Annotated in this window: 45 protein-coding genes (1 of these 45 running past the window's edge); 22 read left to right on the plus strand and 23 right to left on the minus strand. The window is 47.1% G+C overall.

What is annotated here, in order from left to right; all coding sequences use genetic code 11:
- Nucleotides 1-332: 332 nt before the first annotated feature.
- Nucleotides 333-953, minus strand: a complete 621-nt coding sequence (rlmE, locus tag DN062_RS02315) for a 23S rRNA (uridine(2552)-2'-O)-methyltransferase RlmE (protein ID WP_112157195.1) — start codon at nt 951-953, stop codon at nt 333-335.
- Between the two features lie 162 nt (nt 954-1,115).
- Between rlmE and DN062_RS02320 the strand changes: the two genes are divergently transcribed.
- The 3 genes from DN062_RS02320 (at nt 1,116) to DN062_RS02330 (ending at nt 4,058) form a co-directional block, all read left to right on the plus strand.
- Nucleotides 1,116-2,741 (plus strand): NAD(P)/FAD-dependent oxidoreductase, encoded by a 1,626-nt coding sequence (locus DN062_RS02320; RefSeq protein ID WP_112157198.1) that lies wholly within the window; start codon nt 1,116-1,118, stop codon nt 2,739-2,741.
- A complete protein-coding gene (locus tag DN062_RS02325) occupies nt 2,738-3,466 on the plus strand; it encodes a TrmH family RNA methyltransferase (RefSeq protein WP_112157200.1) in 729 nt (242 codons plus the stop codon). The genes DN062_RS02320 and DN062_RS02325 overlap by 4 nt, the downstream gene beginning before the upstream one ends.
- 85 nt (nt 3,467-3,551) lie before the next feature.
- A complete protein-coding gene (locus tag DN062_RS02330) occupies nt 3,552-4,058 on the plus strand; it encodes a metal-dependent hydrolase (RefSeq protein WP_112157201.1) in 507 nt (168 codons plus the stop codon).
- Between the two features lie 54 nt (nt 4,059-4,112).
- Here DN062_RS02330 and DN062_RS02335 read toward each other — a convergent pair whose 3' ends face one another.
- The 6 genes from DN062_RS02335 to hydA all read right to left on the minus strand — a co-directional run bounded on the left by DN062_RS02335 (nt 4,113) and on the right by hydA (nt 10,784).
- Nucleotides 4,113-5,396, minus strand: coding sequence for a ribonuclease J (locus tag DN062_RS02335; RefSeq protein WP_112157203.1), 1,284 nt, complete (start codon nt 5,394-5,396; stop codon nt 4,113-4,115).
- A 193-nt stretch (nt 5,397-5,589) separates the two neighbouring features.
- Nucleotides 5,590-6,594 carry an ABC transporter substrate-binding protein gene (locus tag DN062_RS02340; protein WP_112157205.1) on the minus strand — a complete coding sequence of 335 codons (1,005 nt, stop codon included), beginning with the start codon at nt 6,592-6,594 and terminating at the stop codon, nt 5,590-5,592.
- A gap of 37 nt (nt 6,595-6,631) precedes the next feature.
- Nucleotides 6,632-7,588: an ABC transporter permease gene (locus DN062_RS02345; RefSeq protein ID WP_112157207.1), complete on the minus strand. Its 957-nt coding sequence runs from the start codon at nt 7,586-7,588 to the stop codon at nt 6,632-6,634.
- Nucleotides 7,585-8,472, minus strand: coding sequence for an ABC transporter permease (locus DN062_RS02350; protein ID WP_112157208.1), 888 nt, complete (start codon nt 8,470-8,472; stop codon nt 7,585-7,587). The genes DN062_RS02345 and DN062_RS02350 overlap by 4 nt, the downstream gene beginning before the upstream one ends.
- A 10-nt stretch (nt 8,473-8,482) precedes the next feature.
- On the minus strand, nt 8,483-9,304 hold the full coding sequence (locus tag DN062_RS02355; RefSeq protein ID WP_112157211.1) for an ABC transporter ATP-binding protein: 822 nt from the start codon (nt 9,302-9,304) through the stop codon (nt 8,483-8,485).
- A 40-nt stretch (nt 9,305-9,344) separates the two neighbouring features.
- The gene (gene hydA / locus DN062_RS02360; RefSeq protein WP_112157212.1) at nt 9,345-10,784 is read right to left on the minus strand and encodes a dihydropyrimidinase; all 1,440 of its coding nucleotides are present in this window, start codon (nt 10,782-10,784) and stop codon (nt 9,345-9,347) included.
- A 428-nt stretch (nt 10,785-11,212) separates the two neighbouring features.
- Here hydA and DN062_RS02365 point away from each other — a divergent pair, with 428 nt between their 5' ends.
- Nucleotides 11,213-12,448 (plus strand): Zn-dependent hydrolase, encoded by a 1,236-nt coding sequence (locus DN062_RS02365; RefSeq protein WP_112157214.1) that lies wholly within the window; start codon nt 11,213-11,215, stop codon nt 12,446-12,448.
- Nucleotides 12,449-12,473: 25 nt separating this feature from the next.
- On the opposite strand, the gene DN062_RS02370 is transcribed toward DN062_RS02365, so the two are convergent.
- Nucleotides 12,474-13,136 (minus strand): TetR/AcrR family transcriptional regulator, encoded by a 663-nt coding sequence (locus DN062_RS02370; RefSeq protein WP_112157216.1) that lies wholly within the window; start codon nt 13,134-13,136, stop codon nt 12,474-12,476.
- Nucleotides 13,137-13,438: 302 nt separating this feature from the next.
- On the opposite strand from DN062_RS02370, the gene DN062_RS02375 reads away from it, so the two are divergent.
- Complete coding sequence (locus tag DN062_RS02375) at nt 13,439-14,791, plus strand: NAD(P)-dependent oxidoreductase (protein ID WP_112157218.1); 1,353 nt, start codon at nt 13,439-13,441, stop codon at nt 14,789-14,791.
- Between the two features lie 17 nt (nt 14,792-14,808).
- On the plus strand, nt 14,809-16,086 hold the full coding sequence (gene preA / locus DN062_RS02380) for an NAD-dependent dihydropyrimidine dehydrogenase subunit PreA (RefSeq protein ID WP_112157220.1): 1,278 nt from the start codon (nt 14,809-14,811) through the stop codon (nt 16,084-16,086).
- Nucleotides 16,087-16,209: 123 nt separating this feature from the next.
- Here preA and DN062_RS02385 read toward each other — a convergent pair whose 3' ends face one another.
- Together DN062_RS02385 and DN062_RS02390 are read right to left on the minus strand one after the other, a co-directional pair.
- Nucleotides 16,210-17,064, minus strand: a complete 855-nt coding sequence (locus DN062_RS02385; protein WP_112157223.1) for a PA4780 family RIO1-like protein kinase — start codon at nt 17,062-17,064, stop codon at nt 16,210-16,212.
- A gap of 110 nt (nt 17,065-17,174) precedes the next feature.
- The gene (locus DN062_RS02390) at nt 17,175-18,212 is read right to left on the minus strand and encodes an NADP(H)-dependent aldo-keto reductase (protein ID WP_112157224.1); all 1,038 of its coding nucleotides are present in this window, start codon (nt 18,210-18,212) and stop codon (nt 17,175-17,177) included.
- A 200-nt stretch (nt 18,213-18,412) separates the two neighbouring features.
- On the opposite strand from DN062_RS02390, the gene DN062_RS02395 reads away from it, so the two are divergent.
- A complete protein-coding gene (locus tag DN062_RS02395) occupies nt 18,413-21,814 on the plus strand; it encodes a mechanosensitive ion channel domain-containing protein (RefSeq protein WP_112157226.1) in 3,402 nt (1,133 codons plus the stop codon).
- Nucleotides 21,815-21,883: 69 nt separating this feature from the next.
- On the opposite strand, the gene DN062_RS02400 is transcribed toward DN062_RS02395, so the two are convergent.
- The gene (locus DN062_RS02400; protein WP_112157228.1) at nt 21,884-24,121 is read right to left on the minus strand and encodes an NADP-dependent isocitrate dehydrogenase; all 2,238 of its coding nucleotides are present in this window, start codon (nt 24,119-24,121) and stop codon (nt 21,884-21,886) included.
- A gap of 329 nt (nt 24,122-24,450) precedes the next feature.
- On the opposite strand from DN062_RS02400, the gene DN062_RS02405 reads away from it, so the two are divergent.
- The gene (locus DN062_RS02405; RefSeq protein WP_112157842.1) at nt 24,451-26,118 is read left to right on the plus strand and encodes an HD family phosphohydrolase; all 1,668 of its coding nucleotides are present in this window, start codon (nt 24,451-24,453) and stop codon (nt 26,116-26,118) included.
- Nucleotides 26,115-26,885: a 3',5'-cyclic-nucleotide phosphodiesterase gene (locus DN062_RS02410; protein WP_112157230.1), complete on the plus strand. Its 771-nt coding sequence runs from the start codon at nt 26,115-26,117 to the stop codon at nt 26,883-26,885. Before DN062_RS02405 ends, DN062_RS02410 begins: the two co-directional genes overlap by 4 nt.
- Here DN062_RS02410 and DN062_RS02415 read toward each other — a convergent pair.
- Entirely contained in the window at nt 26,856-28,004 is a 1,149-nt protein-coding gene (locus DN062_RS02415) for a DUF3095 family protein (protein ID WP_112157232.1), read from the minus strand. The two genes, DN062_RS02410 and DN062_RS02415, sit on opposite strands and share 30 nt — an antisense overlap.
- A 267-nt stretch (nt 28,005-28,271) precedes the next feature.
- Here DN062_RS02415 and DN062_RS02420 point away from each other — a divergent pair, with 267 nt between their 5' ends.
- The 3 genes from DN062_RS02420 (at nt 28,272) to DN062_RS02430 (ending at nt 32,123) form a co-directional block, all read left to right on the plus strand.
- Nucleotides 28,272-29,270, plus strand: coding sequence for an iron ABC transporter substrate-binding protein (locus tag DN062_RS02420; RefSeq protein WP_112157234.1), 999 nt, complete (start codon nt 28,272-28,274; stop codon nt 29,268-29,270).
- A gap of 151 nt (nt 29,271-29,421) precedes the next feature.
- Entirely contained in the window at nt 29,422-31,035 is a 1,614-nt protein-coding gene (locus DN062_RS02425; RefSeq protein WP_205126631.1) for an ABC transporter permease, read from the plus strand.
- Nucleotides 31,032-32,123: an ABC transporter ATP-binding protein gene (locus DN062_RS02430; RefSeq protein ID WP_112157236.1), complete on the plus strand. Its 1,092-nt coding sequence runs from the start codon at nt 31,032-31,034 to the stop codon at nt 32,121-32,123. The genes DN062_RS02425 and DN062_RS02430 overlap by 4 nt, the downstream gene beginning before the upstream one ends.
- A 61-nt stretch (nt 32,124-32,184) precedes the next feature.
- Here the strand turns inward: DN062_RS02430 and DN062_RS02435 are convergent, their stop codons facing one another.
- The 3 genes from DN062_RS02435 to pilB are packed head-to-tail and all read right to left on the minus strand — an operon-like array spanning nt 32,185 to nt 36,012.
- On the minus strand, nt 32,185-33,039 hold the full coding sequence (locus DN062_RS02435; protein ID WP_112157238.1) for a prepilin peptidase: 855 nt from the start codon (nt 33,037-33,039) through the stop codon (nt 32,185-32,187).
- A gap of 7 nt (nt 33,040-33,046) precedes the next feature.
- On the minus strand, nt 33,047-34,276 hold the full coding sequence (locus tag DN062_RS02440; protein ID WP_112157240.1) for a type II secretion system F family protein: 1,230 nt from the start codon (nt 34,274-34,276) through the stop codon (nt 33,047-33,049).
- A gap of 17 nt (nt 34,277-34,293) precedes the next feature.
- Nucleotides 34,294-36,012 carry a type IV-A pilus assembly ATPase PilB gene (gene pilB / locus DN062_RS02445; protein ID WP_275668089.1) on the minus strand — a complete coding sequence of 573 codons (1,719 nt, stop codon included), beginning with the start codon at nt 36,010-36,012 and terminating at the stop codon, nt 34,294-34,296.
- Between the two features lie 137 nt (nt 36,013-36,149).
- On the opposite strand from pilB, the gene DN062_RS02450 reads away from it, so the two are divergent.
- Both DN062_RS02450 and DN062_RS02455 read left to right on the plus strand, forming a co-directional pair.
- Nucleotides 36,150-37,742: a sensor histidine kinase gene (locus tag DN062_RS02450; RefSeq protein WP_112157242.1), complete on the plus strand. Its 1,593-nt coding sequence runs from the start codon at nt 36,150-36,152 to the stop codon at nt 37,740-37,742.
- Between the two features lie 2 nt (nt 37,743-37,744).
- Nucleotides 37,745-39,178 (plus strand): sigma-54-dependent transcriptional regulator, encoded by a 1,434-nt coding sequence (locus DN062_RS02455; protein ID WP_112157244.1) that lies wholly within the window; start codon nt 37,745-37,747, stop codon nt 39,176-39,178.
- 16 nt (nt 39,179-39,194) lie between these two features.
- On the opposite strand, the gene ppsR is transcribed toward DN062_RS02455, so the two are convergent.
- On the minus strand, nt 39,195-40,016 hold the full coding sequence (gene ppsR, locus DN062_RS02460; protein ID WP_112157246.1) for a posphoenolpyruvate synthetase regulatory kinase/phosphorylase PpsR: 822 nt from the start codon (nt 40,014-40,016) through the stop codon (nt 39,195-39,197).
- A 256-nt stretch (nt 40,017-40,272) separates the two neighbouring features.
- Between ppsR and ppsA the strand changes: the two genes are divergently transcribed.
- The 3 genes from ppsA (at nt 40,273) to DN062_RS02475 (ending at nt 45,467) form a co-directional block, all read left to right on the plus strand.
- Nucleotides 40,273-42,639, plus strand: a complete 2,367-nt coding sequence (gene ppsA / locus DN062_RS02465) for a phosphoenolpyruvate synthase (RefSeq protein ID WP_112157847.1) — start codon at nt 40,273-40,275, stop codon at nt 42,637-42,639.
- A 190-nt stretch (nt 42,640-42,829) separates the two neighbouring features.
- Nucleotides 42,830-44,155 (plus strand): AmpG family muropeptide MFS transporter, encoded by a 1,326-nt coding sequence (locus tag DN062_RS02470; protein ID WP_420811660.1) that lies wholly within the window; start codon nt 42,830-42,832, stop codon nt 44,153-44,155.
- Nucleotides 44,145-45,467, plus strand: a complete 1,323-nt coding sequence (locus DN062_RS02475) for a flavohemoglobin expression-modulating QEGLA motif protein (protein WP_112157249.1) — start codon at nt 44,145-44,147, stop codon at nt 45,465-45,467. Before DN062_RS02470 ends, DN062_RS02475 begins: the two co-directional genes overlap by 11 nt.
- 48 nt (nt 45,468-45,515) lie before the next feature.
- On the opposite strand, the gene DN062_RS02480 is transcribed toward DN062_RS02475, so the two are convergent.
- The 7 genes from DN062_RS02480 to DN062_RS02510 all read right to left on the minus strand — a co-directional run bounded on the left by DN062_RS02480 (nt 45,516) and on the right by DN062_RS02510 (nt 50,251).
- Nucleotides 45,516-46,208, minus strand: a complete 693-nt coding sequence (locus DN062_RS02480; protein WP_112157251.1) for an SDR family NAD(P)-dependent oxidoreductase — start codon at nt 46,206-46,208, stop codon at nt 45,516-45,518.
- Nucleotides 46,209-46,284: 76 nt separating this feature from the next.
- Nucleotides 46,285-46,689: a type II toxin-antitoxin system VapC family toxin gene (locus DN062_RS02485; protein ID WP_112157850.1), complete on the minus strand. Its 405-nt coding sequence runs from the start codon at nt 46,687-46,689 to the stop codon at nt 46,285-46,287.
- Between the two features lie 10 nt (nt 46,690-46,699).
- On the minus strand, nt 46,700-46,936 hold the full coding sequence (gene vapB, locus DN062_RS02490) for a type II toxin-antitoxin system VapB family antitoxin (protein ID WP_112157253.1): 237 nt from the start codon (nt 46,934-46,936) through the stop codon (nt 46,700-46,702).
- Between the two features lie 99 nt (nt 46,937-47,035).
- Nucleotides 47,036-47,848: an ABC transporter permease gene (locus DN062_RS02495; protein WP_338039952.1), complete on the minus strand. Its 813-nt coding sequence runs from the start codon at nt 47,846-47,848 to the stop codon at nt 47,036-47,038.
- Nucleotides 47,845-48,522, minus strand: a complete 678-nt coding sequence (locus tag DN062_RS02500; protein ID WP_036511623.1) for an ABC transporter permease — start codon at nt 48,520-48,522, stop codon at nt 47,845-47,847. The genes DN062_RS02495 and DN062_RS02500 overlap by 4 nt, the downstream gene beginning before the upstream one ends.
- Before the next feature lie 79 nt (nt 48,523-48,601).
- The gene (locus tag DN062_RS02505) at nt 48,602-49,363 is read right to left on the minus strand and encodes an ABC transporter substrate-binding protein (protein ID WP_112157255.1); all 762 of its coding nucleotides are present in this window, start codon (nt 49,361-49,363) and stop codon (nt 48,602-48,604) included.
- A gap of 84 nt (nt 49,364-49,447) precedes the next feature.
- Entirely contained in the window at nt 49,448-50,251 is an 804-nt protein-coding gene (locus tag DN062_RS02510; protein WP_112157257.1) for an ABC transporter ATP-binding protein, read from the minus strand.
- Nucleotides 50,252-50,507: 256 nt separating this feature from the next.
- On the opposite strand from DN062_RS02510, the gene DN062_RS02515 reads away from it, so the two are divergent.
- From DN062_RS02515 to DN062_RS02535, 5 genes are all read left to right on the plus strand, one after another.
- Complete coding sequence (locus DN062_RS02515) at nt 50,508-51,350, plus strand: CvfB family protein (RefSeq protein WP_112157259.1); 843 nt, start codon at nt 50,508-50,510, stop codon at nt 51,348-51,350.
- A gap of 228 nt (nt 51,351-51,578) precedes the next feature.
- The gene (locus tag DN062_RS02520; protein WP_239995669.1) at nt 51,579-52,814 is read left to right on the plus strand and encodes a capsule biosynthesis protein; all 1,236 of its coding nucleotides are present in this window, start codon (nt 51,579-51,581) and stop codon (nt 52,812-52,814) included.
- Nucleotides 52,814-53,581, plus strand: a complete 768-nt coding sequence (locus DN062_RS02525; protein WP_112157263.1) for an SDR family NAD(P)-dependent oxidoreductase — start codon at nt 52,814-52,816, stop codon at nt 53,579-53,581. Before DN062_RS02520 ends, DN062_RS02525 begins: the two co-directional genes overlap by 1 nt.
- 2 nt (nt 53,582-53,583) lie before the next feature.
- Nucleotides 53,584-55,167: an LTA synthase family protein gene (locus DN062_RS02530; protein WP_112157265.1), complete on the plus strand. Its 1,584-nt coding sequence runs from the start codon at nt 53,584-53,586 to the stop codon at nt 55,165-55,167.
- A 70-nt stretch (nt 55,168-55,237) separates the two neighbouring features.
- On the plus strand, nt 55,238-57,671 hold the beginning of the coding sequence (locus tag DN062_RS02535; RefSeq protein WP_112157266.1) for a type I polyketide synthase. It continues 5,087 nt past the right edge of the window; only the first 2,434 of its 7,521 coding nucleotides appear in the window; the start codon lies at nt 55,238-55,240; its stop codon lies beyond the right edge, outside the window.

Consider the following 57,671-nt stretch of genomic DNA (forward strand, 5'->3'; position numbering starts at 1 on the left):
GTGAAACGCGTCATCGCCGATGGTAGTGTGGGGTTTCCCCATGTGAGAGTAGGTCATCGCCAGGCATTTATTTAGAGAAGCCCCTGATTCCATGAGTCAGGGGCTTTTTGCTTTTATAAAATTTTAAATGAAATTAAAAACGACCCACTGGGTGATTTTAGGAAAAACTCCTATATACATGCCAAGGAGAATCGCTGAAAATAGCCTCAAGACAGAGCGCAAAGGATTGCGACAGCCCACAGGAAATGGGCCTCTGTCTCCTTCAAGGAAGGTGTAAGGCTGCAAGGACGCAGCTGCATGGATGCAAAGACACTCTCTATCAAATGTCTCTACTAAGATTTAAATCCCTTCGCAACAACAAATATCTCACGCGAGCGCGCTCTTGATGCTTCTGGCTTTCGGATGACTACACTTGTAAATGACTGGCGTATATCTTTGATGAATTCTTCATATCCTTCACCTTGAAACACCTTAGCAACAAATGCCCCATTCGTCTTCAACACGCTTCGTGCCATATCTAAGGCCAACTCTACAAGATACATTGACGCAGCTTGGTCAGCGGTTGCAACCCCACTAATGTTGGGTGCCATGTCAGAAATAACGACATCAACGGGCTCTTGACCTATCGCATCCAGTATCTGTTGGAAAACGCTATCCTCAGTAAAATCGCCTTGGATAAACTCGACGTCGGCTAATGAATCCATTAGGAGTATATCCGAGGCAATAACACGTCCTTTCGGTGCAACCAATTTAGATGCAACCTGAGACCACCCACCGGGTGCCGATCCTAAATCAACCACCAGCATTCCAGATTTTATGAGCTTATCCTTATCGTTAATGCCGAGCAATTTATAACTGGCCCGTGAGCGATACCCATCAACTTGTGCTTGCTTAACATAAGGATCATTGACATGCTCCATTAACCAACGACCACTGCTTTTAGAACGCGCCATAACCGAATAAAACCATCAAATTAAAAAACGAATTGTACTCTGTCCACCCATAATGAGCAAAAAGCTAAGGGTCTCACCCATCGCACAGCCTGACTTTAGATAAACGGACAGGTATAATCACGCACCTGTTTTGTTGACATTTTTACTTGCTGGAACCCCTTAATGATTCGTCTTATTGAGCTGTCGTTACCTCTTGATCATACCGATTTGGATTTAAAATCTGCCATTCTACGGCGCTTAAATATTTCTGAAGACAGCCTGGTTTATTACACGATTTTTAAACGCAGCTACGATGCACGAAAAAAGAATACAGAAATTCGCTTTGTTTACATTATCGATCTGATGACGGAAGACGATGAACGCATTTTGCAGGACTTTAAAGATGACGTTCATATTACTCGATCTCCCGATACGCGCTATTACACGGTTGCGAAGGCGCCTGCCAATTTATCGGAGCGCCCTATTGTTGTGGGACTCGGCCCTTGCGGTTTATTTGCAGCCTTATTGTTGGCTCAAATGGGGTTTAAACCAATCGTGCTTGAAAGAGGCCGTGACGTTCGTCAGCGTACACAAGATACCTGGGCTTTATGGCGTAAAGGTGAACTTACTCCCGAATCGAATGTTCAGTTTGGAGAAGGTGGGGCTGGGCTTTTTTCAGATGGAAAATTGTATAGCCAAGTGAAAGATCCAAAATTTTATGGCCGCAAGGTTATGTCTGAGTTTGTGCGAGCAGGGGCGCCAGACAACATACTCTACGTTAATAAACCACACATTGGCACCTTCCGTTTAACGGGTATTGTTGCGAAGATGCGTGAGGAAATCATCGCACTGGGTGGCGAAATTCATTTCGAAGCGAAAGTGGCCGATGTCATGCTGGAAGACAATAGGGTGCAAGGGGTTCAACTTGCCGATGGTACTCAGTATTTCAGTCGTTATGTCGTATTGGCTTTGGGTCATAGCGCGCGTGATACGTTTCGTATGCTTCATGAAAAGCAGGTGTTTATTGAACCCAAACCCTTTGCGATAGGCTTTCGTATCGAGCATCCGCAATCACTGATTGATCAGGCCCGCCTAGGTAAGTATGCCGGGCATCCAGAGCTTGGCGCCGCGGATTATAAGCTTATTCACCACGCCAAAAATGGACGTGCTGTTTATAGTTTTTGCATGTGCCCAGGTGGAACCGTGGTTGCTGCCACATCTGAAGTCGGCCGTGTTGTCACAAATGGTATGAGCCAATACTCTCGTAATGAGCGCAATGCAAACTCAGGGATTGTGGTCAGTATTAGCCCAGAACATGATTTCCCAGGTCACCCATTGGCTGGTATTGAGTTACAAGAGCGTTTGGAATCAATCGCCTACACCTTAGGTGGCAGTGATTACAAAGCGCCTGCGCAATTAGTGGGTGATTTTTTACAAGGGGTTCCGTCAACGGCGCTTGGCACTGTTGAGCCATCCTATAAGCCAGGTGTTCATCTCTGTGACCTTGCTGCCGCTCTACCAGATTACGTAATCGACGCCGTTCGCGAAGCCTTGCCTGCCTTTGGTAAGAAGATTCGTGGCTTTGATCGCCATGATGCCGTGCTAACCGGTATTGAATCACGTACTTCATCTCCGATTCGAATCACACGAGACTCAGGGTCTTTTGAAAGTTTAAATACCCGGGGTTTATATCCAGCGGGAGAGGGTGCAGGCTATGCAGGCGGCATTCTTTCAGCAGGCATTGATGGCATTAAAGTGGCAGAAGCGGTCGCTTTGAAAATGTTACGAGATATGAGTGAATCTGCATGAAGCTTGACGATATCAAAAAACTCCATCAGAAGAAGTATCGTTCTGAATTCGGATATTGCCTTGTAGAAGGCGAGCATTTGATACAAGAGCTACAGGCGGTCTATCAACAGCAGCCAAGTTTATGTTCAACTGAAATTTACGTGACCAGTGCCTATGAAGATTGGGATACGCCCTTTAAAAAGCACCTGATCACTTCAAAGCAGATGTTGGCAATATCCGATACGAAAACGCCACAGGGTATTGTGGCGGTTGTGCCTATTTCAGGAATACAACCTACTGGTTCTAAAACCGATATTGGTATTTATCTGCACGAAGTGCAGGATCCTGGTAACTTAGGCACGATTTTACGAAGTTTAGCTTGGTTTGGCGGATTTCGATGCTTATTGGCTCCAGGTAGCGTTGATCCATTTAACCCAAAAGTAATTCGTTCAAGTATGGGAGCTGTCTTTCATGTGCCGATTGAGCAAGAGGTTTCGATTGCCGAGTTAAGTGAGCGTTATCATACCATTGGTTGTTTAGATTTAAGCGGCAAGGGGTTAGATTCAACGGAGTTTAAGCAATGCGATTGTTACCTGTTTGGTAATGAAGCGCGCGGTATTCCGAATGAATTAATCATGGGTCTAAAAACCAACGTCTTTAGTATTCCTGGTAGCGGTGCGATTGACTCCTTAAATCTCGCCAGTGCTGTCAATATTTGCATTTACGAACGGCAACGTCGTTCGTAGCTTATCTTGTGTCAAGATAGTCGACCGCCCTCCATTTTTTTAGGTTATATATTTAAACCTTCAGCCGTATTAAGGTTTGTTTTTTATGATGGGTTACTCTCACATCGTTGTTGGCGTTACCAGTTGGACAGTGGTTGGGCATCTATTCTCTATCCCCGTTGATCTTCCAACTCTAAGCATGGCGGTTATTGGTAGCTTGCTGCCGGACATTGATCACCCCAAGAGTATGATCAGTCGTCATTTCAGGCCGTTTAAGCTAGTGGGTCGATTGATTCCGCATCGAGGCCCAACGCACTCTTTGCTATTTATGCTGGTATTAACGATTGGGTTAGCAATGGCCTACCAGCGTTATGATCCCTACTATCAGAATTGGTGGTTAGCAATATGGGTGGGCAGCCTTTCACATCTCGTGGCTGATTGGATGACACGAGGCGGAGTCCCACTGTTCTGGCCGAAAAAAACTCGAATCAGTATGCGCTTTGCCTTTTTAACCGGGAGCTGGCAGGAGCGCTTGATCGTTGCTTGCTTGATGGCGGGGCTTTGCTTGTTTTATTTAGACGTGGTTCCACAGCATTTGCTAAACTCTTTTTAGGTACATTTGCGCAAACCATCACCTTGATGTCTTTAGGGTTGGTAACAAACACCCTTAAGAATCAAGCGCAATGCGTCCTGTTGCAACCACTTGCCTACGAATCCCTGGTTGAGGAGCGATTAGGTATAAATCGCCATTTAAGCCAGCCAATTGAATGGGGACACCGTAGCTTTTTGCGAGCTGAGCATGCTTTTGAATGTGCTCAGCTTCACCATGGACGGGGATAGATATTTTGGGTTTTACCCAGGAATAAAGTGCTTTGAGCTCATCCTGACAGGGATGCCCTGATGCATGAATACAGTACTCAGCGCTTTCTGCCTGCAGGGTTTTAATCCCCCTATGTTTAAACTCTTTTACCAAGCGCTCAATTAACAGCTCATTGCCCGGAATAATAATGGAGCTGAAAATCACTGTGTCATCTGGCTCAAGCAATAGATCTGGGTGATGTCCCGATGCAAGACGGCTTAAAATAGCTCTGGGTTCGCCTTGGCTTCCTGTCGCGACGGCTAAGACTTCTTCTTTCGGCAAATAGCCCAAATGGCTTGAGTCGATTAAGATCAAATCCTTTGGCCAGTGCCCTGTGACTTTTGCTGCGCTCACCATATTTTGCAATGAGCGTCCTAACACGGCCATGTAGCGTCCCGTCTGCTGTGCAATCCGTGCTAAGGAAATTAACCGGGCGATATTACTACTGAAGCATCCCACCACCACGCGTCCCTTAGCTTGCTCAATGACCTTTAAAAGGCCATCTGCACACTCTGCTTCGGATGCCGAGTGCCCTTCACGAAGAGCATTGGTTGAATCACACACCATCGCCGTAATATCTTGTTGTCCAAGCTCTTCAAATATTTGAGGTGCGAAGGCTTTACCCGTAACAGGCTGCGCATCAATTTTCCAATCTGCCGTGTGAAAAATACGGCCTGCCTGGGTTTTGATAAGCAAACCGTATGGCTCAGGTATTGAATGCGTAATGGCTTTCCACTCAACAGAAAAAACACCTATTTGTTGAGGGGTCTGAGGATTGACTTCAATAATGGGAACCTTGCCAGCAAGCCCAGTTTCGGCCAGTTTTCGTCGTAAAATCTCAGCCGTAAAACGTGTTGTGTAGACAGGACATTTAAATCGACGCCATAAGAAAGGCAGAGCACCTAGGTGATCCTCATGGGCGTGTGTAATAACGATTCCTGCTAGTCGATTAATTTGCTGAGCGATAAACTGCGGGTCAGCACAAACGCGATCATGCAAGGTTGGGTCTGCCCCAGACAGAGGCGCTTTAAAGGTAAGGCCACAGTCTACCATTAGCCATTGATGATCGTGCCCGAAGAGATTCAGGTTCATACCAATTTCACCTGTACCACCCAGCGGCAGAAACCAAAGATCAGAGGCGTTAGGGACTAAGCTATTAATAAATAATCTCCTTTTATATTTGGGCTATATTCTAAACCTCCATTCGTAATATTTCATCACATGATTTCACTCGTATTGCAAATGCAAAGAGGGAAGAATGCTGCCCTCTTTGCCTCTATAAGGGTTACAGGGCTTTTGCTTTCTCAAACACGACATGAGTGTAAGCACCCGTTGGACGTTCTGTAATGACAGGGGTGGAGTCACTGTCTAACAACACATCAACGGTTCGTTCAAATGCGGCGGGATCAAGATAACCGATGCCCATTTCCTGAGTGCTCAGAAGTTTAGCAACTTCTTGCATCATCCGAACTTGGTGAGCTTCTGTTTGAGCACCTGAATCATCATTATCAAGTACGATCATCGCGGCCGCTTCTGGGTTTTCTTTAGCCCATTCCCAACCCTTGATAGTGGCACTTAAGAAACGCGCCAGTGCATCAACCTTGGCTTCATCCTGAAGGCTGGATTCTAAGACATACAAGCCATCTTCAAGGGTTGCAACACCTTCATCTTCATATGGAAATAAAACCAAATTATCAGGCGTGAGTCCGCCGTCTAAGACTTGGCCGTACTCGTTGTAGGTCATGGTTGAAATACAATCCGCTTGACCATTAAAGAGTGGATCAACGTTAAACCCTTGTCTAAAGACTCGCACACCTTCGGCACTGCCATCGGTTGCATAACCTAGCTTAGACATCCAGCTTAAAAAGGGGTACTCATTGCCAGAGAACCAGACACCCAGTGTTTTACCTTTAAAGTCATCAGGGCTACTGATCTCACTTGATTTAAGGCAGGTGAGCATCATGCCAGAGCGATCAAAAATTTGTCCGATATTGACTAGCGGTAAGCCACGTTCACGTGTTGCCAGCGCAGACGGTAGCCAATCAACGACAACATCAGCGCCACCACCTGCTAAAACCTGTGCAGGTGCAATATCAGGTCCACCTGACTTGATGGTTAAATCAAGGCCCGCATCCTTATAAAAGCCTTGATCCAATGCGGCGTAGTAACCTGCAAATTGTGATTGCGTTACCCACTTTAACTGTAATGTAAGCTTATCATTGGCTTGAACAGTCAAAGCAGACGCCATAAATGCCAGTCCAACAGCGGTACTCATTAGATTTTTTTTCATGCTCTACACCTCTATAGTTTCTTGATTTACTGACAACTTAAGAACGTTTATCTCGAATAGACGGGTGCCAGAAGGTCAACCATCGTTCCAATAACGCCAATGCGCCATAACTTAATGAGCCAGCCAGGGCTGCGACAAAAATAGTGGCCCAGACCATATCCATATTCATGCGGCCCACTTCAGCGGATATTCGAAAGCCCATGCCCACAATGGGTGTGCCAAAAAACTCGGCCACGATGGCACCGATTAGCGCCAGTGTAGAGTTGAGTTTTAATGCGTTAAAAATAAAAGGCATGGCTTGGGGGAGTTGGCTTTTGAAAAAGATTTGGCTTTTTCCGGCGGCATAGGTATGCATAAGGTCTGCATGCAGTGGGTCAACAGACTTGAGCCCCGCTAAGGTGTTAATGAGCATTGGGAAGAAGGTCATGATAACGACGACAGCCGCTTTTGATTGCCAGTCAAAGCCAAACCACATCACCATGATGGGAGCAATACCGATGATTGGAATCGAAGCCATAAAATTACCCAATGGCAAGAGACCCTTTTGCAGGAAGGGACTGCGCACGACCCATTTAGCCGTCATAAACCCTAACCCACAGCCCATCAGATAGCCTGCAATGACCGCTTTCAAATAGGTTTGTTGGAAGTCTGCCCAAAGTGTTGGCAGGTTGTTCAACAAAGTGGTCATAATGCGTGAAGGGGCCGGCATCAGCACTAAGGGAACATTAAAACCACGAACAATGGATTCCCACAGCATCAAGATCATAAAGCCAAACAGTGCTGGCACAAGCAGTTGTGAGAGCTTTGCTCCTGCTGAGCGGGGCGAGGTGATGTTTGCAAGCCGTTGCATTAAGTACACACATGCCATCACAGCTAAGGCCAGAAGTAAAAGCCAGAACGGCTGTTGGTAAAATCCTATAGGGAGTTGAAAGACCAGCATCGTCTGTAGAAGCAAGCACAAAAGTGCGGCAAGGGTGAGTATCCGAGCATTCATTGTACGGCTCCCCGTCTTTTTAAAATCCAGCGTTCAGCGAGGCCAACCATCGTTATTAAAAACCAGCCTAACAGCGCCGACATGATTAATGCCGCCCAAATTTGTATGGTTTGGCCATAGTAGGATCCGCTTAGTAAGCGAGCCCCTAATCCTCCTTGGGCGCCGGTCGGAAGCTCCGCGACTATGGCACCGACCAAGGCTGCTGAAATCGCAATTTTAAGGCTGGCAAATAGATAGGGTTGTGCCGAAAACCAGCGTAACTTCCAAAACATTTGCTGAGAGTTGGCGTTGTAGGTCATCATTAGTTCCATATGCAGTTTGTCAGCAGATCGCAGGCCTTTAACCATCCCGATGGTCACAGGGAAAAAAGATAAATACATTGAAATCATTGCTTTAGGCAGTATTCCCGTAATGTTAATGGAGCCAAGCACTACCACTATGATGGGCGCTATGGCTAGAATGGGCACGGTTTGTGAGGCAATTACCCAAGGCATTAAGCTGGCATTAAGTGTTCGGTTATGCACGATGCCAACAGCAATTAGAATGCCGAGTATCGATCCCATGGCAAACCCGAGAAGGGTGGAGTTCAAGGTAATGATCGTGTGATACAGCAAGGATCGACGTGAAGAGATCGGTTGATTGACAATGCTGTTGTAAAGTTCGACGGCAATTTGGTGTGGGACGGGAAGCGGTGGGCGCGCTATGCCATACGCATTACGAACAATCTCTAGATACGTCCAGGGTTGTTGAGTGCGCTCAAGGGTCATAATCAGTTGCTGACCGTTCATCCACAACGCAGCCAGATACCAGACAATCAATAGCGCCAGTATGACCACGGCTACGGCAAAGCCTGTGTGTTGTGTCAGTGACTTAAATCGCTGCATGAGATCCTCCTCAATCCAGTTGATGGTCTTCAGCAAGCGCCTGACGGATTTCGGCTGCTAGTGCGTGAAAGGCATCTGTATCCCTCAAAGAAAGCGTTTTATGTCTGGGTAGCGGGCTTTCTATGACCTTGACGATGCGACCCGGTCTAGGTGACATAACAACAATATGCGTTGACAGTAAAACGGCTTCAGGAATGGAGTGGGTAACAAATACCAAGGTTTTCCCCGTGGCTTCCCAGATTTTCAACAACTCGATGTTTAAATGATCACGGGTGATTTCATCCAATGCCCCAAAAGGTTCATCCATCAACAGCAGTTCAGGCTCAAGGCAAAGGGCCCTTGCGATAGATGCACGCTGCTGCATCCCTCCCGACAGTTGCCAAGGAAACTTATTATGAAAGTCTTGCAGGCCAACCATCTGTAAGTACTTATCGATCTGAGCGTGTTGATGCGTTTTAGACTGTGATGAAATTTCCATGGGTAAGGCGCAATTGCTGCGTATGGTGCGCCAAGGAAACAATGCCGGCGCTTGAAAAACATAGCCATACATACGATTAAGGCGGGCATCGCTGGGTGAGGTTCCCCCGACTTTTATTTCGCCACTGGTTGCCTGCTCTAAATCGGCGATAACCCGTAAGAGAGTGGTTTTGCCACAACCGGAAGGGCCAATAAACGACACAAAGTCGCCCTTGTGTATCGTGAGATTAATCTCAGACAGTGCATGGACGGGTGCATCATTTGCCTCGAAAATCAGTGAAAGGTTGTTAACCTCCACCATAGATCGACCTGAAGCGGCAGGTCGATTAATTACATCTGGGTTTAATGCATTCATGCTGTATTTCCTAAACTCGTATCAAAAAAGCGCGTTTACCTTATCGATTGACGGCTTTGGGCTGTTTATTAAAATTTTGTTTTTCGACAGCATCAAAAATCACCGGAAAGGCTGGCCGTTTGATGTAGCGCCCAGCACCCTGTTCAGCGAAAAGTTCGCCTAGTTTGTAAACAATCTTTCCTTGGCTGATGGTATGGCTGGGTGCTCCCAGCACAGTGCGACCTTCAAAAATATTGAAATCGATATTTTGATGGTGAGTTTTGGCCGACAAGGTATGGTGTTTGTTGGGGTCCCAGACCACGATGTCAGCATCCGAGCCCACCGCTATATGCCCCTTTTGCGGGTAAAGATTGAAAATTTTGGCTGTGTTCGTTGAGGTCACCGCGACAAACTCGCTTTCGGTTAAACGCCCTGTATTCACCCCAGAGTCCCATAGCACCATGAGTCGATCTTCAATGCCGGCGGTACCATTAGGAATTTTTGAAAAGTCATCTTTACCGGCTGCTTTTTGGGGCTCACAAAAACAGCAGTGATCGGTTGCAGTGGTTTGCAAGGTTCCCCCTTGAAGTGCTTTCCATAAAACCTCCTGGTGACCTTTGGGTCGAAAGGGCGGACTCATGACATGAGCAGCTGCAAATGCCCAGTCGGGGTGTTGGTACACACTGTCATCTAGCTCTAAGTGGCCTGCCAGGCACTCACCATAGACACGTTGACCTTCATGGCGAGCACGTGCAATTTCGTCGACCGCCTCTTTGCAAGAAACATGAACAAGATACAAAGGCACGCCTAAAGACTGAGCAATGCGAATGGCACGATTGGCTGCTTCGCCCTCCACTTCGGTGGGTCGAGAGAGTGGGTGTGCTTCAGGCCCTGTTAAACCTGCTGCTAAGAGCTTTTGTTGTAAGTGATAGACGAGCTCACCATTTTCGGCATGCACGGTGGGCATGGCGCCGAGTTCTAAGCAACGATTAAAACTGTTCACCATGGTTTCGTCGTTCGCCATAATCGCATTTTTATAGGCCATAAAATGCTTGAAGGAATTAACGCCTTCTTCCTTTACCAATGTGCCCATGTCTTCGTACACACTGTCATCCCACCAGGTGACCGCCACGTGAAATGAGTAATCAGCGGCAGACTTGGCCGCCCACTCGCGCCAAATATGATAGGCTTCCATCAACGGTTGTTGCGGACTTGGGATGACGAAGTCGATGATCATCGTCGTACCACCCGCTAAACCCGCTGCGGTGCCCGTGTAAAAATCTTCGCTAGCAACGGTGCCCATAAATGGCAGCTGCATGTGCGTATGAGGATCTATGCCGCCGGGCATCACAAACTGACCTGTTGCATCAATTAACTCAGCCCCTTCAGGTAACGATAAATCCTTACCTATGGCCAAAATTTTTCCTGCTTCACAATACACATCGGCTTCAAAGCGTTGATCAGCGTTAACAACCGTACCGTTTTTAATTAGGACACCCATCGTTTTACTCCACTTCGTCAAACTCTATGCCGTTCGAATACATCTGTAACATTGAGTTATGTGTTGGTATAGCAAAAGCAATGCAATTAACTGACCAGATGGACAGAAGTTTGGTAAATATTTTTTAACTAAATGTTTTTTAGATATATTTTGAGTGTTTTGCCAAATCATCAAGATGTGGTTGTTGGAAATGCCGTGTAAAAAACCTGCACAACTATGGGGCTTTAATCTCAGCGAACGAGCAAAAAAAGAACAAATTTACGAAGAGAGGTCCCGCATCAGACCGTATTTTTATTGAAAATCAATCGATTGCTTTGCCTTGAATGGGTATTGTCCAATTGGTCAGGACTTTGCATGGTAAATAGAAACATTAAGGCAGTCGCCAATCCTAGCGGCTATTTCTCTAGGTCAATGCAATAGGTGAGACAATGCAGGTGTATACAATCAACAAGGCGCGTTTATGGCAAAGTTTGATGGACATGGCAAAAATTGGTGCAACAGACAAGGGGGGATGCTGCCGTTTGGCGCTAACAGATCTGGATAAGCAAGCACGCGACTTGTACATTCAGTGGGCAAAAGACGCAGGATGTGACATCAAAATAGATCAAGTGGGCAATATTCGGGCGACCCGCCCTGGGACCGATAGCACGTTGCCGCCTGTCGGTACCGGCAGTCACTTGGATACTCAACCCACGGGGGGCAAGTTTGATGGTGTGTTTGGTGTGCTGGCAGGCTTGGAAGTGATTCGGAGCTTGAATGATCACCAAATCAAAACACGACACCCGATAGAAATATCGGTGTGGACCAATGAAGAAGGGTCAAGGTTTGCGCCAGCCATGATGGGATCAGGTGTGGTCTCCGGACGTTTTACACTAGACGAAATTCTCAATAAAACGGATGTCGAGGGTATTCGCCTTGGCGATGAATTGGAGCGCATTGGGTATGCAGGCACTGAGCCTGTGACAGGTCGAGCCTATAAAGCCTTCTTCGAAACCCATATTGAGCAAGGCCCTTATTTAGAAGCTGAAGGGAAAATGATTGGTGTTGTTACAGGCGGGCAGGGGCAGCGTTGGTACGATGTCGAATTAATCGGCCAAGAGTCCCATGCGGGAACAACGCCCATGCACTTACGAACAGATGCCTTAACCTGTGCCTCATCACTCATTCTAGCTGTGCAATCAATCGCGAAAGCCAATAAGCCGGGCTGCGGTACGGTCGGGTTTATGCAGGTGTTACCCAATTCTCGGAATACGATTCCCGGAAAAATAACAATGAGCATCGACCTGCGCCACCCAGAGGATCAGGCGCTTACGGCAATGGATGAAGCATTGAAAGCGAAGATTGAAGCACTTGAAGCCGATACAGGGGTCAAGATAGCCCTGACACCCATCTGGTACTATGCGCCAATTCCATTTGACCCTGATTGTATTGCCGCCGTGCGAGAAGCAGCCGAAGCGCTAGACTATTCGCATATGGACATCATTGCTGGGGCTGGACATGATGCTTGTTACGTGTCTGACTTTGCACCCACCAGTATGGTCTTTACGCCCTGTTTAAATGGAATCAGCCACAATGAAATTGAATCAACAACCGCTGAGGAGTGTGAAGCGGGGTGCGCCGTACTGTTTAACGCCATGTTGACCCTGGCCCAAATAGAAGCATAACCCGCCTATATAGATCACTCTAGCGTCACACGGGATTGATGCCGCAGCCTTTTAGCACCATCCGGACAAGGAAGTCCGCTCCATCATTATAGTCTTGATCATCCAGCTCACTTTTATTGAGCAAAATGCAGCTTTGAACCTGAACATCGGCATAGGCTTGCGTAGACGACCACAGCATAAACATCAGATGTTCTGGGTGAACCGGATCCATCCATTTCTTTGCAATCCATTGTCGAAATACATCACAGGTTTTATCAAACTGCTCCTTTAAGTCAGTTTCTAATTGCTTGCGCAAAAAGGGCGCACCGTGCAACACCTCGGCGGCAAAGATTCTGGATGCATGCGGGTACTCTTTGGATTGACGAATTTTTTTAATGATATAGTCACGCAGCGCATCACGCGGATGCTGCTCGGGCGTCATATCGTTCATGCTCAGCATCCAAATCTTTAGAATGTTGCTTAAAACGCCCTGGTAAAGGGCTTCTTTGGTGTGAAAGTAATACAGAATATTGGCTTTGGGTAAACACGCCTCTTCAGCGATGGCCATAATCGTGGTGCCACTGTAGCCTCGTTCACTGAATAAACGCTCTGCGACGCGAAGAATGTGTTCAGAGTTGTCTTGCCGAACTTGAGCAAGACTGCGTCGATTGCTTTTGGATTTGACGTTTGGAGCAGGGCGTTTACTCACTATAATTCACCGATAAAGTGCATGGTAATGGGTGGAGCGGTGTTCTATCTGCTTAAAAAGAGTGCAGAAAAAAAGCATGAGGGGCAAGTCATTCAGAACAAAAAATGCATAAAAAAATATCTTACATGAATTTTAAGGTAATTTATTCATTCGTTTTCATGTGCTTACATCTTATTGCTAAAACTTCTGACCAAATGGTCAGAAGTTGGCATAAGGTCTGCATCTCTTAAGACACAATGATCGTCAGCCTGTCTCGCGGCAGGATTAGGCGGAACAAAAAACTGTCTTGGGAGCGCCTGTCAATGAGCCTGCAACCCCCGTTAATTAAGATTTCCCCAACACGGGAACTCAACGAACTGTTTAGTGATATCCATCCCCCTTTAACACCACGCCAAGCCGAACTTGAAAGTGCACGCTGTTTGTATTGCTATGACGCTCCTTGTGTCAAGGCATGCCCCAGCGAAATCGACATTCCAAGTTTTATCAATGCCATCCACCATGAAAATATCGAAGGCGCAGCGCAGACCATCTACTCAAGCAATATACTCGGAGGTACTTGTGCTCGTGTGTGTCCAACCGAAATTCTGTGCGAGCAGTCTTGTGTTCGCAACAAGGAAGCGGAGTGTGCGCCAGTATTGATTGGCTTGCTTCAACGCTATGCGACAGATCACGCTCAATTTGAAGGGCATCCTTTCTCACGTGAGCCTGAGACTGGAAAACGTATTGCCATCGTTGGCGGCGGACCTGCGGGCTTGAGTTGTGCGCATCGTTTGTCGATGAAAGGGCATCAGGTTGAGATTTTTGAAGCGCATGAGAAAGCAGGCGGGCTAAATGAATATGGCATAGCACGCTACAAAATGACCGAGGATTTTGCTGCCAAAGAGGTGGACTTCATCCTAAGTCTGGGAGGAATTACCTTACACACGGAGAAAGTCTTGGGCCGAGACTTGAGTTTGGCTGAATTGCAGGCTGAGTTCGATGCCGTGTTTTTAGCCATAGGTTTGCAAGGGACTCGACAACTCATGCTTGCCCATGAGGCGTTAGAAACGGTTCAAAACGCCGTGGATTATATACGTCAATTGCGACAAGCCTCTGACCTTAGTGAACTTGATGTGCCTAGGCGAGCTGTGGTCATCGGGGCTGGTAACACCGCTATAGATATTGCTTGCCAATTAAAACGCTTAGGCAGTGAAGAGGTGACATTGGTGTATCGACGGGGTGCCGAAAGCATGAGTGCGACCGCACATGAACAGGCGATTGCGAAGGCACATGAGGTTCAAATAAAAACTTGGAGCAAACCTGAGCACTTATTAGTGGATGACGCAGGTGCTTTGGTGGGCGTTGAATTTCGTTCTACAGCAATGGATCAAGGGCAATTGATAGATCTAGATACAACCTACGAGATAGGTTGCGATGCGGTGTTTAAAGCCGTAGGCCAAACGCTGGTTCTGCCAGAAAATGAGGGAGGCTTATCAAGCCTGGTTAAGTCAGGAAAGCTGGCCGTTAATTCTGAATTTCAAACCGCGATACCCAAGGTCTATGCCGGGGGTGATTGCACGTCAGTCGGTCAAGATTTAACCGTCGAAGCTGTTCAGCAGGGTAAACGCGCGGCTGAAGCCATTCATTCATTCCTTATTCTAGCAGACAAGGCTTAAGCCGAAGGAGACCCATCATGGCGAATTTAAAAACGACGTTTGCAGGTATTAAATCCCCCAATCCTTTTTGGTTAGCTTCCGCGCCACCAACCGACAAAGCCTACAACGTCGAGCGGGCATTTGAAGCGGGATGGGGAGGGGTGGTTTGGAAGACACTCGGTGAAGATCCAGCGGCAGTGAATGTGTCATCGCGTTACTCTGCGACCTACGACGCGAATGGGCAGGTGGTCGGTTTTAACAATATTGAGTTGATTACCGATCGCTCATTGGAGATTAATCTAAGAGAGATTGAAGCCGTTAAAAAACACTGGCCCGAACAGGCGCTGATTGTCTCTCTCATGGTGCCTTGTGTCGAGGACTCTTGGAAGCGAATTGTTAAGTTGGTTGAAGAAACAGGTGCGGATGGATTGGAGCTAAACTTTGGCTGCCCACATGGAATGCCAGAGCGAGGAATGGGGGCCGCTGTAGGACAGGTGCCTGATATTGTTGAACAGGTGACACGTTGGTGTAAGCTGCACAGTCGCTTACCTGTTATTGTGAAACTCACCCCCAACATTACCGATATCCGTTTCTCTGCACGGGCGGCAAAAGCGGGTGGGGCCGATGCTGTGTCTTTGATTAATACGATTAACTCCATTACTGGAATCGATCTGGATCAGATGGTGGCAAGGCCTATTGTCGATGGTAAGAGTACCCATGGTGGCTATTGTGGACCAGCCGTTAAGCCCATCGCCTTAAATATGGTCTCGGAAATTGCGCGTGATCCAGCAACGCTTGGGTTGCCTATTTCAGGGATAGGGGGAATTAGTAATTGGCGTGATGCCGCTGAGTTTATTGCACTAGGGGCTGGCTCGGTTCAGGTGTGCACCGCGGCCATGATTCATGGATTTAGAATTGTCACTGAAATGAAAGATGGCTTGAGTCGTTGGATGGATTCCAAAGGGTATGAAAGTCTAGAAGACTTTAGAGGTCTTGCCGTGGCCAATACGACCGACTGGAAATACCTTAATATGAATTATAAGGTGGTGGCGAACATCAACGATGACACATGTATTGGTTGTGGCCGTTGTTACATCAGTTGTGAGGACACCTCTCATCAAGCCATTGCCAAGCTGCCTCAGCCAGATGGAAGCAACCGTTACCAAGTGATCGAGGATGAATGTGTAGGCTGCAATTTATGCGAGATTACCTGTCCGGTGTCGGCGTGCATTACGTTGGAGCAACGTGAGGCAGAGAAACCTTACCTGAGCTGGATTCACGATGAGCGTAATCCTCATCGTGAGATTGGGCATTAGATACTAGAGTAAACTGGAGGTGTTAATAAATTCACCTCCACTGTGAAACCTGCTAATAGTCAATATAAGCACCTCAAGAAGAGGTGCTATAACTAACCCAAGGGTAAGATATATAGAGTTGCGTTAGTCTTCGTTGGCTGCACGCAGTCGTTCTAAACGTTCTTGCTCTTCGGTCGTAGCGGCATCAATGACGCTCATTAATTCATCAACATCGGCCAGATGTTCACTCTCCGCAAATTGGCCAGTCAATTGCGACTCAGGTGTCAATTTACCTGACTCGTACAAATCCCACATTTCTTTTGCATACTGAGTCGTTAGCAACTCAGGCGCGAACCGCCCGAAATACGCACGCATATTATTGACGTCACGTGCCAACATGCGCTCTGCATTATTGTTACCTGCCGCATTTACGGCTTGGGGTAAGTCGATGATGACAGGGCCCTGATCGTTGAGCAGAACATTAAATTCAGATAAGTCACCGTGCACTAAACCTGCACAAAGCATGCGCACAATTTCTTTAATAATTTGCTCATGCCAACGCAGTGCGTCTTCTTTGCTAAGGGTGACGTCATCGAGTCTGGGGGCTACATAGCCTTCAGCATCGGTGATGAGCTCCATCAACAAGATGCCATCGATAAACCCGTAGGGTTTAGGAACGCGAACGCCGGCAGCGGCCAGTTGATAAAGGGCGTCCACCTCGGCATTGAGCCACGCATTCTCTTGCTCTTTCTGCCCATACTGTGTTTTCTTTGACATCGCACGTGCGCGACGGCTATTTCGAACCTTACGACCTTCCTGGTATTCAACGGCTTGCTTAAAGCTTCGTTGTTTGGCCTCCTTAAACACTTTTGCACATTGCACATGTTCGCCTGCGCGTACCACAAACACTTGTGCTTCTTTTCCGCTCATTAACTGACTGATGACCTCATCAATCATTCCATCTTCAACCAAGGGTTGTAATCGTTTTGGGACTTTCATCAATAACACTTCCGATAAAGCGGTCTAAATAGAGGGGGCAGACAGAACAGAATGTTTAATCACTCTGTTCTAAAACGCCCTCTTGACGGTTCTTGCCAATACCTGCCGTCTTATGGGCAGGGGTTAGGCTGTTGAAGATGCAAGGCTTCAATTTCAGCGAGCACTTCATCCGATAAATACAGTTTGGCTGAATCGATATTCGACTGCAATTGCTCCAGCGTAGTGGCTCCGATTATATTGGCCGTAACAAAAGGGCGCTCATTTACAAACGCCAATGCCATTTGTGCAGGGTCCAGATCATAGCGGCGAGCCAGGTTAACATAGGCCTCCGTGATATGCTCTGCACGCTCTGAGGTGTAACGCTTAAAACGCTCATAGAGTGTAAGACGACCTTTTTCGGGACGTTGTCCACTCAGATATTTACCGCTTAAAACACCAAAGGCAAGCGGTGAGTATGCCAGAAGTCCGACCTGCTCGCGAATAGACATTTCAGCAAGGCCAACCTCAAAGGTTCTGTTCAACAGGTTATAGGGGTTTTGAATGGATTGAATACGGGTTAGACCCTGTTGATCACTTAAACGTAAGTATTCATGCATACCCCAAGGCGTTTCATTTGAAATACCAATATGACGGACTTTGCCACTTTTAACGAGTTCTTCGCAGGCGCTTAACGTCTCTTCAATGCTGATAAGATCGGTTTGGATACGATGTTGGTAACCCAGTTGACCAAAAAAATTGGTGTGGCGCTCAGGCCAGTGCAATTGATAAAGGTCAATGTAGTCGGTTTGCAGGCGTTGCAGATTACCTTCGACCGCAGAGATGATATGTTGTCTAGATAGACGAGGCCCCTCTCTTAGGTAATGAAAACTTTCACCGGGTCCTGTGACTTTGGTTGCAATAATGATCTTATCACGCAAGCCGCGCTTTTGAAGCCAAGAGCCTAGGTATTGTTCGGTTAAGCCCTGTGTCTCTGCCTTGGGGGGGACTGGGTACATTTCAGCGGCGTCAACAAAATTGATGCCGGCGTCCCAAGCAAGGTCAAGCTGCTGATGAGCGTCTAACTCAGTATTTTGCTCTCCCCAAGTCATGGTGCCTAGCGCAAGCTTCGAAACGCGGATATCTGTTTTGCCTAATTGTCTGTAATCCATACTGTCCTCGGTATCGGTTCGAATTAAGAGCGAACCTTGACGATTATCAATGACTGACCTGAAAGGTTTGGCCTATAGCCTGTCAACTCATTAAAAGCCTGAGTAGAATAGCATATCTTGTTCTGCTAGTGATTGAGTCAACGCGAGTCTAACAGACAAAAACAGTTGGATTAAATGCCCCAGAGAGTTTAGAGAAAAATATGCAAAAACCCTTTAAGCGTTCCTTAGGTTTGCTGTGTGCGAACTTGCTACTTATTTTGCTGTGTGTGTCCTTTTCTGTAGGAGCCAACCAAGCGTTAAATGAAAATTTGCTTGCACAACGCCAGCAAGAAACAGAGCAGTCCATCAGCACCCTTACTCAGCGTCTAGAGCCATTGCTGGCTGCAATCAATGAGTCTGATGCCAAACAATGGATTAATAGTAGCATAGCGGAACGCTTGGCAGAGCAGCAGGCGTCGGCAGATCTTGTCGATGCACAGCGTCAGGCACTTGCGGGAGCGGCGGATGTCGAGAAGGCATCAACAGAGCGTTTATTAGGGGCTTTGGAAAGACTTGAGACAGCTCGCAATTATGCCGAGCGCCTCCGCGCAATTCAAACCCGTATTGCCGAATACCAACAGAAACTTTCACAGCTTAACCAAGAGCAAGAGGGAATGAGCTTATCCGAGATTGAAGCTCAAATTTCTCTTTGGCGGCGTCAAAAAGATCAGCTTGCTCTGGATACCGAACAAAAACAACAAGCGTTGACGCGTCTTGAAGAGCAAACACGTTCGTTGGTAACCAGCTTAGATGAACTTTCACGCGAAATGATTACTAGCCAGCCGATAGATTTATCTACTGAAACTGCAGATCCTATCGACCTTTTAGTGAAACAGGTGGCAGATCGTCGTCAACAAGCCCGTTTACTTAGCCTACGTCTGGATCAGCAAACCTTGGTACCACGCATTGAAATGCTAAAGCTTGAAATAAGTGCCCAAGAGTATGAGGCCTTATTAATGGCGGAGCTCTTGCGTGAATATGAAAGTGAATTCAATCTCAGAACGTCTGAAGAAATACGAGAGCTTAATGCACAATTAGTGCGCCTAACTGAACGAGATCCGCAGATTCAAGTGGATTTTGCAGATGCTGTTAAGGATCTGCGTCAGAGGATTGATCAGATTGCGATTAATTACGAGGTGACCCGCAGCCTCCAGCAGCGTCGAGATGACTATTCACGACTCTATGAAGGCCTAATGCAAACTCAAGCGAGCGTTCAAGAACGACTTGAAGTGAGCGGTCTGACGGACGCCTTAGGTGTTCAATTTTTGGAGGAGCAGCGTCGACTAACCGAACTCAAAGAGCAAAGAGGAGTCGTTCGAGACCTTGAGCGTGAGCTGGCGCAATCACGGCTCAGGAGCATCACGCTGCGTGATGAAATTAGACTTAGTCCAGATATTCACTCTCTTTCAACCGAGGCCACGGCTCAGCATCAATTATCAACGCTCAGACGCGATATTTTAAACGCTCAGCTCCTCTCAGAGCAGCAGCTAAGTGAGCAACTGCGCCAAAACGAAGAACGCTTGAGAGCGCTAAATAAAGTAATCGATCAACTCGATCAAACACTAAGAGAGAGTCTGCTTTGGTGGCCCAGTCACTCGTCCATTAGTTTAACTTGGCTAAAAAGTGTCCCATCAGCCTTGGTGCAACTCTCGGATCCTACGGTTTGGACGGGGGTTTTTAGCTCGTTTTACATTATGATTCTTTCCAGTCCACTGATGAGTTTCTTAACACTTATCTCAGTGTTGGCTGTGTATTTATGGGGGCGAAAGGCTAAAGAACAGCTCTCATTGCTTGCGGAGCAAGCCTCTCATCGTTACACCGACAATATTATGCTTACGCTTAAAGCCATCGGGTGGAGTCTAATCAGGGTACTGCCCATCCCAATGCTATTGTTTACAACGGCTTTTCAACTGGGCCGCTTAGACGAAGCCAATTTAGCCAATGGCGTTAATGTATTGGCCAATGTTTTAACCAGCACGGCCGCTTGGTGGTTAGCAGGGCATTTGTTTTTAGTATTTACCTCAGAAAAAGGAGTAGGGCGTGCCCATTTTCATTGGGATCCGGTTTTACTCATTCGTTTACGGCGCAGTTTAACTTGGTTCTTGCCTGTGCAGTTGTTGTTGATTATTTTTCTGGCACTGACGTTCGGCCACCCTAGTGAGCTGGTTTATGATGTGTTTGGTCGTATGGGGCTTCTTTTGGTTGTGTTCCTCAATGGCTTTATTGCTTGGCAAGTGCTTGCGCCAACGACTCAAGTTCTCGAAGGGTTTCTTGCGACTCGCCAACGCAAAGTATTACGTTTCAGTTTTGTCGCCGGAACGATTGTCTTGTTGGTGTTAGTGTTGTCGGGTTACTTACTCACGGTTGGAGAGTTACTGCCTAAGCTTGTCGATACGCTGATGATGCTGAGCTTAGTGTGGCTGGTACATTGCATTGCAGCCAGGGCTTTAATCCTGAGCGAAACACACTTACGCCTTAAGCGTTTACGTGAACAAAAGGCTAAATCAGAGTCTGAAGAGACAACGAACGTTGTTGGAGAAGGGGCGCTGGAGTTGCCAGAGCAGCAGCTCAGTATTGAGCATATCAGCCAGCAAACACGCTCCTTGCTGCGCACCTTTACCTTTACAGGCTTGGTGTTTGTTTTGTTTTTGGTGTGGGCGGAGGTATTGCCTGCGCTGACGTGGCTGGATGGCATCACCTTATGGTCTCGGATTACGGTGGTTGGCGAGGCAGAACTGCTGAGCCGCGTGAGTCTGCAGGACTTTATGTTGGCGCTCTTGCTCGCGGGCGTTTTCTCTTTAGCATCACGAAACTTACCAGGCTTGGTCGAGATACTATTGGCGCGCAGTAACCTGATGGATGCTGCGCACAGCTATACAGTCACGACGCTCTTACGTTATACCATTGCGGTTATCGCGGTGATCACCGTATTTTCATTACTGGGTTTAAGGTGGAGCGAACTGCAATGGATGGTTGCGGCACTGACCTTGGGCTTAGGCTTTGGTCTTCAGGAGGTGGTTGCAAACTTTGTGTCAGGCTTGATCATGCTGTTTGAGCGCCCTGTACGATTGGGTGATACGATTACCATTGGTGAGTTCAGTGGAACCGTTGCTCGTATTCGCACTCGTGCCACCACAATTATTGACTGGGATAATCGGGAAATAGTCGTACCCAATAAAAACTTTATTACAGAGCGGCTGATCAACTGGACCTTATCGGATAACGTGACTCGTCTTGTATTGCCAATTGGGGTCTCCTACGACTCAGACCCTGAGCAAGTCATGGAAATATTATTGCGCATTGCGAACGAGCATCCTTTAACGCTTAAAGATCCAGCACCTTCAGCCTACTTCATACATTTTGGTGACAGTGCGTTAAGCTTTGAGTTGCGTGTCTACGTGTGTCAAATGTCAGATCGACTTGTGACAACGAGCAGTTTGCACGTATCTATCTTGAAGGCGTTTAGAGAGGCTGGAATAGAAATTGCCTTCCCGCAGATGGATATACATATCCGAGATGTGCCCAAAGAAGTCAAAAGTTTTGAGCAGGTGTTTAAAGGATAAAAAAAGCCGAACGAATGTTCGGCTCACGGTGCGTATAATGCCCGTTACAGAAAACGGGCATTATCAAGATTAAGCAGTGCGGAAGTCTGACAAAATCTTATTTAGCGTTTTACTTGGGCACATAACGGCAGATGTTTTTGCAGCATCTGGATGGTAATAACCACCAATATCCACTGGGTGTCCTTGAGCATCGCTCATTTCTTTAAGAATCGTATCCTGATTGTCGGTCAGTGCTTTTGCTAAGGGCTCAAAGCGTGCTTTCAATTCAGCATCTTCATCTTGTGCGGCCAGTTCCTGAGCCCAATACATACCCAAGAAGAAGTGGCTGCCACGGTTATCCAACTCACCGGTTTTACGTGATGGTGACTTGTTGTTTTCCAACAGTTTTTCAGTTGCTGCATCCAAGGCTTTGCCTAGCAGTTGGGCTTTAGGCAGGTTTTCTTTAATGCCTAACTCTTCCAAAGACACGGCCAATGCCAAGAACTCACCTAAAGAATCCCAACGCAGGTGATTTTCTTGAACCAACTGCTGAACATGCTTAGGCGCAGAGCCGCCAGCACCTGTCTCGTACATTCCACCGCCAGCCAGCATTGGAACGATTGACAGCATTTTTGCAGAGGTACCCAGCTCCATGATTGGGAAGAGGTCTGTCAGGTAGTCGCGTAATACGTTACCTGTAACAGAGATCGTATCCATGCCACGAATCAAACGCTCCATGGTGCGGCGAATCGCAGGAATGTAAGACATGATGCGAATATCAAGACCTTCGGTATCATACTCTTTCAGATACTCTTCGACCTTAGCGCGCAGTTCTCTATCGTGAGCACGCTCTTTATCCAACCAGAAAATAGCAGGAGTATCTGACTGACGTGAGCGTGTAACGGCCAATTTAACCCAGTCACGAATTGCGGCATCTTTGGTTTGGCATGCGCGCCAGATGTCACCTTTTTCAACCTGATGTTCCATAATCAGCGAGCCATCGGCAGCGTTAACGATTCTCATCGTGCCGTCAGCGGTCATCTCAAAGGTTTTATCGTGTGAACCGTACTCTTCGGCTTTCATTGCCATCAAACCAACGTTCGGCACAGTGCCCATAGTTGTTGGATCGAAAGCACCGTTGGTTTTGCAGAAGTTGATCATTTCTTGGTAAATGCGAGCGTAGGTACTCTCAGGCATAACCGCTTTAGTGTCTTTAGGCTTGCCGTCTTGTCCCCACATTTGACCTGAGTTACGGATCATTGCAGGCATAGATGCATCGACGATAACATCGCTTGGGATGTGAAGGTTGGTGATGCCTTTTACCGAATCAACCATGGCCATTTCAGGACGGCCCGCATAGCATGCGTGGATATCTTCTTCGATTTCTTCTTGCTTGGAGTGTGGCAGAGTTTTGATTTTGTCGTAAACGCTGCTTAGACCGTTGTTCGGGTTAACACCCAGATCTTTGAAAAGCTCTGCATGCTTGTCGAATACGTCTTTGTAGAAAACAGTCACAGCATGACCAAACACGATAGGGTGAGACACTTTCATCATGGTGGCTTTAACGTGCAAAGACCACATAACGCCCGACTCTTTGCAATCGTTTAACGTGTCTTCAAAGAAATCACGCAGTGCTTTAGCACTCATGAACATTCCATCAAGAACTTCACCTTTTAATAGGTGCAGCTCTTTTTTCACGGTGGCGGTGCCATCTTTAGCAACAAACTCAATGCGCACATCCGTGTCATCTTGCATAGTTGTTGATTTCTCGCTGGAATAGAAATCACCGCCTTTCATGTAGGCAGCGTGTGAGCGAGATGCAGGGCTCCATTTACCCATGGAATGTGGGAATTTGCGAGCAAAGGCTTTAACTGCAGGTGGAGCACGACGATCAGAGTTACCCTGGCGAAGGACAGGGTTAACGGCACTGCCTAGAATCTTGCTATAACGATCACGGATTTCACGTTGTTCAGCAGTAGCAGGCTCGTCTGGGAAGTTTGGAATGTCGTAACCTTGAGACTGAAGTTCAGCAATAGCGGCCTTAAGTTGCGGAATTGAGGCGCTGATGTTAGGTAGCTTTATAATGTTTGCTGAAGGATCTAGCGTTAACTCGCCCAGTTCTGCGAGTGTATCCGTTACACGTTGAGACTCGGTTAATCTCTCGGGGAAAGAGGCAAGAATACGTGCCGCTACGGAGATGTCACTGGTTTCTACACTGATTTCAGCTGCAGCTGTGAAAGTTCTAATAATGGGAAGAAGAGAAAAGGTTGCAAGAGCTGGAGCTTCATCAGTAAGCGTATAAATAATTTTCGGACTTTTTTCTGTCATTTTATTCCCCAAGTTGCATGGCTGAATGGCCTTCGTCTTAATGCGAAGGTGCCTGTTATGATCAAAGTAGCCTGATTTTATTCTTTTTTAGTAAAAAAACTACAAGGATATTGTAACTAACTACAGGTAAATTTTATACGCTAAGAGTATAGACGTTGGGCTAAAGGCAGTACAGAACTGAAGAGTCGCCTATAATTGGGGGTGAAATCGTCGAAAATGATTAAGAAGTTTTTAGGTGTTTTTCAAACAATCAAGGCATTTCAGATCACTTTGTTAGGATATCTGTGCTATTCTTTCAAACAAATGGGTCTTATAGCGGGGGCTTGTTGATGTCGAATTCATCTGCCAAGGGTGATGCCTCTTATCAGCAAATAAAACGTCTTAATCAAATTGGCATCGCACTTTCTTCTCAACGGGATAAGCGTCAACTTTTGTCGCTCATCCTTACGAGTGCCCGAGAGCTAACAGGTGCCGAAGCCGGCACGCTCTACATCCGCGAAACAGGTACGCTCTACATACGTGAAACGGATGTACCCTCGCTGCGATTTGATATTGTTCAAAATGATCGTCTTAACATAAATCTAGGTGGGCGGGATCAATCCCCCGTCGATAATTTCCCGCCGATCCCTTTGTTAACCGAAGATGGCAAGCCAAATGATAAAATGGTTGTGGCTTGGTCAGTCAATAACAATCTTACCGTGAATATTCCAGATGCCTACTCACATAAAGGCTTTGATTTTTCTGGAACACGAGCATTTGATCAACGCACTGGCTATCGATCCTGCTCATTTTTAACCGTTCCACTTTCTGATCATGATGGGCACGTTATAGCAGCCCTGCAGTTAATTAATAAGCTTAACCCTAAGGGTGAGATCTCGACCTTTACAAAAAAAGATCAAGAGTTGGCAGAGTCCCTGGCATCTCAAGCGGCAATGGCCATTATCAATCAGCGCTTAATCAATGAAATGAAAACGCTGTTCGATAGCTTTACTCGGGTCATCGCAACGGCGATCGATAGCAAATCACCGCATACTGGCAATCACTGCCGCCGGGTGCCTGATGCAACGCTCATGCTGGCAGAGGCCGCTTGTCGTTCACGCCATCCAGCCATAAAAGATTTCAATATGACTGAGGCCGATTTTTACGAGCTAAAAACAGCGGCTTGGTTGCATGATTGTGGAAAAGTAGTAACTCCACATCATGTCATGGAGAAGTCACGTAAACTTGAGACAGTTATAGACAGAATCGGTTGGGTTGAAGATCGGCTTGAAATTCTATTGCGTGATTTGCGCATCAATGCCTTAGAGTTAAAAATGCAAGCGCTAGAGCAGGGTACGAATGTTTTGGCAGACCTTGAGGCGCTAAAGGAAAGAGAACAAACCCTGTTGGACGATATGGAGTTTTTACATCATTGCAACATAGGTGCCGAGTTTGTAACAGATGAAGATTTGCAACATCTTGAACGCATTCGCAATTACGTTTGGGCCGATAAAAAAGGTTGTGAACGCTTTTTTTTGACAGAAGACGAGTATCGCAACTTGTGCATACGCCGTGGCACGTTAAATCCCGAAGAGCGCAAAATCATGGAAGGTCATATGACCGCTACCTTAAGCATGCTGGAACAACTCCCATTTCCTGAACACCTGAAAAATGTCACAGAGTATGCGGTGTGTCATCACGAACGCATGGATGGCAAAGGCTATCCACGAGGTTTGTCGCGTGATCAAATGTCGATTCCGGCTCGGATTATGGGGATTGCAGATGTGTTTGAAGCCTTGACAGCGCCCGAGCGCCCCTATAAACAGCCAATGAAGCTTTCGCAAGCACTGGCAATCATGGGACGAATGGTTGAAGACAACCACCTTGATCCTGATTTGTTTCAAGTGTTTGTTGAAGAAAAAGTATACATGACCTATGGTGCTAAGCACATGAAACCTGAGCAAATGGATGAAGTCAATCTTCAGGAGCTTAAAGGGTTAAACAGGAGCGTTGTATGAAGGTGCAAGTACTTGGCTGCAGCGGTGGCATTGGTGTGGGCGAGTTTACAACCTGTGTTCGTATCAACGAGGATATCCTCTTGGATGCAGGAACAGGCTTAGGATGCTTAACTCAGTCTGAGTTAACTCAACTGCGTCATGTGTTTATATCCCATTCGCATCTGGATCATGTGTGCTTATTGCCAATGCTGATCGATAATCAGTTTGAGTTGCTCAAATCGCCCATCAATGTCTATGGTGTATCACAGGTTTTGGAGAGCTTACATCAGCATATTTTTAATTGGAAAATATGGCCTGACTTTACTCAATTACCCTCTGTTGATGCTCCCGTCATGGCGTTTACAACGCTAAACTCTAAAGAAAGTTTCAAGTTGGGAGATTTGTCTTTTACGCCTTTTGACGTAGAGCATGTGGTGCCCACGACCGGATATGCAGTTGTTTCAGAGGGGGGGCGTTTATTTGTATTTACCAGCGATACCACATTAAATGAGGGGCTCATCAAAACCTTAAACCAGATGGGGCCAATTCACAGCCTTATGATTGAATGTGCCATGCCTAATCGCATGCAGGATCTGGCCATCGCATCAAAGCACATGACGCCCACTATGTTAAATGAGCTGTTAATTTGCTTGGAGGCAATGCCTGAGCGGATTCTCGTTTCACACATCAAGCCTTACTATGTTGATGAAGTCGAGGCTGAGTTAATGTCACTGAATCTTAACGCGGAGTTGATTGTTTTATCGTCGGGTCAGTTTTTTTTCCTTTAGCATGATAGAGGCACGCCAAAAACCGAGCCGGTCGCCATCAACAAAGTGTACATGCTCGTCCGCTTGAAAATCCTCAACCAAACAGGTGAGCGACGTCGCCTCGCTGAGGGCATAGCCGTAAACGATTTCGTTCCGACTCTCGCCTTTGTCAAGCAAAGCTAGAAGATGGCCTATTTCCTCTAGGGAAAGATCAAGCACCATTCTGGGTCCCCCAGCTTGTTTGCGAAAGTCACTGTGCATCACAAGTGTGTTCAGATAGCGCTTAGAATCAATCGATAAAAATCGCCCGCCAAGTTTCCAGCCCAACCAAAGCAACGCTGAGCCCAAATAGGCCCCTAAAATGCGAACAGCTTTAGACTGTGTTGAAGGGGTTGTCAGTTCTCGTTTGAGGGATTGTATGGAGGGATGAGATGGGGGAGAGAGATCATCTCCATTGCCCAAGGGGGAGGCCCTGCGTTCTTGGATTAACAGATGTATTTGATCCATCAGTGCACGTATGTGTTGAATGCCAATATCCCCTTCATGAACTGGATCTACAATCAACGAAATTATCTTTCCTTGTCGGCTTGGAATCGGCTGCCAGCGGCAAGAGAGATTCTCTAAGCCTAACAACTTACCCTCCTTTGGCGTAATTTGACGTTCGGGTTGATCTTTTATCCAACGGTCTGCTTCGGTGATGCCTTTGCCTAAGAACAAACCGAAGGCATTCTGTGTTCCCATTTGCTGCAGGCTGGCATAGACAGGAAAGCCCGCCACCTTAAGTTCTTTGACTGGAACAACACCCACACGTAACTTAATTCCAAAAGCATCTTGCGCCCAATAGGCCAAAGCGGCTAAGACATCGGTCATGCGTGCCTGTAAGTCAATTGGGCAGGCTGCAATAATGCCATCCCCACCAAACTGCACAATGGGTAAGGTTGTGATGGGTTTGAGGAGATGGCTCACAGCTGCCACGGCGGCGGCTGCAATAAAATTGATATCACGATCTTTCCCGCGACTGGCCAAATCAGTACTCGAAACAACATCCGCAACGGCTATGATCCACTGATCGTCCAGCTCTTGGTACCAGTTAAGATCGGCTGAGTTGACTTCAAAATTGACAATTCGTTTTAAGAGCATAGATGTGATAGCAATCCAGTTCGTTTCAAATATTCCGATAGCTTACTCATGCGCATTGGCTTTGGATCATTACATACAAAACTTGCCCAATTTACAATTAAATAGGGAAAAGGTGTGTTTGTTGATTGAAGTCAAATAATAATCATACTTATTAGTATTGACCTTTTGTTAGGAAATGAGAATAATTGTGTTTAAGGTTATGCCACTGGTGTGTATTGCCAATCGCTTAACGTCAACTCACTTGAAAGCTAATAAAGGTTATCTCTTATGCAAAAGAAACTGCTCACGGGTATCGCACTGCTTGGATCCCTTGTCATTGCTCCACTGGCCTCTGCGGCGAGTCTGACAGTCTATTCTGGCCGGGGTGAAGCGCTGGTTCAGCCGATCATCGATCAGTTCGAAAAGCAAACAGGTAATAAAGTTAATGTGCGTTACGGTGATACAGCTCAATTAGCGGTGCTGATTCAAGAAGAAGGCGATCGCTCACCAGCTGATGTTTACTGGGGTCAAGATGCAGGTGCAATGGGTGCGCTCGCGAATGCAGGCTTGTTAGCAACACTGCCTGAGAGTGTCTACAAAGATTTACCAGCCATATTCACCAGTAAAACGGGGCAATGGGTTGCAGCCAGTGGTCGTTCACGCGTTATTGTTTACTCTACTGAGCGCGCATCTGCAGAGGATATTCCAGCATCTGTATTCGACTTAACGGACGAAAAGTTTAAAGGTCGTTTTGGCCTAGCCCCAACAAACGGTGGTTTTCAGTCATTTGTAACGGGCATGCGAGTTAAGCACGGCGATGAAGTGACGTTGGCTTGGTTAAAAGACATGAAAGCCAATGAACCGAAAATTTATCGTAATAATACCACTCAAGTACAAGCTGTTGGTGATGGCGAGATAGACTTTGCGTTGGTAAATAATTACTATTTACCCCGTTTTGTTGCTGCCAACAGTGAGTATCCTGTAAAGCAGACCTATTTTGCTGAAGGCGACATCGGAAACTTGATGAACGTTGCAGGTGTTGCAGTACTGAAGAGCAGCAAAAACCAAGACGTAGCGAACGCATTCGTTGAATACATGTTAACGCCTGCAGCACAACAGTACTTCACATCTTTTGTGAATGAGTACCCAGTTGTTGAGGGCATTATCCCGAATGCGGTATTGGGTGACCTTGATGAGATGCTTAAAGTGGCGCCTGAAATTGATCTGGATCAGTTAGCTGATCTAGAAGGTACATTAAAGCTTCTGCGTGATGCTGAATTGCTGTAAATATACTTAAAAAGCAAAGCGTTGCTCATGACGGCGTTTTGTTTGAACAGGACAAAAGCCAGTGTTACTTGTAACATTGGCTTTTGCTGTTTTTAAATACCCGTGATTTCGTACATAAATGCCGTGTCATATCTAACAATAGTGAGACCTAATGAGTAGTAGAGTCGTAAAGTCCGTTGATGTATCAGAGCTGTTAGTGTCAGTCAAACGACCGCCTCTCTATATTCTGATTCCGGCTTTATTGGTCGCGCTATGCATGCTGATTCCACTTGTTTATCTCTTTTTGCGAGCTGGGCAGGCTCAGCCTGATCAACTGCTTGAGTTAGTGTTTCGGCCGCGAAACTTTCAACTGCTGCTTAACACACTTTCCTTAACTGGAGGTGTTTTGCTTATTTGCACCTTTCTTTCACTGCCTTTGGCTTGGTTGGTCACGCGCACAGATATTGCAGCTAAGCGTTTGTTAACCATTCTAGCCGTTGTGCCTTTAGCTGTTCCGGGATATGTGATGGCCTATGCCCTTTTAGGGGTGGGTGGCAACATGGGCGTTTTAAACCAGCTTTTTGGCATTCGCGTTAATAATATCTCTGGTTACTGGGGTGCCGTCTGGGCCTTGTCGCTCTACACTTTCCCTTACATCTTTTTGAACGTAAGAGCTGCTTTATTAGGATTGGATTCAAGCCTCGAAGAGAGTGCGCAAAGTTTAGGCTATTCAAAATCGATGGTGTTTCTGAAAATAATATTACCGCACCTTCTGCCTGCTCTGTTGGCCGGTTATATGGTGGTGGGTTTGTATGTATTAGGTGATTTTGGTGCCGTTGCTTTAATGCGGTATGAGGCGTTTAGTTACGCTATTTTCACACAGTACTCAGGGGCTTTTGACCGAATTTATGCCGCATGGCTTTCCATTATGCTATTGGCGCTTGCTGCTTCATTTTTGGTGGTGGAAGCGTTGATCTTAAAGCGTAAGCGCCTGGCCAGTGTGGGCAGCGGTGTTACCCGTCCTGCTCGTCTGTTTGAGCTAGGTAAAGCTTCACCGATTGCCTGGCTTTACATTGTTGGAGTGTTAGGTACGTCCATTGGTTTACCAGTGGCTATGCTGTCTTATTGGTTGTTAATTGCTCCGCCAGATATCAGTATTTTTTGGCAAGTGCCTTGGACGTTTCTACGTTCTGCCACGGCAGCGGCACCTGCAGCGATTTTAGCGGCAGCCTTGGCGTTGCCTATTTGCTACTTATCTGTTCGCTATCCCTCTCGTTTAACGAGCATGATTGAGCGCTCTACTTATATTGGTTACGCGCTGCCGCCGTTAACCTTGGCATTGGCCATGGTTTTCTTCTCGCTGCAAACGGCTTATTTCTTTTATCAAACGCTCGGGCTTTTGATTGTGACTTGGACACTGGCAACGCTGGCATTAGCGATGGGGCCTATTCGCAGTGCCATTATGCAAACGCGTGCCAACACAGAAGAAGCGGCTTATGCGCTTGGATACAGCCCAGCAGCTACGTTTTACCATGTTATGTTTCCTCGCTTACGGCGTGGAATCTTGGCGGCGCTTGCACTCGTGTTTCTATTCTGCATGAAAGAGTTGCCGATCACCTTTTTACTTGCACCTACTGGCTACAGTACGCTGGCGGTCACGGTCTTTTCGAGGACATCGGAAGGAATGATGGCAGAAGCAGCACCCTTTGCGGCAGCAATTGTGATCTTTTCCAGTTTATCCGTGGGTATGGTGCTTAACCGTGAAAAAATTAAGGGGAGCCGATGAACAGTCGTCAAACAGTTGTTGATGGTATTCAGATTGAAGACCCTAATTTAGACAGTCGTCCAGAGCAGATTCAGGTTGACCACCTTTGTAAGCGATACCGCGCGAATGATGCCTATGCGGTTGAAGATTTGTCTTTCACGCTTCACAAAGGGGAAATCTTGGCCCTACTAGGCCCAAGTGGTTGCGGTAAAACGACGACGCTTAGAATGATTGCCGGTTTTGAGCCAGTGGATTCAGGACGCATTTTTTTGCATGGGCGTGATGTTACTCACTTGTCGCCCCAGCAGCGAAAAATAGGGATCGTGTTTCAAGACTACGCGCTTTTTCCGCATATGACGATTGAGCAAAATGTGATGTTTGCTATGCGTGAAGTTCCTAAGTCTCAGCGCCCTGAAAAAGCCGAATATTGGCTGGATTTAATGGGTTTAGCTGAGCTGAGGGTGCGCTATCCACATGAACTTTCCGGTGGACAGCAGCAGCGCGTTGCTTTGGCAAGGACTTTGGCTGCCGAGCCGGATTTGGTTTTGCTGGATGAACCTTTTTCAAACCTGGATGCGTCATTAAGAGAGTCAACCCGCAATGAAATGCGGGCGCTCTTCAAGCGTGCAGAGACAACGGTTATCTTGGTAACGCATGATCAAGCGGAAGCCTTAACCTTTGCTGACACAGTCGGTGTCATGCAGAAAGGGCGCTTAGCTCAAATTGGAACGCCTCAGCATGTGTATCAAAATCCGGCCAATGCCTTTGTTGCACGTTTTCTTGGGCATACGAATTTACTGGTTGGCAATGCAGATGGCGGGCGGGTCAAGACGCCTTTGGGTGAGGTGTTGATTGCCGATGGAGTTGCAACGGGTGAAGTTAAATTATCCTTGCGCCCCGAAGACCTTCATTTAAGCCCAGCACCAAGTTGTGATGCCGCCGCACGTATCGTTGCGCGAGAATTTAGAGGTCATGATTATTTCTACACGTTAGAGCAAGATGGTTATCAATATTGTGTGATCACGCCGAGCCATCATTGCTATGATGTGGGAAGCTGGGTCAATATCAACGTATTGCGCAGTGGGTCAGTGTTGCCAGAAGCGGGTTGATGTCCCGTTTCTGGTTTAGGAAGATAGGTTTGGTGCCTTATTATTAGCTGCCACGGTACTATTATAAGTACCAAGACAGAATGGGACCGCCCCATAAAATGGCACACCAACCTGCTATGGCTAGATAAGGACCAAATGGCATGGGATTGTTGGCTTGTTGCTTGCCAATTGCCATCATAACCATCGCAAACAGAACGCCTGCCACCGACGAAAACAAAATGGTCATAGGCAGGGTGAGTACACCGCCCCAAGCGCCAATCGCTGCAAGTAGCTTAAAGTCGCCAAACCCCATGCCTTCTTTGCCTGTAGCCAGCTTAAAAAGCCAATAAACAGACCATAAAGACAAATAACCCAGCATTGCACCCCAAACAGCATCCTCAAGTGTTGTAATCAGCTCAAAGCTATTCAGTAAAAGGCCAAGCCAGAGCAGTGGCAGAGTAATAGCATCGGGTAGTAGCTGATGATCAATATCAATAAAGGTTAAGGCAATAAGCGCCCAAGTAAAGACGAGCAATGCCAGTCCTAGGGTGGTAAAGCCAAACTGCCAGCCGATAAAGCCTCCGACACAGGCTGAAAAAAACTCAATCAAGGGGTAGCGAGTTGAAATGGACGTTCCGCATTGGCTGCATTTTCCTTTAAGAAATAGCCAGCTCACAACGGGAATGTTTTCAAACCAACGAATCAGATGTCCACATTCTTGGCAGCGAGAGCGGGGGTGAGCGAGATTGAATGTGCTTGTGTCGGGTGTAACATCTGGCTGATTGGCTGATTGCACCGCCTCTTGCCACTCACGCTCCATCATGACGGGGAGGCGATAAATAATGACATTTAAAAAACTGCCAACCAATAAGGATAAAGCAAAGGCAACTATAGCTGCCGATGCTGTATATGCTGGGAAAAGTTCGAACAATATCATGTTTTGGTTAGACCACGTTACCCAGCTGGAAGATTGGTAGATACATCGCAATAACCAAGCCACCCACAAGGGTACCCAAAACAACCATGATCAGTGGTTCAAGAAGGCTGGATAGGTTGTCTACCGCGTTATCGACTTCCTCTTCATAAAAAGAAGCGATTTTATCCAGCATGGTATCTAAAGAGCCCGCTTCTTCACCAATTGCAATCATTTGTGTCACCATGGGAGGGAAAATACCCGTGATGACCGTTGCATTTTGCAAAGATTGCCCCGTTGAAACACCGTTACGAATCTGAATTATTGCAGTTCTGAAAACGACGTTGCCAGCTGCGCCTGCTGCTGAATCCAAAGCGGCAACCAAGGGTACGCCTGCAGCAAACGTGGTCGATAAGGTTCGAGTGAATCGAGCAATCGCTGCTTTAAAAAGAATTGGGCCGAGGATAGGAATCTTTAAAACAAAGCGGTCTACCGCATCAGAAAATTTCTGCGATTTTTCGAGTAATTTGGTAAATCCAAAGCCGGCTGCAACAAACCCTATTAGGGCTAAAAACCAGTATTTTTGTGCCAATTCGGATAAAGCAATAACAAACAGAGTGAATGCAGGTAAGTCAGCACCAAAACCTCTAAAGATATCCTGGAACTGAGGCACAACTTTGACGAGCAAAATGGCCGAAACGATAATGCCGACCGCAACAACGGCAGCAGGGTAGGTCATCGCTTTTTTGATTTTTGCTTTCAGTGATTCAATTTTTTCTTTGTAGGATGCAATACGATCCAGCATTGTTTCCAGTGCACCGGATTGTTCACCCGCTCTGACCAACGAACAGGTTAGGTCATCAAAATATTTAGGGTGGTTGGCGAGTGCTGAAGAAAAGTCTGCGCCTCCATTCACATCATTGCGAATGGCATAGATCATTTCTTTTAGCTTCACTTTTTCCGAACCGTTCGCAACTATCTCTAAACCTTGCAGTAACGGAACGCCGGACTTCATCATGGTCGCCATTTGGCGAGTGAAAAAAGCGATATCAAGTGGCTTAATGGGTTTGTTCTTGTTGCCAAAAAAAGATATGGAGGCTTGCTTGCCCACTTTTTGTGGATTTATTCCCTGTTTTCGTAAAAGTGCTTTAGCGGCTGCAACGTTTTCAGCATCGATCTTCCCTTTGCTTTTATTGCCGCTACGGTCTTTGCCTTCCCAGTTGAAGGTAAACTTTTTCTTTTCCTTTGCTGCTTGTGCCATCTGTTTTCAATCCCTTATCAGGTCTTAATTACGCGGTTCATCTCTTCAAGGCTGGTTAGGCCTCTGGCTACTTTGATCAACCCTGATTCTCTCAAGGTGTGGAATCCTTGTTTGCGAGCCACCTTCAGTATATCAAGAGAGTTCCCATTCTCCATAATGCACTGTGCGATTTCAGTCGACATCGCCAACATTTCGTAAACGCCCACTCGACCTTTATATCCACGATTGCATTTTGAGCAGCCTTCTGGGTCTGCCTCAAAAAGATTGAGGTCGGGGATCTGTTCTTCAGTGAAACCTTCTTCACGAAGTGTGGCATGAGGTAACGTTAACGGTTTTTTGCAGGATTCGCAAAGCCTTCGTGCAAGTCGTTGAGCAATAATTAAACTGACAGACGTTGCAACGTTAAATGCCGGAACCCCCATGTTTCTTAAGCGTGTTAAAGTTTCAGGGGCGCTGTTCGTATGCAGTGTTGACAGTACCATGTGGCCTGTTTGGGCCGCTTTAATGGCGATTTCGGCTGTTTCAAGGTCTCGAATCTCACCCACCATGACCACATCAGGGTCTTGACGCAGGAAAGAGCGCAAGGCTTCAGCGAAGGTTAGGCCAACCTTGGTGTTAACGTGCACCTGGTTGATGCCGTCAAGGTTAATCTCAACCGGGTCTTCAGCCGTTGAAATATTTCGCTCAGACGTGTTCAGGATATTTAAGCCGGTATACAGCGTGACGGTTTTACCCGATCCAGTAGGCCCTGTAACAAGAATCATGCCTTGCGGTTGTTGCAAGGTTTTTAAGTAGATGTCTTGCTGGATGGGCTCAAAGCCTAAGCCTTCAACCCCGATTTTTGCACTGGAAGGATCAAGAATACGCAGTACAATTTTCTCTCCCCAAAGCGTTGGCAGGGAGTTGACACGAAAATCGATAGAACGTGTCTTCGAAATTTTCATTTTGATGCGCCCGTCCTGAGGTACGCGCTTTTCAGAAATGTCCATTTGCGACATAACTTTAAGACGAGCGGCCAAGCGGGTCGACAGGTTCAAGGGTGGGCGATGTACTTCTTGCAAAATACCATCTATACGGCAACGAACCCGGTACATTTTTTCATAGGGTTCAAAGTGTATATCGGACGCGCCTGTTTTGATTGCATCCATCAGCACTTTGTTAATGAAGCGTACAATGGGCGCTTCACTTGCCGCATCCTCTGCCGAGGGTTCCTCTTCCTTTTTACCTGATGTTTCTTGTAGATCGATATTATCAAGATCAGCATCATCAAGGTCGCCTAGCGAGTCCGATTGCTGTTGATCAAGGAAAGCATCAAGTGCATTGTTGAGCTTGTCCTCTTCGACGATCACCACCTCAGTGGTAATGCCGGTTTGAAACTTGATCTCGTCAACGCCTTGTATATTGGTTGGATCAGCGACAGCAAGAAACAAGCGATTATCACGCCGCATCAAAGGCAGAACACGATGTCGGCTCAATAATTTATCGGAAACAACGTCCTTAGGTAAGTTGGCTGTTGGAATAGCGTCTAGATCGAAAAGTGGCAAGCCAAACTCTTCGGCAGCAGCTGTAGCAGCGCATTGAGCACTGACTAAACGGTTTTTGATGATATAGCTGACAAATGGAAGGTTCTCTTGTCTGGATTTATTCAACGCATCGGTGGCAACCTCTGCCGTAAATATTCCATCCATTACCAATCGTTTTGCCAGTCCGCTGAGCGGCTGAACCACTTGTACCACTCTGTCTCCCACGCTAATCTACTATATATTTGAATTCAGGCAATAAAAGCACAGTTTATCAAACATATCAATTGATACATTCTGTTCAGCTTCAGCTTTCTTCATTTTTTTCTAAAGGATAGGGCAAAGATTAGACAATGGATGAGATGAATCGCGCTTGGCGACTTCTACTGCTACTGACTCTGTACCGTATTTTTTTGGCAGCGGGGTTTGTTGTATTGATGGTGTCAGGCATGCAGCCAATGCCCCTCGCATCATCGAATCCCGATGTGTTTTATTACAGCAGTTTAGCCTACCTCTGTATTTCGATTGCATCTTTATATCCTTTACTGCATCGGCGGCCCCATTATTTGTGGCAGGCCTATGCGTTAACCTTGATCGATATCTTAACCATCATTGCATGGATGCACTCCAGTGGCGGAGTCAGTAGTGGTGTGGGAATGTTGCTGGTGATCAGCATAGCCAATACCAGTATGATTTCGGCAGGAAGAATCTCCGGTTTCTTTGCGGCCTTAGCCTCCATCGCTGTGTTGGCTGAGCAAATGTATAATGTTGCTTTCGGTATGGGAGACCGTGTTAATTTTTCTATGGCAGGGTTGCTAGGGCTAACCTTATTCGTAACGGCTATTCTAGCGAGTGTTTTGGCGAATCGGGCCAGAGAGAATGAGCAGTTAGCCCACCAGCGCGGCATCGATTTAAAAAACATGTCTAAACTCGCCGAGATGGTCATTCAAAAAATGACCACAGGCGTTGTCTTGATCGACAGCCAGCGCCAAGTTGTGCTCACGAATTGGGCTGCTCGCCAATTATTGGGCGCACATCATCAGCAAACGCCGATTCATCTTCAGTATTTTAGCCCAGAATTAAATGTGCATTTCTTGCGTTTTCAGCGTACTCAGCCAAAAAACAATAAATTACTGATCAACAATGGGGTGGAATCTCTATTGATGCAGGTTGTCCGGCTGGATGCCTTTCAGGAAGAGGATGGACAAAATCATTTGCTGATCTTAGAAGATGCAAATGCATTAGCACAACAGTCACAGCAGATAAAGCTCGCAGCTCTTGGGCGTTTAACCGCAGGGATTGCGCATGAAGTCCGCAACCCGCTCAGTGCCATTAGTCATGCAAATGCCTTACTCAAAGAGTCCCCCGATTTATCGGCACAAGATTTAAGGCTGACCGAAATCGTAGAGCAGCAAACGCGCCGCATCAACCGAATAGTCGAAGATGTTTTGCAATTGGGTAAGCGAGACTCCGTTCAGGCAGAGCATCTGCGTTTACGGGAGTGGCTTCCACATTTTCTGTCGGAGTTCTACCAGGTAGTACCTGAAGCCGAGCCAAGTTTTACATTGGAGCCACCAAAGCAAGAAATAGAAGGATGGTTTGATCCTGCGCATTTGAGGCAAATTCTACATAACCTGTGCCAAAATGCGTTTCGTCACGCCCTACAAGCGCAAGATCCGGCCAGTGTCTTGATTCGTTTTGGTCATTTAACTCAACATCGTGGTTATATTGATGTATATAATAATGGACCGTCGATCGACCCGGATCATATAGATCGACTGTTTGAGCCTTTTTTTACCATGTCTCCGAAAGGAACGGGGTTAGGTTTGTATATTTCTCGTGAACTTGCTCAAGCCAATCAGGGCGAGTTGCAATATCGTTCAGATCAAGATAATGGAACCTGCTTCCGAGTCGTGTTCAACACGGCTTTGGTCAAAATGGAGTGAAGATGAAAGACAGAGAAAGCGAATTTAAAGTTTCTCAAACAGTCGAGCCTGTGCCTTGTGTGCTAATTGTTGACGATGAACCCGATATCCTAGAATTAATAGACATCACCTTGTCTCGAATGGGTGTTCAGTGTCTTTTAGCTGAAACACTAGAGCAGGCGAATCAAATTCTTAAGGATGAAGCTCATCGTTCGCTGCGTTTATGTTTAACCGATATGCGTTTGCCCGATGGCAGCGGTATGGAGCTGATTCGCAACATTCAGACGCACTATCCTAGTTTACCCGTCGCCATGATCACCGCGCATGGAAATATGAGTTGTGCGATTGAAGCGCTTAAGGCTGGTGCATTTGATTTCCTGAATAAGCCTGTTGATATTAAAACGCTGCGTGAATTGGTGGTGTCAGCCTTACGGCTCAATCTGGAAAAACCAACAAAATCCCCAGCCTGCTCTCAGCCACCGCTTTTAGGTGTGTCGGATCAGATTGAGCAGGTTAGGCGCATGATTGATAAGCTGGCCAGAAGCCAAGCACCTGTTTATATCAGCGGGGAGTCAGGCACAGGCAAGGAGTTGGTCGCACGCCTAATTCATGCTAAAGGGCCAAGAGCCGATAAGCCATTTATCCCAGTAAACTGTGGTGCTATTCCTGCTGACTTAATGGAAAGTGAACTCTTTGGGCATCGTAAAGGCAGTTTTACGGGTGCTACTGCACACAAAGATGGCTTATTCAAAGCCGCTGAAGGCGGAACCCTCTTTTTGGATGAAGTCGCGGACTTGCCCTTGGATATGCAGGTCAAATTGCTGCGCGTGATCCAAGAAAAAGCTGTCAGACCAATAGGGGCGGCTCAGGAAGAACATGTTGATGTGCGCATTCTCAGTGCGACACACAAAGACTTGGCTAAAAAAGTGGCCGAGGGTGAGTTCCGAGAAGATTTGTTTTATCGAATTAACGTTATCCAGCTGCATTTACCTAGCTTAAGAGACCGTCGCAGCGACATAGACCTGTTGATTAACCATTTTTTAAAGCAGTTGGCGTTGGAAATGGAGGTGCCAGTCCCGCGCTTAACTGACTCCGCTCGCGAGGCACTGAATCAACATGACTTCCCGGGCAATGTTCGTGAGCTGGAAAACATTTTAGAGCGGGCCATGACCCTGTGCGACAGCCAGCAAATTGGCTGCGAAGACCTGTCTTTGCGCATGTCACCAACGCCAGCCAAACCGTCTCATACACGAGACGCTCAATCGTCATCAGACTGGCGTGATGAGTTCGCTTGTGCGCAGGAAATCGGTTTGGAGGCCTACCTGGAAACCATCGAACGCGAAATGCTGACCCATGCTTTGAATGAAACTCAGCACAATAAAACAGCCGCTGCTGCTTTGTTGGGCATTTCATTTAGAACACTTCGCTACCGGCTAAAAAAACTCAACCTTGAATGAGCCAGTAGCAATATGGCTAGACGGCACGCCGGACTAGCCCTGCATTTGCCATAATCCGAGTCGCAATTTCTTCAACTGAAAAATGCGTGGTATTAATTGATTGAATACCCAGCTGGATAAAGCGCTTTTCGACTTCACGAACCTCAAATTCGCATTGTTCCAACGACGCATAGCGGCTGTTGGGGCGTCGTTCGTTGCGAATAGCGGCTAAATGAAAGGGGTCAATCGTTAAACCGAAGAGTTTTTGCGAATGTGCCATGAGCGCCTCGGGAATACCTGGCGCTTCAAGATCATCAATTGTGAGAGGGTAGTTAGCAGCTCGAACACCAAACTGGAGTGCCATGTACAGGCAAGTCGGAGTCTTACCGCAGCGAGAAACCCCAATTAGAATGACGTCTGCTTTTCCATATTGTTGAATCCGCCCGCCATCATCATTGTCCAGTGCAAAGTTAACAGACGCGATACGCTCTTTGTAGCGACGCGTTTCATTAATGGCATGGGATTTACCAACCGAATAGGACGAATGTAATTGCAGTTCATGTTCTAAGGGCTTTAGGAAGGTTTCAAATACATCAATTTTATACCCGTTAGATTTTGAAATTATCTCACGTATTTCTGGATTCACAATCGTGTCGAATACAATAGCTGCAGCCCCATCGGCACGAGTCGCCGCATCGATTTGCTCAGCCACTTTGATTGCTTTTTCAAGCGTATCCACATAGGGCAGTGTGAGCATTTCAAAATGAATGCCATCGAACTGAGTTAATAGGCTGTTGCCCAAAGTTTCAGCTGTAATACCTGTGCCATCCGATATAAAAAAAGCAGAACGTTTATTCAAAAAAAGTCTCCAATAAAGCCTTAACCCTTTGCGCTGGCTTGTAGTTTATTTACAAGCCAGTCTAGGTCGGGATTTTTTAACGTAACTACAGTATGATTTAATCTCTGAGCACATTATAAGAATATTAAAGCAGCCAAGAGTATCACTCTTTGGGCGTGATTCAAGCACCCATTATGGCAGTGATCATGAGTGAGACTCCATAACAACGAAACATAGCAATTAAGTGTCATACCCTTCAACCACGGGAGATTGGGCCTTGCAGACGTATGTAATTCGCCTTGAACAAACTGGCATGCAAGATGTAGATAAGGTTGGCGGTAAAAATGCCTCCTTAGGAGAAATGATTCATCAACTGACCGACGCAGGTGTACGGGTTCCTGGCGGTTTTGCGACCACGGCTGATGCCTATCGTGATTTTCTTAGCTTTAACCAACTCACCGAAAAAATAGCGAACCTCCTAGACTCACTCGACACCAATGACACGCGCGCTCTAGCTGAAACAGGCCGCACCATACGTCAGTGGATAGTTGATGCGCCGTTTCAACCAGAACTTGAAGAGGCCATCGATACCGCCTACGCCGAAATGATGCAAGAACGTGAATGTGCCGTCGCTGTTCGATCATCGGCCACCGCAGAAGATTTACCCGATGCTTCATTTGCGGGTCAACAAGAAACTTTCCTTAACGTGCGCGGATTGGCGCAGGTTAAACGGTCCATTAAAGAGGTGTTTGCATCTCTCTACAATGACCGCGCGATTTCTTACCGCGTCCATCGTGGCTTTGTTCACAGCGAAGTGGCACTTTCTGCTGGTATACAGCGCATGGTTCGCAGTGAAACCGGAGCCTCCGGTGTCATGTTTACCATCGACACTGAATCCGGATTCCAACACGTGGTGTTTATTACCGCGGCGTATGGCCTTGGCGAAACAGTGGTGCAGGGCGCAGTGAATCCAGATGAGTTCTACGTGTACAAGCCTACGCTCAAACTCGGTGCTCCGGCTATTTTAAGGCGAACACTGGGCACCAAAGCCATCAAAATGGTGTATGCCAGTGAAGACGGCGGCAGCTCCGTTGAAACTGTTGATGTGTCTCGCGAAGATCGTAATCAATTCTGCATTAACGATGCCGATGTCGAGACTTTGGCAAAACTCGCGGTGATTATCGAAAACCACTACGGTCGTCCAATGGACATCGAATGGGCGAAAGACGGAGATGACGGTCAGCTTTACATTGTTCAAGCTCGTCCTGAAACCGTTAAAAGTCAGAACTCTCAAGCGGTGATCGAACGTTATCTTCTTAAAGAAAAGGGAAAAGTGCTCATCGAAGGCCGCTCCATTGGTCATCGAATCGGCTCAGGCCAGGTTCGAATCGTGCATCACCTTGATCAAATGCATGAAGTTCAGCCGGGTGATGTGCTGGTTACCGATATGACAGACCCAGATTGGGAACCCGTGATGAAGCGCGCAGCGGCGATCGTGACCAATCGCGGTGGGCGTACCTGTCATGCCGCGATTATCGCACGTGAGCTGGGGATTCCGGCCATCGTTGGCTGTGGCGATGCCACCGAGCGTTTACACAATGATCAGTGGGTTACAGTATCCTGTGCCGAGGGCGATACTGGGCGTGCCTACGAAGGGCGTTTGGCGTTCGAACATCAAACAAACAGCGTTCAATCCATGCCAGCGCTTCCATTCAGCATTATGATGAATGTTGGTAATCCTGATCGTGCCTTTGACTTTCAATCCTTGCCTAATGCCGGTGTTGGGTTGGCCAGATTGGAATTTATCATTAACCGAATGATCGGAGTGCACCCGAAAGCCCTGCTGAATTTTGATCAGCAAAGCCGCGACACTCGCCAAATTATCTCGCGTCGAATTGCAGGCTATGCATCACCTGTCGATTTCTACGTTGATAAACTCGTGGAAGGAATTTCCACACTGGCGGCGGCATTTTACCCGCGCAAAGTCATAGTACGTATGTCTGATTTCAAATCCAACGAGTATGGCCATCTGATTGGTGGTGATCGTTACGAACCCGCTGAAGAAAACCCGATGCTCGGGTTTCGAGGGGCCGCACGTTATATCTCTGAAAGCTTCCAAGATTGTTTCGAGTTGGAGTGCCGTGCCCTTAAGCGCGTTCGTGATGAAATGAAATTGACCAACGTCGAAATCATGGTGCCTTTTGTCCGCACCGTAGGCGAGGCGCGCCATGTCGTTGAGTTGCTGGCTGAAAATGGATTAAAGCGCGGTGATAATGACCTGCGTGTGATCATGATGTGTGAAATTCCGTCTAACGCTTTGTTAGCCGATCAATTTCTTGAGTACTTCGATGGCTTTTCAATTGGCTCCAACGACCTCACTCAGCTCACGCTTGGGTTGGATCGTGACTCGGGTATCGTTGCGCACTTGTTTGATGAGCGCAATGAAGCGGTCAAGATTCTGCTCGAAATGGCCATTAATGCCTGTCATAAAGCCAATAAATACATAGGTATTTGTGGGCAAGGCCCGTCTGATCATCCAGATTTGGCGCGTTGGTTGATGGAAAAAGGGATTGATAGCGTCTCGTTGAATCCGGATTCCGTTCTGGATACGTGGTTTTTCTTAGCCAATGAAGAAAAAACCTGAGTTCGTCTAGTCTTTACTACCAAGCCCGGGGCAGCAATGCCTTGGGCCTCATCCAATTGTTATAATAGTCTTACCTAGACGAACTCCTGTAGAGTTAACCCTGAGAATCCGTGTACTATTCACACCATGGAATGCTTTAACATTTTTCATCGATACTCACTCAAGGAGCGATACGATTAATCTGATCAACATCTTAACCGCTTGGTTTGCCCCTTACCGCGATAAGCGCATGATCACCTTGCTGGCGCTCGGCTTTTCAAGTGGCTTGCCAGCCCCGCTTGTCTTTTCGAATTTATCTATTTGGCTGCGCGATGAAGGGGTTAGCCGCTCCGATATTGGTCTGTTTGCGCTAGCAGCCACGCCCTATGCGATCAACTTTTTATGGGCGCCTTTGCTTGATCGCTTGCGGATTCCCTATCTTACCGCGCGCTTTGGTCGGCGGCGAAGCTGGGCGTTGGTCTCACAAGTTGGCTTAATGTTTGCCATCTTGTATTTATCATTGTTTAACCCGGCTGATGGCCTCTTTATGATGGCTGTGGCAGTGCTGGGCGTGACCTTCATGTCGGCCACTCAAGATATTGTTATTGATGCCTATCGAATCGAAATTCTTGATACTCATCAGTACGGCAGTGGCTCGGCAGCGGGTATTTGGGGGTGGCATTTAGGTGGAACGCTCATCGGCGGTGCGGGTGGCCTGTATTTAGCGCACACTCTAGGTTGGAATGTTGCTTACTTGCTCCTCGGATGCATGGTGTTGGTGGGCATTATGGCCGTGCTGCTCAGCCCTGAGCCTAAAATCTATGTTACAGATGAAACGCGGGCAGAAGAAGCACGTGCTTTGGCGCACTTAGAGCGCTGGTCTGCTTTGCCGACGCTGCCGCGCAGAGTGATAGGGTGGCTATACGTCACTTTGTTAGCGCCCTTAATGGAGTTTACGAAACGGGAAGGCTGGGTGCTGATCCTTGTTTTCATTTTTATCTTCAAGCTAGGTGATGCCTTATTGGGTCGCATGTCTGGTGTTTTTTATCGCGAGCTTGGTTTTTCTCTACCCGAAATCGCTGAAGTCGCCAAGGTATACGGCTTAACAGCCAACCTGATAGGAATCGTTATCGGCGGGATTCTCGTGGCGCGTATTGGTATATTGCGTGCCTTGTTTTTGGCGGGCTTTTCCACTGCAGCCACTAACCTGACGTATTCTTGGTTGGCGGCTTCTGGCCAATCAACGGGCGTGTTTATTTTTGCCGTTGCATCCGATAACTTTACAACAGGGCTGGTAACTGTGGCCTTGGTTGCCTACTTATCCTCCCTGTGCAACAGTGCCTATACCGCGACGCAATACGCATTGCTGGCATCTTTGGCCAACCTGGCTCGCATTTGGTTCTCGGCGTCTAGCGGTATTATGGTCGATGCCTTGGATGGCGATTGGACCCTATTCTTTACGCTCTGTGCGGTTATTGCGCTTCTTGGGCTGCCGTTATTATGGGTGATTATGAGGCGTTATCCGAATGTATCTTGAGCATCTGCGTCAGCTATCCGATCGTCTGGTAGCGATCCAAAAACCTATCATGATTCTAGATGCTATTAAATGGCCAGCTCAGGTGCAAACTGAGTTCTTAGAGGGAAGAGGCAAAGCCTTACCCAACATCAATCAGGCATTTTATGAGCAGCAAGCCTTACGTTTTGTACCAGATCTGGTTCGGAGTGAATTAAAAGCGCTTAGATCCGATATCTGCCGACTGCTGGGCGGTACAGATGGGCTAGGGCGCATCTTATTGCAAAATATCGAGCAGTACTTGTTGGTAATCGATATGCTGCAAGGACGTGGCACCAAGGCGTTTGGTCTTTGCAGCCAAGCGCTGTATGGTTCTGCGACGGATAAGATGCGTGGTGATAAAAAAACCTTGCTTGAACTGAGCGAGCGCTTGTGTCGGACCTTTTCATCGCCCGCAGCTGAGCATCTAAAGCGTCCGTATGGCAATGATATTCCAGCCGAAAAAGCTGTCGAGATGTTATCGGCTAAATTGAATGCTTATTTTAACGAAGGTGATATTCGTGTTCAGTTGTCCAATGGTATTGTGTCCGATGCCGCGGCAGGTGGGGATGTTATTAAGCTGAATGAGCGTGCGTATTTCTCCGAATTGGATCTGCAGGTGTTGGAAGTTCACGAAGGTTGGGTGCACGTAGGCACGACACTAAACGGTCGCCGCCAGCCCTATGCCACTTGGCTGGGTGTGGGGTCGCCCCGTATTACAGCACATCAAGAAGGCTTAGCGGTTCTTATGGAAACGCTGACCTTTAGCTCTTTTCCGCAACGTGCACGCCGAGTGAGTGACCGAGTCGTGGCCATTAGTCTGGCAGAAGACGGTGCGGACTTTGTCGAAGTGTATCGGCATTTCATTGATAAAGGCTTGTCCGAGCATGACAGCTATCGCGTTACCCAGCGTGTATTTCGAGGGGGGTGCGTCGAGGGAGGCTCTGTTTTTACCAAGGATCTCTCTTACATTAAAGGCTTTGTCGAAAACGTTAACTTTATCAAAAGTGCGATTGAATCGGGCGTTCCCGAAATTCTGCCGATGATGTTTGTTGGCAAAGTCACACTCGATGACTTGCCCATACTCTATGAGCGCTATTTAGAAGGCGTGATCTCTGCGCCTGATTATTTACCGCCAATGTTCCGTGACCTTAACGGGCTTTTTGTCTGGTTTGGTTTTTCGAGCGGAATGAGCCTGGTGAATTTAGGTCGAGTGCAGGCCCATTACTCAGATGTGTTTGCAAAACTGCCTCACACAACACCTGTGTATACGACGCAGATTATGACGGAGTTTTAGAAGCAAAGGCTGCCGTTAATCTCTTTTATTGGGGTCGGTATTGTTCATCTACCAGCTAATTTCAGACCCGTCCCAATGCCAGAAGCGTCCAGATTGCTCAGGAGTGACCTGCTTGTCTAGTACGCTGATTAAACAGGCTGCAGCGTCTTGAGGTGTTTTGAGTTGCCCCTCGGGCAGTCGCGCCTGAAAGGGTTGAGACAGTGTTGAGTCGGTTGTTCCAGGATGATAGGACGCAATCGCTGACATAGGGTAGCGACGTTGCCATTCAATTGCAGTGGTTTTCACCAACATATTTAGCGCCGCTTTGCTGACACGATAGGCATACCATCCCCCCAGCTTATTATCACTAATACTGCCCACCTTAGCGGATACCGTTAACAGCTTTAACGGCGTGTTACGCTTCATTCGTTCTGTAAGGTACTCTATAACAGCCGCCGTAATCAGTGTATTGGCTGTAAATGCCTCTAAAAAGCGCGACTCATTCAGATCTTCAAGGCGCTTTTCGGGAGGGTGTTCATCGGTCCAGAGCATTCCGGTGGCAATAATAATCTTGTCGGGCTGCGGAAGGGTCTTTAAGCTGGCTTGGATAGACGCCCAATGCCAGCCAGCCAATTGATACGTGGAAAAATTATCTTCAACATGACGACGACTCAATAAATGTACTTCATCACCTTGGTTTGAAAGCGCTTGAGCAACGGCTAACCCAATTCCACCAGAACCTAAAACCCAACTAGTCGCCATGATGACCTCAATAGTTTAATGCACATTTAACTTTGTATACGAGCAAACAGTCGTGATTGGATTAAAAGAGGGTCGCCTAGCTACCAACCCAGTCTTCAACTACAAGCCCAGAAACTCTATTAAATTCTCGAGTATTGTAAGTGACTAGGATGCAGTGCGCTGAGATGGCATGTCCGGCAATGGCTGTATCATTATTGCCGATAGGGGTACCTAGGGCGATCAAGGATTTTTTGACCTCTGTTGTTGCTTCGACAGCGTCTTTATCCCATGGAAGTACGTCGTCAAGACGTTTTAGAAATTCATTGACAAGAATTGCATGTTTGGGAAGTGCTTTTTTGCCTAACAAACCAAATAGCATCTCTTGATAAGTGATTGCGGAAATAACAATCCTATGTTGATGTGAAGCGATTGATTGTAATCGTTCAAGAACAGAAATAGGATGCTCTCGCATAATGTATGAGCATATGCAGGTGTCGAGCATATAAGTAGTGTTAATAATCAAAATTAAAACGGCCTTCGTCTAGTATTATGCTTTCACGCTCGGTTAAAAAGTCTTTATCAGACTTCTCAACATCTTTAAAGGATAACCAGTCTGGACGAGTAGGGCGTAACGTAATAACGTCACCGTACTTGGTTATTTCTAGTTCGCTAACTCCCTCAAACTGCATTTCCTTCGGTAAGCGAACTGCCTGATTTTTGCCATTTTTGAAAATAGAAACTGTTTTCATGATCGCCACCTTTGTCTTCTATGCCTGATGTTTCGAGTATAGGTGGCAAAAGGCATATGTCAAGCATATGTCTGGGTTCGCATTCCTTTGCTCCCTCAATCAACGCACACTGTCTTCTAAATGTTTATCTTTAATTTGTGGATCTAAATTATTGATTTTCATATCCTGGGCGCGTTGATGTGCGTTGAATAGATTCTCGAGAAGTCTGAAAAAGCCAATTAGCACCGCCGTCAAAATCAAATAAATAAAACCCGCCAATACGAAAAACTCAAGGCTCAGATAGGTACGAGAGATTGCCCCTCGAGTGGCGCCCATTAAATCGAGCAGCGTGATCGTCGATGCAAGTGCGCTGCCTTTCAGCATGAGAATCACCTCATTACCATAAGCAGGTAAGATGATCCCAAACGCACGCGGTAGGATGACGTGTTGATACTGTTGGCGCTGGCTCATGCCTAATGCCTGAGCTGCTTCGGTTTCACCTTTAGGCACCGCTTGAATTGCGCCGCGGAAGAGTTCAGCGATATAAGCAGATGTGTTCAAACTAAACGCAATGATCGCGCACCAATAGGGTTGGGAGAGCACATCGGTCCATATCCAGCCTAAGTTACGCAGGCTCTCGAATTGAGACAAGCCGTAATAGACCAAGAAAATTTGCACCAGTAAGGGTGTGCCACGGAAAAAGAAAATGTAGCAATAGGGGAAGACCCAAAGCCAAGGGTTCTTGGAAATGCGCATGAGCGCCAAAGGAACCGCCATCAAAAAGCCGATTACCCCACTGAGCAGCACTAATTGCAGCGTAATCCATACACCATCCATTAAGCGTGGCAAGTAACGAGCGTAGGAATCCCATGGCTCAGCCCCTTGCGTTAGGGTCAGTAGCCATTGCGACAGTTGAATAATTAAATCACTCATGAGCGAGCTCCTTGCCATGGGCGGTTGGCACGCTTCTCAAGCAAACGAATCACTTGCATGCTGATAATTGTCAGCAATAAATAAATCAGTGCAGCCATCAAATAAAAGGTAAAGGGTAGTTTAGTAAAACCAGCTGCAACGTAAGCCTGGCGCATTAAATCATCTAAGCCAATCACCGACACCAGTGCTGTGTCTTTTAACAGCACCAGAAACAGGTTGCCAAGTCCGGGTAGTGCCACACGCCAAAGCTGTGGCAATAAAATACGGCTGAAGGTTTGCCAGCGCGTCATGCCAATGGCCATGGCAGACTCGCGCTGGCCCTTAGGGATTTCTTGTAGGGCGCTTCTGAAGACTTCAGTGGCATAGGCACCAAATGCGATAGAAAGTGCTGTAACACCTGCAGCAAAAGCACTGATTTCTATATATTTATCAAACATACGCAGCAGAATTTCGGTGGTGCCAAAATAAATAATCAGCACCAACAATAGCTCAGGAATGCCGCGAATTAACGTGGTATAGGTGGTTGCAATCCAGCGTAAAATTCGGATAGGGGACAACTTAGCCGCCGCACCTAATAAGCCAAGAATTAATCCAAAAAAAAGACTGGTAAATGCCAGTTTTAAAGTGATCCAAGTGCCTGCTAGAAGCAGGTGACCAAAACCATGAAGATCCATGCAATACTCACAATGCGAATTGGCGAGGGTTGTGATGCCGTTTAAGACATCACAACTCGCTCAGGCCTATCCTGTTCGATCAATAAATAGAGAAAGGGAAATACTTTGCGTTGATTTCAGCATAGGTACCATTTTCAACAATCGCCTGAATGGCCGCATTAAAACGCTCTTTTAATTCGGTGTCATTTTGGCGAACGGCAATACCAATTTTGTCGTCGATATCGATGTCTTCGCCCTTAAACTCAAACGCGCTTCCCGCTTCAGATGTTAACCAATCATAGGCTGGGAATTTGTCTGACACCATTCCATCTAAGCGGCCGGAAGCCAAGTCCAGATAGGCATTGTCTTGGGTATCATACAAGCGAACATTCACCACGCTGCCGAGCGTGTCCTCTAGATACTGCCCTGCAATCGTTGCACGCTGAGCGCCTAGGGTTTTACCTTTTAGGCTGTCAGCATCGGTTGGCATTTCAGTGCCTTTAGGGCCTACAAACGCCAATACGTTTGAATAGTAAGGCTCGGTAAAGGCGACAACACGCTCACGTTCTTCGGTAATCGACATAGAGGCAATGATGGCATCGTAGCGGCGTGCTCTTAAGCCTGGAATAATGCCATCCCAGTCTTGAGTCACAATTTCACAGGTGGCTTGCATCTGCTCGCACAGAGCATTTGCAATCTCAACATCAAAGCCGCCGGGTTGGCCGCTGCTGTCTATAAAGTTAAAGGGTGCATAAGCGCCCTCAGTGGCAATTCGAATCGTATCGGCTGTTACAGATGTCGCCATCAAAGCAGACGATGCAACAAGCGCCAAAGACATCGCAAAACGTTTCGTTTTTTGCATGGTTCGTTTCCTTCATTTTCAGGTTGAGTCTGATGTTCAGATCAATCGCCGCAGTTGTGCACTTAAGCAGTAAAGCCTAAAGTCTTATAAATGGCTAGACAAAAATGCTTTGCAACGATCCGAATTGGGTTGAGTAAAGACCTGAGAAGGTGGGCCAAACTCTTCAACACGGCCTTGGTGTAAAAACATCACCTGACTTGAAACATCGCGAGCGAAGCGCATCTCATGCGTGACAATCAGCATGGTGCGACCTTCTTCAGCCAGTGCCTGCATCACGCCGAGCACTTCGTTGACCAATTCCGGATCGAGTGCCGAAGTGGGCTCGTCGAATAAAAGTACCTCAGGGTCCATGGCAAGAGTGCGCGCAATCGCAATGCGTTGTTGTTGACCGCCAGACAAATGGCCTGGATAGGCTCTGGCTTTGCCTGCCAAGCCCACTTTTTCGAGTAGGGCTTCAGCGCGCTCACGTGCTTCAGCTTTAGATCGTCCTTTAACGACAACCTGCGCCAAAAGAATGTTCTCTAGAATCGTGAGGTGGGGCCATAAATTAAAGTTTTGGAAAACAAACCCAATTCGTGCACGCATCGACTCAAGTTGGCGGCGCTTGCGTGCTTCCAGTTGGCCATCTGACGTTTTTATCAGTTCAAGTTGTTCGCCTTTAAGGGCGATACTGCCTTGCGAGGGTTTTTCGAGAAGGTTTAAACAGCGCAAAAAGGTGGACTTTCCAGACCCGCTTGAGCCAATGATGGAAATCACATCGCCCTCATTTGCTGTTAAGGAAATGCCTTTAAGAACCTCTAAGGTTCCGTAGCGCTTATATAAGTCATTGACTTCAAGGGTGGGTATCTTTGCGCTTGCCGCTTGAGTCTGATCAGTATTGTTATTCATCTAGTTGCTTAACTTTTGGTTGCAATCCATTGAATATTAAAGTTTTCCATGCTTTTTGAGCCGGTTAGTCTCACCCATGGTTCAAAAATTTTAGTTGAGTAGCATGAGCATTAATATATTTAATAGGATAGTAATGTTTTTTATGAGGCGCTGTAAATTGTAATTTTCACAGTATCTTCACATTTTTGTGTTCGCGCTTCGATTTCCAGTCGCTATACTGATACCCTGTGCGCAATGCAATTCTTGGAGAGACAGTGTGGTTGAGTTAGGGCGGTTTAATAAGTTAACAGTGATACGTCAAGTTGAGTTTGGTGTCTATCTTGAAGGAGGCAAGCTAGGAGGCATACTCCTGCCTCAGCGTGAAGTCCCAAATGATTGTCAGCTTGGCGACACACTCAGCGTATTTGTCTATCTTGATAGTGACGATATGCCTGTTGCTACAACCAAAAGGCCGCGAGTGCAGGTCGGTGAGTTTGCCAGCTTACAAGTTGCTGAAACAAACAAGGTGGGTGCGTTTTTAGACTGGGGGTTACCGAAGCAATTGTTTTTACCCTTTGCCGAGCAGCCCAGGCCTGTTGAGAAAGGGCAACATTGCATTGTGCGTGCTTACATTGACAATACTGGCCGGATTGCAGCTTCTGCTAAAGTTGAAAAATTTCTCAATAAAACATCGCCTGAATTTGTGGTTGGTCAAGAAGTGTCCTTGTTGATTTGGCGACGGACCGAATTAGGGTTGTTAGTGATTATTGAACATGAAGCTCAGGGGATCTTACACACGCAAGATATTTCGCGTGATTTGCGCCCAGGTCTGAAAGTGGGTGGCTTTATTAAGCAACTTCGCGAAGATGGCAAGGTGGATGTTATGTTGGACAAGCCTGGCTATGGCAAGGTCGATCCGATTGCAAAACAGCTCTTGAACTATTTGGAACTTAAAAAGGGTTTTTGCGCACTAAGTGATAAGAGCTCGCCAGACGAAATTAAATCTGTGTTTGGTGTGAGCAAGAAAGCGTTTAAAATGGCAATTGGTAATCTTTTAAAGCAAGGTTTAATTCGTCAAGATGAAACGGGCCTACATCTAGTGAACTCTGGCATTGAGTAATGCTTGACATCTGGCGCAATCTAAATCAAGCTTGCGCCAACTAAGTTTACTTCTGTATTAAACTCAGCGAGCCTGGCTGTAAAACGGGCGCAGTGAGACCACAAGGTCTGCGTTGTAAGGATGCGACGCAGACCACCTCCCAAAGAATTTTGTCTAGCGAATCCCTCTCGTTTTTCGTATCATGCTTCCATCATTAAGTAGTAGATGGCGTACAAGGAATTACTCAGCTTGGGCTCAGTTAAACGTAGTTTTCTTTTTCTACAGGGTGTGTCTACGCCATTTTTTTCAAAGTTGGCTGATTACCTTCAGTCAGAAGGTCATGCAGTGCATCGCATTAATTTTAATGCGGGTGATTGGTTGTATTGGTTTCCACGTAAAGCAATCAATTTTCGTGGCAAGGCAGAAGACCTGTCCAGCTTCATTGAGGACGTCTGGTTAGCTCACGGAATTACCGATCAAATTCTGTTTGGTGACCGCCGAGATGTTCATCGTGTAGCGGTTGATCGTGCTGATCAATTTGGCGTTCGAACTCATGTATTTGAGGAGGGCTATTTTCGTCCGCATTGGGTTACGCTCGAGCGCGAGGGGGTTAATGGGCATTCGCTTTTACCTAGAGATCCGGACTGGTTTCGTGAAGCCTACTTGCGATTACCCGGTGGCCGACCACCACCTCAAAAATTCTACGCCACGTTTCGACGAAGAGCCGCCTACGATGTTATTTATCATGCGGCAGGCATGTACAATCCGATTTTTTATCCGGGTTATGAAACTCACGCATTGCATCCAGCTCCGCAAGAGTATGCAGGTTATCTGTGGCGCTTTGCTCAAGAGTCGGGTTGGAAAAAGAAAGAGGCGGTGTATCTTCGTGAATTGGTGAAATCCAAGCGCCCCTTCTTTTTGCTGCCTTTGCAACTTAATTCGGATGCGCAAATACGCCACCATTCGCGTTTTCAGTGCATGAGCGATGTTATAGATGAGGTTATGTACTCCTTTGCAAAACACTCACTGCCAGATCAGCTTTTGTTAATTAAAAATCATCCCTTGGACTATGGCTTCGTGAATTATAGCGAAGTGGTCCGGCGTCGGACTCATGACTATGGGCTGGAAGGGCGCGTGCACTTCATTCAAACGGGTTTTCTTGAGTATATTCTCAAGTATGCGCAGGGGCAGGTTGTCGTGAATAGCACATCAGGAATTGTATCATTGCAAATGGGCTGTCCAACCTTTGCGCTTGCTGACCCTATCTACAACTTGCCGGGGTTGACGCAGCGCACACCGCTGGATGATTTCTGGCAAAGTCCTCAGGCCCCTGATGCGGATTTGTTCAATGCTTTCCGCGAAACAGTCATGTACACCACTCAGATCAATGGTGGCTTTTACTCGGCTGAGGGGATTGCGCTTGCCATGAAAAATGCCGGTGAAGTGTTAAACGCTGATCAGTCTCCTTTGGAGCGCGTGTTGTAATGGATGTTCAAATACAGCTTCGAATTGTGATTACCGGTGCGACGGGTGCCATAGGCGGTGCCTTGGCGCTGGAATATGCCGAAGAGGGTGTTGAGCTTATTTTGCAAGGTCGACAGGAAGCGCGTCTTCAGTCTTTGGCGCAAGAGTGTCGTTTGAGAGGTGCGCATGTTGAGGTGTGTATTTTAGACCTATCGGACCGTGCAGCACTTAAAGCTTGGATCGAGCAGCTTGAATCAGAGGGTGTGCCCGATCTATTAATTGCCTGCGCAGGTGTTAATTGCAACACAGGTCCAAGGCGAGAGGGTGAGTGTTGGGAGCAAGCGCAAGCCTTGTTGGAACTCAACATTATGTCGACATTGATGTTAAGTCATCATCTAGCGCAAGCGATGCGAGTCCGTCAGCAGGGGCAGATTGTCTTGATCAGCTCTTTGGCTGCAGGGTTTGGTTTGCCAGTCACGCCTTCGTACAGTGCCAGCAAAGCGGCTGTGAAGGCTTATGGTGAGGCGTTGCGCGGCGGTTTGGAATCATCTGGGGTTGGGGTGACGGTGGTCATGCCAGGTTACGTTAGCTCCGATATGTGCGATGCAATGCCAGGACCTAAGCCTTTTTTATGGACACCCGCTAAGGCTGCTAAGGTGATTCGTAAGGGTGTCGAGCGTAATCGTCCTCGCATCAGCTTTCCATTTCCACTGAACTGGGGGTGCTGGTGGTTAAATGTGCTGCCAGCGGTTGTGTCTCATCGAATTGTGCGTTGGCTAGGGTATTGATCATGATATTGGCTTGGTTAGGTGTGTTGCTGCTAGCAATGCTGGCAGAAACACAGATTAAACCCGGTATAGGTCCAGTTTGGTCGCGTTCCCTCAGGTTGATTCTCGCTCCCTTAGCTATTTGGAGTATTGCCTTTTTCGCATTGTTGCTGATCCTGCAGCGCCCTTTGTTTGCGCTGTCCCTGTTGGCCGCCGCTATGCTGTTATTGGTTCTTGTCAATAACGTCAAGTGGAAAAGCCTTCGTGAGCCCTTTGTGCATCAAGATTTTGAATACTTTACCGACGCTATTTTGCATCCGCGTTTATATGTCCCTTTTTTTGGTGTCTGGCGCACGCTCATTGCAAGTTTTGCTGGGGTGTTAGCGGTGGTGCTGGGTTTGTGGTTGGAGCGCTCGCTGACACAACAGTATTCTGGCTACTCTTGGTTGGGGCACGCATTCCTTGGCTTGCTAATCTCAACCCTGGTGCTGGTATGGCTCAGTCGTCGGTTAATTGCGGTGACCTTCGAGCCCGTGCAAGATTTGAAAATATTGGGTTTTTGGGGGCTTTTGTGGGTGTATACACTGCACGCCTGTAAGTCCACCCATGTCTTTACAGGAGTCAATCCATACCAAGGTTGGGGGCGGGCGTCTTTGCCTGAAGCATCCAGCCTTGCTCAAAGTCACCCTTCTAAGGATAAAGCACCTGAAGCAGTTCAGTCTGAAAATCAGGTCTTACCGACACTGGTGGTGGTGCAAAGCGAATCTTTTTTTGATCCACGCCCCGTTTATCCATTCATTAACCCAAGCGTATTGAGCGCTTTTGACAAGCTGCGCGATGCGTCTTGGCAAAGGGGCGCATTGCATGTGCCTGCTTGGGGAGCCAACACAGTTCGGACAGAAAGTGCCTTCTTGACAGGCCTTACGCCCCAGCAGTTGGGTGTTCATCGCTTTAATCCCTACCATCGCCTAGCGCGTGAATCCCATATTCCAGGCTTGGTGGCCGAGCTGAAGGCGATGGGGTATCGCTGTGTTTGTATTCATCCATATCCTGCCGGTTTTTATCGTCGCAACGAAATCTATCCCAAGATGGGCTTTGATGCTTTTTATGATATTCAGCACTTTTCACCTGAGCAAAAGTGCGGGCAGTACACGAGTGATGAAGCTGTTGCTGACTTTGCAATCAAATTGTTAGAAAATACAAACGAACACTTGTTTATCTACATTATTACAATGGAAAATCATGGCCCTTTACATTTGGAACCTCAACCCGATATTCCGCTCAATACGCTCTATACTGAAATTCCAGACGCTGACGCATCCAAAGACCTGAGTGTGTATTTATATCATTTACAAAATGCAGATCGTATGTTGCAAACCTTGCAGATGTCCTTAGCTCAATTGCCCAGACCCGCAGTGCTTGGCTGGTTTGGTGATCACGTACCTATTATGGAGCAGGTGTATGAACACTATGGATACCCTTCAGGGCAAACGGAATACCTTATTTGGCGAACATCCTCTACAGATAAACCGCAACAGGCCGATTTAAGTGTAGATGAATTAGGTACAGCGTTGCTTGATGCGCTGGTCAGTCGTATTGGGGAATAATTTCAATTTACCTTTTCTCCCTGATTGTTGATAAAATAGAGTTTTTTGCTCTACGTTGGAGTTGTTTTTAATGAAAAGACGTGTAGCCATAGTCGGATGTTCACTGCGTATACCCGGCACGTCAGCCAATAGTTTCTGGCAGGATTTGTTGGAGAACAAAGACTTAGTCACAGAAGTAGACTCTGATCGTTGGGGCAAAGACAGTTTTTTGCATCCAGATAAACGCCACCTTGGCAGTAGCTACACCTTTGCTGCGGGTAGTTTAGGGGATGTGTCCGGCTTTGATGCGGGTTTTTTTGGTTTGTCACCACGCGAAGTCACTCACATGGACCCACAGCAGCGTCTGCTGTTGGAAATGAGCTGGGAAGCCATGGAAAGCGCGGGTATCCCGCCATCTTCATTGCGTGGCAGTCAATGCGGTGTATTTGTTGGCATTGCCAGTGTCGACTATGCCTATCGTTATGCCGATGATATGTCGGCGATTGATGCGAATACTGGCACAGGTACCGCCTCCAGTATTGCCTCTAACCGTATCTCGTATTTATTCGATTTGCACGGCCCAAGCATGTCCATGGACACGGCTTGCTCATCATCCTTAGTTGCATTTCATCAAGCTTGTCGCGCTATCGTATCTGGCGAAATAGACATGGCCCTTACGGGGGGGATTAGCCTTCATCTGCATCCATTTGGTTTTATGGTCTTTTCAAAGGCGACCATGCTATCCAAAACAGGCCGTTGCCAAGCGTTTGACGAAGCAGGCGATGGCTATGTTCGCTCCGAAGGCGGTGGTATTTTCCTGTTAAAAGAATACGAAGCAGCCCTGGCCGATGGTGATCCCATTCTGGCTGTCGTCGCAGGGACTGCCGCCAATGCCGATGGCAATAAATCAGGCTTAACCATTCCGAATCCTGCGGCACAAATAGCACTTATGCAAAAAGCCTATCAAGAGGCGGGTATTCGTCCCGATCAAATCACCTATCTAGAAGCCCATGGTACGGGGACATCTGTGGGTGATCCGATCGAAACGAGCGCCATAGGTGAAGCACTGGGTAAGTTGCGAACGCAGCCGTTACCCATAGGGTCGGTTAAGAGTAACGTCGGTCATTTAGAAACGGCTTCGGGCGTTGCGGGTCTTGCCAAGGCGCTTTACTCCATTCATCACCGCATCGTGCCTGCAACCATTAGCGTTAAAAATGCCAACCCCAAAATTCTATTTGATGAATGGAATATTGAAGTTGTCACTGAAAATCGTGTGCTGTCCAAAACAGATCCACTTGTTATCGGGATTAACTCCTTTGGTTTTGGGGGGGCCAATGCGCATGTCATTTTAATGAGTCCCGAATCTGATTCCTCTGCATCATCTTTACAAACGGATGCGGCGGCCGAATGCGACAGTCCTTTACCGCTCATGCTGTCAGCCCGCTCTGATGCTGCCTTAAAAGCCATGGCCCTGCTGTGGGTGGATCACCTTGTCGATAGCCCTGACTCGCTTTACGATTTGGCTTGGACAGCCACATTCCGTCGCGAAAAACACCACAAAGCGATGCTTGTACTGGCCTCATCCAAGGCCGATGCTGCTCAGAAGTTAAAGCAATTCACTGAAGACAACACCGCACAGTCCGTCTTTGCTGGGGATTATCTGGCAAATGCGCAAGGCCCTGTGTTTGTCTATTCGGGGAATGGTTGTCAGTGGGAAACCATGGGTAAGCATCTGCTGAATGAATCTGCCGTGTTTCGCCTTGCGGTTGAAGAGGTCAATCAGCATTTTCAAACCTATTCCAACTTTTCAATTATTGATGAGTTGCAGGGGTTAAATGGTACTGGCCGTTTGGTCAAAACAGAAGTGGCGCAGCCCACCTTGTTTGCCATTCAGGTCGGGATGACGCGTTTTTTTGAAGAACAGGGCGTTGTGCCTGTTGCCGTGACGGGCCATAGTGTTGGTGAAGTAGCCGCCGCTTGGGCCAGTGGCGCGCTGTCGTTAGCGGATGCCGTAAAGGTGATTTACTTCCGCAGTGCCTATCAGGGCAAAACGGCAGGTGCTGGGCAAATGACGGCGGTCGCCTGCTCAAGTGACGAAATTCAAGTTTACCTAGATGAACCCCGCTTCAACGCCATTAATTTAGCAGGCATCAACTCAGCCAAGGGCATTACACTTGCAGGCGACATCCAGCAATTAACAGAGCTGGAAGCCGAGCTAAAAGAGAAAGGCGTGCGCCTAAAACGCTTGGATCTCGACTATGCATTTCATAGTCAGTTTATGGATGTTATAGAAAAGGGCGTGATTGAAGCACTTGATAGCATTCAGCCAGGACAGACCCGTATTCCTTTTTACTCCACCGTTACCGGTGTTGAGCTCGAAGGGTGTGAACTTAAGGCTGAATACTGGTGGCACAACATTCGACAGCCCGTTTTATTCAAACAATCCATTGCTGCCTTGCTTGAGCAGGGAAACACTGTGTTTGTTGAAATAGGGGCGCACCCCGTTTTAAGTGGCTATATCAACG

The organism is Nitrincola tibetensis (genome assembly GCF_003284585.1).
Lineage (GTDB): Bacteria > Pseudomonadota > Gammaproteobacteria > Pseudomonadales > Balneatricaceae > Nitrincola > Nitrincola tibetensis.

Bases quoted from the DNA above. Each gene is read 5' to 3' on its own strand.
- DN062_RS02415 (WP_112157232.1), bottom strand. From the start codon at position 28,004: ATGCTCTTAAAACGAATTGTCAATTTTGAAGTCAACTCAGCCGATCTT.
- DN062_RS02320 (WP_112157198.1), top strand. From the start codon at position 1,116: ATGATTCGTCTTATTGAGCTGTCGTTACCTCTTGATCATACCGATTTG.
- DN062_RS02340 (WP_112157205.1), bottom strand. From the start codon at position 6,594: ATGAAAAAAAATCTAATGAGTACCGCTGTTGGACTGGCATTTATGGCG.
- DN062_RS02395 (WP_112157226.1), top strand. From the start codon at position 18,413: ATGCAAAAACCCTTTAAGCGTTCCTTAGGTTTGCTGTGTGCGAACTTG.
- DN062_RS02510 (WP_112157257.1), bottom strand. From the start codon at position 50,251: ATGAATAACAATACTGATCAGACTCAAGCGGCAAGCGCAAAGATACCC.
- DN062_RS02425 (WP_205126631.1), top strand. From the start codon at position 29,422: ATGAGTAGTAGAGTCGTAAAGTCCGTTGATGTATCAGAGCTGTTAGTG.
- DN062_RS02345 (WP_112157207.1), bottom strand. From the start codon at position 7,588: ATGAATGCTCGGATACTCACCCTTGCCGCACTTTTGTGCTTGCTTCTA.
- DN062_RS02495 (WP_338039952.1), bottom strand. From the start codon at position 47,848: ATGAGTGATTTAATTATTCAACTGTCGCAATGGCTACTGACCCTAACG.
- DN062_RS02435 (WP_112157238.1), bottom strand. From the start codon at position 33,039: ATGATATTGTTCGAACTTTTCCCAGCATATACAGCATCGGCAGCTATA.
- DN062_RS02440 (WP_112157240.1), bottom strand. From the start codon at position 34,276: ATGGCACAAGCAGCAAAGGAAAAGAAAAAGTTTACCTTCAACTGGGAA.
- DN062_RS02350 (WP_112157208.1), bottom strand. From the start codon at position 8,472: ATGCAGCGATTTAAGTCACTGACACAACACACAGGCTTTGCCGTAGCC.
- DN062_RS02385 (WP_112157223.1), bottom strand. From the start codon at position 17,064: ATGAAAGTCCCAAAACGATTACAACCCTTGGTTGAAGATGGAATGATT.
- DN062_RS02500 (WP_036511623.1), bottom strand. From the start codon at position 48,522: ATGGATCTTCATGGTTTTGGTCACCTGCTTCTAGCAGGCACTTGGATC.
- rlmE (WP_112157195.1), bottom strand. From the start codon at position 953: ATGGCGCGTTCTAAAAGCAGTGGTCGTTGGTTAATGGAGCATGTCAAT.
- DN062_RS02420 (WP_112157234.1), top strand. From the start codon at position 28,272: ATGCAAAAGAAACTGCTCACGGGTATCGCACTGCTTGGATCCCTTGTC.
- DN062_RS02355 (WP_112157211.1), bottom strand. From the start codon at position 9,304: ATGAATGCATTAAACCCAGATGTAATTAATCGACCTGCCGCTTCAGGT.
- DN062_RS02455 (WP_112157244.1), top strand. From the start codon at position 37,745: ATGAAAGACAGAGAAAGCGAATTTAAAGTTTCTCAAACAGTCGAGCCT.
- DN062_RS02485 (WP_112157850.1), bottom strand. From the start codon at position 46,689: ATGCTCGACACCTGCATATGCTCATACATTATGCGAGAGCATCCTATT.
- hydA (WP_112157212.1), bottom strand. From the start codon at position 10,784: ATGGGTGTCCTAATTAAAAACGGTACGGTTGTTAACGCTGATCAACGC.
- DN062_RS02335 (WP_112157203.1), bottom strand. From the start codon at position 5,396: ATGAACCTGAATCTCTTCGGGCACGATCATCAATGGCTAATGGTAGAC.
- DN062_RS02505 (WP_112157255.1), bottom strand. From the start codon at position 49,363: ATGCAAAAAACGAAACGTTTTGCGATGTCTTTGGCGCTTGTTGCATCG.
- DN062_RS02375 (WP_112157218.1), top strand. From the start codon at position 13,439: ATGAGCCTGCAACCCCCGTTAATTAAGATTTCCCCAACACGGGAACTC.
- DN062_RS02525 (WP_112157263.1), top strand. From the start codon at position 52,814: ATGGATGTTCAAATACAGCTTCGAATTGTGATTACCGGTGCGACGGGT.
- DN062_RS02330 (WP_112157201.1), top strand. From the start codon at position 3,552: ATGATGGGTTACTCTCACATCGTTGTTGGCGTTACCAGTTGGACAGTG.
- DN062_RS02530 (WP_112157265.1), top strand. From the start codon at position 53,584: ATGATATTGGCTTGGTTAGGTGTGTTGCTGCTAGCAATGCTGGCAGAA.
- DN062_RS02450 (WP_112157242.1), top strand. From the start codon at position 36,150: ATGGATGAGATGAATCGCGCTTGGCGACTTCTACTGCTACTGACTCTG.
- preA (WP_112157220.1), top strand. From the start codon at position 14,809: ATGGCGAATTTAAAAACGACGTTTGCAGGTATTAAATCCCCCAATCCT.
- vapB (WP_112157253.1), bottom strand. From the start codon at position 46,936: ATGAAAACAGTTTCTATTTTCAAAAATGGCAAAAATCAGGCAGTTCGC.
- DN062_RS02405 (WP_112157842.1), top strand. From the start codon at position 24,451: ATGTCGAATTCATCTGCCAAGGGTGATGCCTCTTATCAGCAAATAAAA.
- DN062_RS02390 (WP_112157224.1), bottom strand. From the start codon at position 18,212: ATGGATTACAGACAATTAGGCAAAACAGATATCCGCGTTTCGAAGCTT.
- DN062_RS02325 (WP_112157200.1), top strand. From the start codon at position 2,738: ATGAAGCTTGACGATATCAAAAAACTCCATCAGAAGAAGTATCGTTCT.
- DN062_RS02480 (WP_112157251.1), bottom strand. From the start codon at position 46,208: ATGGCGACTAGTTGGGTTTTAGGTTCTGGTGGAATTGGGTTAGCCGTT.
- DN062_RS02475 (WP_112157249.1), top strand. From the start codon at position 44,145: ATGTATCTTGAGCATCTGCGTCAGCTATCCGATCGTCTGGTAGCGATC.
- DN062_RS02410 (WP_112157230.1), top strand. From the start codon at position 26,115: ATGAAGGTGCAAGTACTTGGCTGCAGCGGTGGCATTGGTGTGGGCGAG.
- DN062_RS02430 (WP_112157236.1), top strand. From the start codon at position 31,032: ATGAACAGTCGTCAAACAGTTGTTGATGGTATTCAGATTGAAGACCCT.
- DN062_RS02400 (WP_112157228.1), bottom strand. From the start codon at position 24,121: ATGACAGAAAAAAGTCCGAAAATTATTTATACGCTTACTGATGAAGCT.
- DN062_RS02365 (WP_112157214.1), top strand. From the start codon at position 11,213: ATGCAGGTGTATACAATCAACAAGGCGCGTTTATGGCAAAGTTTGATG.